The sequence below is a fragment of the Ruegeria sp. O5 genome (assembly GCF_056535105.1).
Genome location: NZ_JBQERN010000012.1, coordinates 55844 through 110132, shown reverse-complemented (window position 1 = coordinate 110132; position 54289 = coordinate 55844). Strand labels below are relative to the sequence as shown.

At 57.9% G+C, this 54289-nt stretch carries 60 protein-coding genes (2 of these 60 cut by a window edge); 34 read left to right on the top strand and 26 right to left on the bottom strand.

Features of this window, described 5'->3' with window-relative positions; all coding sequences use genetic code 11:
• On the bottom strand, positions 1–20 hold the start of the coding sequence (locus ACR0M3_RS15025) for a DinB family protein (protein ID WP_480886985.1). The gene continues 478 nt to the left of window position 1, outside the view; only the first 20 of its 498 coding nucleotides appear in the window; its start codon is at positions 18–20; the stop codon falls past the left edge of the window.
• 438 nt (positions 21–458) lie between these two features.
• Here ACR0M3_RS15025 and ACR0M3_RS15020 point away from each other — a divergent pair, with 438 nt between their 5' ends.
• The 4 genes from ACR0M3_RS15020 (at position 459) to ACR0M3_RS15005 (ending at position 3300) form a co-directional block, all read left to right on the top strand.
• Entirely contained in the window at positions 459–626 is a 168-nt protein-coding gene (locus ACR0M3_RS15020; protein WP_267364300.1) for a hypothetical protein, read from the top strand.
• Positions 627–734: 108 nt separating this feature from the next.
• On the top strand, positions 735–1112 hold the full coding sequence (locus ACR0M3_RS15015) for a lysozyme inhibitor LprI family protein (protein WP_480911491.1): 378 nt from the start codon (positions 735–737) through the stop codon (positions 1110–1112).
• A 93-nt stretch (positions 1113–1205) separates the two neighbouring features.
• On the top strand, positions 1206–2393 hold the full coding sequence (gene rlmN, locus ACR0M3_RS15010; protein WP_480911489.1) for a dual-specificity RNA methyltransferase RlmN: 1188 nt from the start codon (positions 1206–1208) through the stop codon (positions 2391–2393).
• A 286-nt stretch (positions 2394–2679) separates the two neighbouring features.
• Positions 2680–3300: a cytochrome P460 family protein gene (locus tag ACR0M3_RS15005; protein WP_480900497.1), complete on the top strand. Its 621-nt coding sequence runs from the start codon at positions 2680–2682 to the stop codon at positions 3298–3300.
• Here the strand turns inward: ACR0M3_RS15005 and ACR0M3_RS15000 are convergent.
• The 3 genes from ACR0M3_RS15000 to ACR0M3_RS14990 form a co-directional block, all read right to left on the bottom strand.
• Positions 3297–4955 (bottom strand): U32 family peptidase, encoded by a 1659-nt coding sequence (locus tag ACR0M3_RS15000; RefSeq protein WP_480539660.1) that lies wholly within the window; start codon positions 4953–4955, stop codon positions 3297–3299. The genes ACR0M3_RS15005 and ACR0M3_RS15000 overlap by 4 nt on opposite strands.
• 64 nt (positions 4956–5019) lie before the next feature.
• On the bottom strand, positions 5020–5358 hold the full coding sequence (locus tag ACR0M3_RS14995; RefSeq protein WP_480484160.1) for a hypothetical protein: 339 nt from the start codon (positions 5356–5358) through the stop codon (positions 5020–5022).
• The gene (locus ACR0M3_RS14990) at positions 5355–6275 is read right to left on the bottom strand and encodes a DnaJ C-terminal domain-containing protein (protein WP_480488548.1); all 921 of its coding nucleotides are present in this window, start codon (positions 6273–6275) and stop codon (positions 5355–5357) included. Before ACR0M3_RS14990 ends, ACR0M3_RS14995 begins: the two co-directional genes overlap by 4 nt.
• A 160-nt stretch (positions 6276–6435) precedes the next feature.
• On the opposite strand from ACR0M3_RS14990, the gene ACR0M3_RS14985 reads away from it, so the two are divergent.
• The gene (locus ACR0M3_RS14985; protein ID WP_267363718.1) at positions 6436–6819 is read left to right on the top strand and encodes a hypothetical protein; all 384 of its coding nucleotides are present in this window, start codon (positions 6436–6438) and stop codon (positions 6817–6819) included.
• On the opposite strand, the gene ACR0M3_RS14980 is transcribed toward ACR0M3_RS14985, so the two are convergent.
• Positions 6820–7920: a cystathionine gamma-lyase gene (locus tag ACR0M3_RS14980; RefSeq protein WP_480911486.1), complete on the bottom strand. Its 1101-nt coding sequence runs from the start codon at positions 7918–7920 to the stop codon at positions 6820–6822.
• 3 nt (positions 7921–7923) lie between these two features.
• Positions 7924–8766, bottom strand: a complete 843-nt coding sequence (locus ACR0M3_RS14975; RefSeq protein ID WP_267363716.1) for an LOG family protein — start codon at positions 8764–8766, stop codon at positions 7924–7926.
• A gap of 79 nt (positions 8767–8845) precedes the next feature.
• Between ACR0M3_RS14975 and ACR0M3_RS14970 the strand changes: the two genes are divergently transcribed.
• From ACR0M3_RS14970 to dapD, 3 genes are all read left to right on the top strand, one after another.
• On the top strand, positions 8846–9757 hold the full coding sequence (locus ACR0M3_RS14970) for a threonine/serine dehydratase (RefSeq protein WP_480911485.1): 912 nt from the start codon (positions 8846–8848) through the stop codon (positions 9755–9757).
• A 44-nt stretch (positions 9758–9801) separates the two neighbouring features.
• Positions 9802–10401: a GntR family transcriptional regulator gene (locus ACR0M3_RS14965; protein ID WP_480911483.1), complete on the top strand. Its 600-nt coding sequence runs from the start codon at positions 9802–9804 to the stop codon at positions 10399–10401.
• Between the two features lie 109 nt (positions 10402–10510).
• A complete protein-coding gene (gene dapD, locus ACR0M3_RS14960) occupies positions 10511–11338 on the top strand; it encodes a 2,3,4,5-tetrahydropyridine-2,6-dicarboxylate N-succinyltransferase (protein WP_209505032.1) in 828 nt (275 codons plus the stop codon).
• Between the two features lie 117 nt (positions 11339–11455).
• Here the strand turns inward: dapD and ACR0M3_RS14955 are convergent, their stop codons facing one another.
• The gene (locus ACR0M3_RS14955) at positions 11456–11908 is read right to left on the bottom strand and encodes a hypothetical protein (RefSeq protein ID WP_480911481.1); all 453 of its coding nucleotides are present in this window, start codon (positions 11906–11908) and stop codon (positions 11456–11458) included.
• 226 nt (positions 11909–12134) lie between these two features.
• On the bottom strand, positions 12135–12470 hold the full coding sequence (locus tag ACR0M3_RS14950) for a cupin domain-containing protein (protein ID WP_209505030.1): 336 nt from the start codon (positions 12468–12470) through the stop codon (positions 12135–12137).
• A 115-nt stretch (positions 12471–12585) separates the two neighbouring features.
• Between ACR0M3_RS14950 and ACR0M3_RS14945 the strand changes: the two genes are divergently transcribed.
• On the top strand, positions 12586–12930 hold the full coding sequence (locus ACR0M3_RS14945) for a hypothetical protein (protein ID WP_209598381.1): 345 nt from the start codon (positions 12586–12588) through the stop codon (positions 12928–12930).
• Here ACR0M3_RS14945 and ACR0M3_RS14940 read toward each other — a convergent pair.
• Entirely contained in the window at positions 12927–13985 is a 1059-nt protein-coding gene (locus ACR0M3_RS14940; RefSeq protein ID WP_480484152.1) for a transporter substrate-binding domain-containing protein, read from the bottom strand. The two genes, ACR0M3_RS14945 and ACR0M3_RS14940, sit on opposite strands and share 4 nt — an antisense overlap.
• Positions 13986–14194: 209 nt before the next feature.
• Here ACR0M3_RS14940 and dapE point away from each other — a divergent pair, with 209 nt between their 5' ends.
• Genes dapE through rnr form a run of 3 tightly spaced genes read left to right on the top strand, consistent with a single transcriptional unit; the run spans position 14195 to position 18219 of the window.
• A complete protein-coding gene (dapE, locus tag ACR0M3_RS14935; protein ID WP_480900491.1) occupies positions 14195–15334 on the top strand; it encodes a succinyl-diaminopimelate desuccinylase in 1140 nt (379 codons plus the stop codon).
• Between the two features lie 3 nt (positions 15335–15337).
• A complete protein-coding gene (locus ACR0M3_RS14930; protein ID WP_480774118.1) occupies positions 15338–15913 on the top strand; it encodes a TIGR04282 family arsenosugar biosynthesis glycosyltransferase in 576 nt (191 codons plus the stop codon).
• A 47-nt stretch (positions 15914–15960) separates the two neighbouring features.
• The gene (rnr, locus tag ACR0M3_RS14925) at positions 15961–18219 is read left to right on the top strand and encodes a ribonuclease R (RefSeq protein WP_480911479.1); all 2259 of its coding nucleotides are present in this window, start codon (positions 15961–15963) and stop codon (positions 18217–18219) included.
• Here rnr and ACR0M3_RS14920 read toward each other — a convergent pair.
• Together ACR0M3_RS14920 and ACR0M3_RS14915 are read right to left on the bottom strand one after the other, a co-directional pair.
• Positions 18210–18596, bottom strand: coding sequence for a DUF1801 domain-containing protein (locus ACR0M3_RS14920; RefSeq protein ID WP_480555000.1), 387 nt, complete (start codon positions 18594–18596; stop codon positions 18210–18212). The two genes, rnr and ACR0M3_RS14920, sit on opposite strands and share 10 nt — an antisense overlap.
• A complete protein-coding gene (locus ACR0M3_RS14915; protein ID WP_480555001.1) occupies positions 18593–19291 on the bottom strand; it encodes a glutathione S-transferase family protein in 699 nt (232 codons plus the stop codon). The genes ACR0M3_RS14920 and ACR0M3_RS14915 overlap by 4 nt, the downstream gene beginning before the upstream one ends.
• A gap of 84 nt (positions 19292–19375) precedes the next feature.
• Here ACR0M3_RS14915 and ACR0M3_RS14910 point away from each other — a divergent pair, with 84 nt between their 5' ends.
• The gene (locus ACR0M3_RS14910) at positions 19376–20089 is read left to right on the top strand and encodes a helix-turn-helix transcriptional regulator (RefSeq protein WP_480484146.1); all 714 of its coding nucleotides are present in this window, start codon (positions 19376–19378) and stop codon (positions 20087–20089) included.
• Positions 20090–20152: 63 nt separating this feature from the next.
• Positions 20153–21469, top strand: coding sequence for a lytic murein transglycosylase (locus ACR0M3_RS14905; RefSeq protein ID WP_480911478.1), 1317 nt, complete (start codon positions 20153–20155; stop codon positions 21467–21469).
• Positions 21470–21519: 50 nt separating this feature from the next.
• Here ACR0M3_RS14905 and ACR0M3_RS14900 read toward each other — a convergent pair whose 3' ends face one another.
• A complete protein-coding gene (locus ACR0M3_RS14900) occupies positions 21520–22917 on the bottom strand; it encodes an aspartate aminotransferase family protein (RefSeq protein WP_480911476.1) in 1398 nt (465 codons plus the stop codon).
• Between the two features lie 77 nt (positions 22918–22994).
• Positions 22995–23678 (bottom strand): GntR family transcriptional regulator, encoded by a 684-nt coding sequence (locus ACR0M3_RS14895; RefSeq protein WP_480911474.1) that lies wholly within the window; start codon positions 23676–23678, stop codon positions 22995–22997.
• Positions 23679–23818: 140 nt separating this feature from the next.
• Between ACR0M3_RS14895 and ACR0M3_RS14890 the strand changes: the two genes are divergently transcribed.
• The 5 genes from ACR0M3_RS14890 to ACR0M3_RS14870 all read left to right on the top strand — a co-directional run bounded on the left by ACR0M3_RS14890 (position 23819) and on the right by ACR0M3_RS14870 (position 29107).
• A complete protein-coding gene (locus tag ACR0M3_RS14890) occupies positions 23819–24904 on the top strand; it encodes a polyamine ABC transporter substrate-binding protein (protein WP_267363696.1) in 1086 nt (361 codons plus the stop codon).
• Positions 24905–24973: 69 nt separating this feature from the next.
• On the top strand, positions 24974–26101 hold the full coding sequence (locus tag ACR0M3_RS14885; RefSeq protein WP_480559984.1) for an ABC transporter ATP-binding protein: 1128 nt from the start codon (positions 24974–24976) through the stop codon (positions 26099–26101).
• Complete coding sequence (locus ACR0M3_RS14880; RefSeq protein WP_480484141.1) at positions 26101–26991, top strand: ABC transporter permease subunit; 891 nt, start codon at positions 26101–26103, stop codon at positions 26989–26991. The genes ACR0M3_RS14885 and ACR0M3_RS14880 overlap by 1 nt, the downstream gene beginning before the upstream one ends.
• Complete coding sequence (locus tag ACR0M3_RS14875; protein WP_480474178.1) at positions 26988–27806, top strand: ABC transporter permease; 819 nt, start codon at positions 26988–26990, stop codon at positions 27804–27806. The genes ACR0M3_RS14880 and ACR0M3_RS14875 overlap by 4 nt, the downstream gene beginning before the upstream one ends.
• Positions 27803–29107, top strand: a complete 1305-nt coding sequence (locus ACR0M3_RS14870; RefSeq protein ID WP_480484140.1) for an NAD(P)/FAD-dependent oxidoreductase — start codon at positions 27803–27805, stop codon at positions 29105–29107. The genes ACR0M3_RS14875 and ACR0M3_RS14870 overlap by 4 nt, the downstream gene beginning before the upstream one ends.
• Here ACR0M3_RS14870 and ACR0M3_RS14865 read toward each other — a convergent pair.
• From ACR0M3_RS14865 to ACR0M3_RS14855, 3 genes are read right to left on the bottom strand one after another with little or no spacing between them, the layout of a single operon-like run.
• Positions 29100–29987, bottom strand: a complete 888-nt coding sequence (locus ACR0M3_RS14865) for a phosphotransferase (protein WP_480911473.1) — start codon at positions 29985–29987, stop codon at positions 29100–29102. The genes ACR0M3_RS14870 and ACR0M3_RS14865 overlap by 8 nt on opposite strands.
• 50 nt (positions 29988–30037) lie before the next feature.
• Positions 30038–30700 carry a flagellar hook capping FlgD N-terminal domain-containing protein gene (locus tag ACR0M3_RS14860; RefSeq protein ID WP_480506444.1) on the bottom strand — a complete coding sequence of 221 codons (663 nt, stop codon included), beginning with the start codon at positions 30698–30700 and terminating at the stop codon, positions 30038–30040.
• 3 nt (positions 30701–30703) lie between these two features.
• A complete protein-coding gene (locus ACR0M3_RS14855) occupies positions 30704–31948 on the bottom strand; it encodes a flagellar hook-length control protein FliK (protein WP_480774112.1) in 1245 nt (414 codons plus the stop codon).
• A 110-nt stretch (positions 31949–32058) separates the two neighbouring features.
• On the opposite strand from ACR0M3_RS14855, the gene ACR0M3_RS14850 reads away from it, so the two are divergent.
• The 6 genes from ACR0M3_RS14850 to ACR0M3_RS14825 all read left to right on the top strand — a co-directional run bounded on the left by ACR0M3_RS14850 (position 32059) and on the right by ACR0M3_RS14825 (position 35749).
• Entirely contained in the window at positions 32059–32334 is a 276-nt protein-coding gene (locus tag ACR0M3_RS14850; RefSeq protein ID WP_267366596.1) for a rod-binding protein, read from the top strand.
• Positions 32324–32683 carry a flagellar biosynthesis protein FlgN gene (locus tag ACR0M3_RS14845; protein ID WP_480484135.1) on the top strand — a complete coding sequence of 120 codons (360 nt, stop codon included), beginning with the start codon at positions 32324–32326 and terminating at the stop codon, positions 32681–32683. The genes ACR0M3_RS14850 and ACR0M3_RS14845 overlap by 11 nt, the downstream gene beginning before the upstream one ends.
• A gap of 210 nt (positions 32684–32893) precedes the next feature.
• Positions 32894–34105 (top strand): flagellin N-terminal helical domain-containing protein, encoded by a 1212-nt coding sequence (locus ACR0M3_RS14840; RefSeq protein WP_209505009.1) that lies wholly within the window; start codon positions 32894–32896, stop codon positions 34103–34105.
• A 77-nt stretch (positions 34106–34182) separates the two neighbouring features.
• A complete protein-coding gene (gene flaF, locus ACR0M3_RS14835) occupies positions 34183–34557 on the top strand; it encodes a flagellar biosynthesis regulator FlaF (RefSeq protein ID WP_480900475.1) in 375 nt (124 codons plus the stop codon).
• On the top strand, positions 34557–34958 hold the full coding sequence (gene flbT, locus ACR0M3_RS14830) for a flagellar biosynthesis repressor FlbT (protein WP_267366588.1): 402 nt from the start codon (positions 34557–34559) through the stop codon (positions 34956–34958). The genes flaF and flbT overlap by 1 nt, the downstream gene beginning before the upstream one ends.
• Entirely contained in the window at positions 34955–35749 is a 795-nt protein-coding gene (locus ACR0M3_RS14825; RefSeq protein ID WP_480488569.1) for a DUF1217 domain-containing protein, read from the top strand. The genes flbT and ACR0M3_RS14825 overlap by 4 nt, the downstream gene beginning before the upstream one ends.
• A 75-nt stretch (positions 35750–35824) precedes the next feature.
• Here the strand turns inward: ACR0M3_RS14825 and ACR0M3_RS14820 are convergent, their stop codons facing one another.
• The 3 genes from ACR0M3_RS14820 to ACR0M3_RS14810 form a co-directional block, all read right to left on the bottom strand.
• Positions 35825–37399: a DUF427 domain-containing protein gene (locus tag ACR0M3_RS14820; protein ID WP_480488571.1), complete on the bottom strand. Its 1575-nt coding sequence runs from the start codon at positions 37397–37399 to the stop codon at positions 35825–35827.
• Between the two features lie 104 nt (positions 37400–37503).
• On the bottom strand, positions 37504–38205 hold the full coding sequence (locus ACR0M3_RS14815) for a winged helix-turn-helix domain-containing protein (protein WP_267365085.1): 702 nt from the start codon (positions 38203–38205) through the stop codon (positions 37504–37506).
• On the bottom strand, positions 38177–38464 hold the full coding sequence (locus ACR0M3_RS14810) for a hypothetical protein (RefSeq protein ID WP_480774108.1): 288 nt from the start codon (positions 38462–38464) through the stop codon (positions 38177–38179). The genes ACR0M3_RS14815 and ACR0M3_RS14810 overlap by 29 nt, the downstream gene beginning before the upstream one ends.
• A 176-nt stretch (positions 38465–38640) precedes the next feature.
• Here ACR0M3_RS14810 and ACR0M3_RS14805 point away from each other — a divergent pair, with 176 nt between their 5' ends.
• From ACR0M3_RS14805 to ACR0M3_RS14790, 4 genes are all read left to right on the top strand, one after another.
• Positions 38641–39099, top strand: coding sequence for a hypothetical protein (locus tag ACR0M3_RS14805; protein ID WP_480488575.1), 459 nt, complete (start codon positions 38641–38643; stop codon positions 39097–39099).
• Between the two features lie 110 nt (positions 39100–39209).
• Positions 39210–39827, top strand: a complete 618-nt coding sequence (locus ACR0M3_RS14800; protein WP_480506604.1) for a ribonuclease HII — start codon at positions 39210–39212, stop codon at positions 39825–39827.
• A gap of 107 nt (positions 39828–39934) precedes the next feature.
• The gene (locus ACR0M3_RS14795; RefSeq protein ID WP_480484129.1) at positions 39935–41038 is read left to right on the top strand and encodes a DNA methyltransferase; all 1104 of its coding nucleotides are present in this window, start codon (positions 39935–39937) and stop codon (positions 41036–41038) included.
• Between the two features lie 139 nt (positions 41039–41177).
• A complete protein-coding gene (locus tag ACR0M3_RS14790; protein ID WP_480506438.1) occupies positions 41178–42560 on the top strand; it encodes an adenylate/guanylate cyclase domain-containing protein in 1383 nt (460 codons plus the stop codon).
• Between the two features lie 65 nt (positions 42561–42625).
• Here ACR0M3_RS14790 and ACR0M3_RS14785 read toward each other — a convergent pair whose 3' ends face one another.
• Both ACR0M3_RS14785 and mutY read right to left on the bottom strand, forming a co-directional pair.
• Complete coding sequence (locus tag ACR0M3_RS14785; protein WP_480833086.1) at positions 42626–43762, bottom strand: alkane 1-monooxygenase; 1137 nt, start codon at positions 43760–43762, stop codon at positions 42626–42628.
• Between the two features lie 61 nt (positions 43763–43823).
• Positions 43824–44879 (bottom strand): A/G-specific adenine glycosylase, encoded by a 1056-nt coding sequence (gene mutY, locus ACR0M3_RS14780; protein ID WP_480484126.1) that lies wholly within the window; start codon positions 44877–44879, stop codon positions 43824–43826.
• Between the two features lie 81 nt (positions 44880–44960).
• On the opposite strand from mutY, the gene ACR0M3_RS14775 reads away from it, so the two are divergent.
• A complete protein-coding gene (locus tag ACR0M3_RS14775; protein WP_480484125.1) occupies positions 44961–45467 on the top strand; it encodes a DUF721 domain-containing protein in 507 nt (168 codons plus the stop codon).
• A gap of 13 nt (positions 45468–45480) precedes the next feature.
• Positions 45481–46143 carry a DsbA family protein gene (locus ACR0M3_RS14770; protein WP_480774104.1) on the top strand — a complete coding sequence of 221 codons (663 nt, stop codon included), beginning with the start codon at positions 45481–45483 and terminating at the stop codon, positions 46141–46143.
• 37 nt (positions 46144–46180) lie between these two features.
• Here the strand turns inward: ACR0M3_RS14770 and lpxK are convergent, their stop codons facing one another.
• From lpxK to ACR0M3_RS14745, 5 genes are all read right to left on the bottom strand, one after another.
• Positions 46181–47182: a tetraacyldisaccharide 4'-kinase gene (gene lpxK, locus ACR0M3_RS14765; RefSeq protein WP_480911470.1), complete on the bottom strand. Its 1002-nt coding sequence runs from the start codon at positions 47180–47182 to the stop codon at positions 46181–46183.
• Complete coding sequence (locus ACR0M3_RS14760; RefSeq protein ID WP_480911469.1) at positions 47169–48407, bottom strand: 3-deoxy-D-manno-octulosonic acid transferase; 1239 nt, start codon at positions 48405–48407, stop codon at positions 47169–47171. The genes lpxK and ACR0M3_RS14760 overlap by 14 nt, the downstream gene beginning before the upstream one ends.
• Complete coding sequence (locus ACR0M3_RS14755; protein WP_480774102.1) at positions 48404–49204, bottom strand: inositol monophosphatase family protein; 801 nt, start codon at positions 49202–49204, stop codon at positions 48404–48406. Before ACR0M3_RS14755 ends, ACR0M3_RS14760 begins: the two co-directional genes overlap by 4 nt.
• A complete protein-coding gene (locus tag ACR0M3_RS14750) occupies positions 49191–50537 on the bottom strand; it encodes a TldD/PmbA family protein (RefSeq protein ID WP_480774101.1) in 1347 nt (448 codons plus the stop codon). Before ACR0M3_RS14750 ends, ACR0M3_RS14755 begins: the two co-directional genes overlap by 14 nt.
• A gap of 168 nt (positions 50538–50705) precedes the next feature.
• Positions 50706–52220 carry a DUF2125 domain-containing protein gene (locus ACR0M3_RS14745; protein ID WP_480911468.1) on the bottom strand — a complete coding sequence of 505 codons (1515 nt, stop codon included), beginning with the start codon at positions 52218–52220 and terminating at the stop codon, positions 50706–50708.
• A 140-nt stretch (positions 52221–52360) separates the two neighbouring features.
• Here ACR0M3_RS14745 and ACR0M3_RS14740 point away from each other — a divergent pair, with 140 nt between their 5' ends.
• The 3 genes in view from ACR0M3_RS14740 to ACR0M3_RS14730 are tightly spaced (each overlapping or abutting the next) and all read left to right on the top strand, a layout consistent with a single transcriptional unit that may run on beyond the window.
• Positions 52361–53104: an SDR family oxidoreductase gene (locus ACR0M3_RS14740; protein ID WP_480539630.1), complete on the top strand. Its 744-nt coding sequence runs from the start codon at positions 52361–52363 to the stop codon at positions 53102–53104.
• Positions 53101–53709 carry an enoyl-CoA hydratase/isomerase family protein gene (locus ACR0M3_RS14735; protein ID WP_480539629.1) on the top strand — a complete coding sequence of 203 codons (609 nt, stop codon included), beginning with the start codon at positions 53101–53103 and terminating at the stop codon, positions 53707–53709. Before ACR0M3_RS14740 ends, ACR0M3_RS14735 begins: the two co-directional genes overlap by 4 nt.
• Positions 53706–54289: the 5' portion of a VOC family protein gene (locus ACR0M3_RS14730; protein ID WP_480833092.1), read on the top strand. 154 nt of this gene lie beyond the right edge of the window; only the first 584 of its 738 coding nucleotides appear in the window; it begins with the start codon at positions 53706–53708; the stop codon falls past the right edge of the window. The genes ACR0M3_RS14735 and ACR0M3_RS14730 overlap by 4 nt, the downstream gene beginning before the upstream one ends.

Genomic DNA, 54289 nt, shown 5'->3' with positions numbered 1-54289 from the left:
CAATATTCGGCTGAAATCATTTTCAATGACCTTAGTTCTATTGAAGGGATTGTGGAAAGATGGGGCGCTTAGCATTGGCATTGAGCAAATTGCGCCTTCAAACGGGCAGGCTAGCGCGCCGCCGCGTGACGCCATGTTAGATGCGCCACCGACTTTGCGTAAGCTTTTTCTTATTTGTGCATGTCGGGGTTCAGTATCACCGAGCGCCGCTTTCGGTACGCTCCGCATTCAAACAGTATGCCACACAAGCGCTTCCGTCGTAGCTATGTTGAAACCCTCTGAGATGGGGAACCTTCAACACCGCAGAACTCAATCACAACGTGGAACAGCACTGTTACTCACCCCAGAGCGCAAGATGCAACTTTACGCAGGATCAACCCGTTTACTTGATCCGTATCAATGTGAGCTCTGACGATTTCCGAACTAATCAGTTCAAGAGAAACCAAGGAGTTGCCACCATGCTGAACAAATCTCTTGTCGCGTTGATGATGATATCAGCCATGCTGCTGAGTGCCTGCGAAAACAAGGGCGAGACATATCCTGTAACCGGCGAACAATGCGGACCGAACGATCCGGTCAAGACCCTGGATGCCGAAGATTGCTATGTCCCACCCGCGGGTGTCTGACGCGGAACAGCATTTCCGTTGGTTTAGGGGGCCAACCGGCATCTAAACCTTTCTGGCAAAACATGTTACTCTGGCCTGATCCCTGCTGAATAGATGAATGAGACGGCCATGCGTCTGATCTTGATCGCGCTGCTTTTGCCAGCCACCGCAACCGCCGACCCGGCGTTGGAATGTTCCGACGCCGGATCACAAGTCGAAATCGGATCCTGCGTCGGACAGATGGAAGCACGGGTCTCGCGCGCTCTGCAGGTGAGTTTTGATTTGGCGGTACAATCTGCCAAGGAGCTGGACGAGGTCACCGGGCGGAAAGAGGCTGAACCTGCCCTCATAGCGGCGCAGCAGGCCTGGGAAACCTATCGTGACACGCATTGCACCGCCGTCGGCGCGTCGTTTGGTGGCGGTTCGGGTACAGGTATCGCAATCACATCATGCCGGGTGAATTTAGGGCGGGCACGCGTTGAAGAACTGTTGAGTTTTGCCAACTGACTGAAACGATTCCTTTTGATCTTTGCACAGGTTCCTATATAGAGGCGCATCCCAAGCCAGAATCCTTGAAGATACGCCTCAGCAGGTACCACAATGTCGCCCAAAGCGCCGATCACTCAAGACTTCATGACCCTCCCTCGCAAATTGCCCGAGGGGAAGGTGAACCTTGTCGGTCTCACCCGCGACCGTTTGCGCGAGGTCCTGATCGAACATGGTACGCCCGAAAAGCAGGCAAAGATGCGTACCGGTCAGATCTGGCAGTGGATCTATCAATGGGGCGTGCGCGATTTTTCCCAGATGACGAATCTCGCCAAAGCGTACCGTGCGCAACTGGCCGAAAACTTTGTGGTCGAGATTCCTGAGGTCGTGACCCGACAGGTGTCCGAGGACGGCACCCGCAAATATCTGTGCCGGATCGCGGGTGGGCACGAGGTCGAGGTGGTCTACATCCCCGAGGAAGATCGCGGAACGCTGTGCATATCGTCTCAGGTCGGATGTACGTTGACATGTTCGTTTTGTCATACCGGCACCCAGAAACTTGTACGTAATTTAACATCTGCAGAAATTGTCGGGCAGATCATGATGGCGCGCGACGATCTTGACGAATGGCCGACCCCCGGTGCGCCAAAGGATGAAACGCGCCTTCTGTCAAACATCGTTCTGATGGGAATGGGCGAGCCGCTATACAATTTCGAAAACGTCCGCGATGCGATGAAGATCGCGATGGACCCCGAGGGGATTTCCCTGTCGCGCCGCCGCATTACGCTGTCGACCAGTGGAGTGGTACCCGAAATTGCGCGCACGGCTGAGGAAATCGGCTGTCTGCTGGCGATCTCGTTCCATGCAACCACGGATGAAACCCGCGACGTTCTGGTTCCAATCAATAAACGCTGGAATATCGAGGAGTTGTTGCAGGCGCTGGCCAGCTATCCCAATGCCTCGAACTCCGAGCGGATCACGTTCGAATACGTGATGCTGGACGGTGTGAATGACAGCGACGCGGATGCCCATCGTTTGATCGACCACATCAAGCGTCACAAAATTCCGGCCAAGATCAACCTGATCCCGTTTAACGAATGGCCCGGCGCGCCGTACAAGCGCAGCTCGAACAACCGCATCCGCGCTTTTGCCAACATCATCTATCAGGCAGGCTACGCCTCTCCCATTCGCAAGACACGGGGCGAGGATATCATGGCGGCGTGCGGTCAGTTGAAATCGGCAACCGAACGTGCCCGCAAATCGCGCAAACAAATTGAGTCCGAAGCCGGTTTAACCCCGTAGTTTTTCTGTTCGGTTCATCATGGATCGGGTGGTCGTGCTTTGATTGTCCAAGATGACCGCCTGCACGCATGAAGTGTGCCTGTAAACTTAATGTTTCAGATGCTGATTCAATATGCATAATTTGCTATATTTTAATGATTCAATGCCGCAGGATGCAGGTTCAAATCGATGCACAAGGCGGTGAGATTCCGGGACCTGAGCTGGTAAGAGTTCCCGGAGCCGCTACAATAAGAACACTGTCGTCACGTGGCGCTCAGGCGAACTGATTTTCAGGTGGGTCGTAATAATGGACTCGTATCTTCGAATAATTCTCCAGCACAAGGCCATTGCGTGCGCGATACTTCTGATTTCTTCAGGACTGGCAACGGCAGATGGTCACAACGCCCACATAGCGATCGAAAACCCGGCAGAGCTAAGCAAGGATGAGGCCGCGGCCCACTACCATTCGCTCAGCCGCCGCATGGCACGGGGGTATGCTGCGGCGCAACTGGATCTGGTTCTAAACTACCAAAGCTGGCCGCTTTTCAACGACGCGCCATATATCTCGGCCACACACGGACAGCGTTTCGTCAACACGTATGCCAACCGAATGGCGCACAACTATGGGACATTGCGACAGGGCGAAGAACTGCCCGTGGGATCGGTGCTTGCCAAGGACAGCATGACGGTGACCGATGAAGGTCACATACATCCCGGTGCCATGTTCATAATGGAAAAACTGCCAGAGGGTACCAGCCCGAACACCGCTGACTGGCGTTATATCATGGTGCTGCCGGACGGGTCCTTGTTTGGCGATACCATGGGCGCCCGTGCCAGCGAAGTTGCCTATTGCCACGTCTGTCACGAACAAGTGGCGGATCGCGACTATACGTTCTTTATCCCCGAAGAATATCGGGTGGGAAACTAAGCCGGTTCACCCGGCAGCTTGAGTTCTGTCGCCTCACGGCGGCTGAGCTGTTCGCCTTGCTTCCGTTTGGACAGCACCTCGCGGGCCAACGCGTATTTGTCATCTTGCCAGAAGATCAGGCATCCGTTGCAGCCCTTGCCGCAGCATCCTTCCGTGCCGATGCGGTTTGTCTTGAACCGGCGTTCGTTACCGTCTAGGCCAATCTTTTCAATCAGATCATCGCGACGGCCTGCATAGGCAGTTGTGTTGTCGCGACCGGTGGTTTCCAATCCCTGCACGAGCTTGTCAAAGCGAATGCGGCTCCAGTGTTCGTCGGTCAGGGCGCGTTCCTTGCGCAGCACTGAATAGACCGGAAAACGGGCGCGCAGATCGTCGATATCCTCGTGATCAAACAGGGTGAAAGGCATCCGAATGATGGTTTTTGTGCTGCCATGCACGACGTCCAGCCGTGCGCCATCATGGGCGCGTTCGAAATCATAAACCCGCAGCAGAACCGTGTCGCGCGCAACTGGCGAGACGAAATCCAGCACATCACCCGGTTCCAGCTTGTTCTTCACCTCGACCAGAAAGGCATCCTCGGTCACTTCGGTGACGATCCCGGCATATTCCCATTGCGCGATGGATGCGGTGTGTTCGTAATCATGGGCGTAATTGGTCAGCCGCCCTTCGTGGAAGGCCAGCGTATAGCCGCGATTCCCGACGGTTTCGAGCTCACGCATGTAAGGCTTGGGGTCCCAGTTTTCGGGGTCCGCGAAATAGTCATCTATCGCCATACGATAGGCCCGTGCGACGATCGCGGCGTAGTATTCCGATTTGCCGCGCCCTTCGACCTTGAGGCTGTCGACACCGATTTTCAGGTACTCATCCAGCTTCGGCATGATGCAGAGGTCGCGTGAGTTGAGGATGTACGAGCCGCGATCATCCTCTTCGATGGGCATCAGGTCACCGGGGCGGCAGCCTTCTTCCAGCAGGAATTCGAACAGGTCGGCGTTTTCCTCGGTGATACGCAGCTCCTGATGTGTGCCATCCTTGAGGCGCAGTTTCAGACCATAGTTCCAGCGACAGGAATTGGCGCAGTTGCCCTGGTTGGCCCCGCGTTCGGCCATGAAATTCGACAGCAGACAACGGCCCGAATAGGTCATGCACATAGCACCGTGCACGAAGGATTCTAGCTTGATATCAGGGCACTTCTCACGGATCTCGACCAGTTCGGGATAGGAAACCTCACGCGCCAGAACCACCAGCTCGGCCCCCTGATCCTGCCAGAACTTCACCGACAGCCACGAACAGATATTGGCCTGGGTCGAGATATGCAGCGGCAGTTCGGGCGCGCGCTCGCGGACGTATTGGAACACGCCTGGATCGGCGATGATCAACCCGTCGGGCTGCACCTTGCGCACCGTGTCGATGTATTCGTCCAGCTTCGGGATGTCTTTGTTATGCGAGAACAAGTTCAGTGTCAGGTAGGCGCGCCGACCATGGCTGTGACAGAACTCGACCCCTTCAATCACCTCGTCCAGCGAAAACTCGGACTTGGTGCGCAGCGACATATCCGGCGTACCCAGATACACGGCGTCTGCCCCATAGAGGATGGCGAGCTTAAGTTTGCGCAGATTGCCCGCAGGCATCAGCAATTCGGATCTGGGCTGGGTCATGGAAGCTACCTGACAAAGGATCAAGGCGGCCTTCTACGCCAAAATCATTGCGCCCAAAACCCTGTTATCTGCGACGGAACCGCGCTGTGCCAATGACCTCGATCAGTTGTTGGCGCACCGGCTCGGGTTGCGCCTCGACTGCGTTCAGAACCTCACGCAGTTCAGCGCGCAGCCCATGCATCTGATCAATCAATGAGATCATCATCGACAGCGCATCGGCCTCCATGTCGTATTGCTCGTGCAACTCGCAAGCCAGTTCCAGCCGGGCAACGTCGATACTGTGATAGACCAGCCCCTGCTCCGATTGTTCAGGGATCACGATTTCGGCCGCAAGATACTCGGTTAGGCGGTCCGAGGTCAGGCGCGAGACGGTTTCGATCAGTTCCTTTTCGGTCAGGGTCATGACGGCATTCCTTTCCGCGGATCGTAGCGGTGCGTTTCGCGCCATGTCTCCATGAACTGCCTGAGATCATCATCGATCTTGTCGGGCATCGAGACAGTCAATTCGATCAGTTGGTCTCCGCGCAGGGACGAGCCGCGTTTCTTCACCCCCTTGCCGCGCAGGCGAAGGGTTTTGCCGCTGCTTGTGCCCGCCGGAACATTGACGTTCACACCGCCATCGATGGTGGGGGCGGCGACTTTCCCGCCCAGAATGGCCTCATCGATGCTGATCGGCAGCGTGATATGGATGTCGTCGCCCTGACGGTCAAACACCGGATGTTTGGCGACCGTGACGGTCACCAACGCATCCCCCGGAGGGCCTTCGCCATAACCCGGAGCACCCTTGCCGCGCAGACGGATGGTCTGACCTTCTGTTATGCCGGCGGGGATCTTGACCTCGATCCGGTTGCCGTCTGGTAGCGTCAGTTTCTGGCTGGCGCCAAACACGGCATCCAGAAAGCTGATCTGAAGGGAATAGTTCAGGTTATGCCCCGGCGCATGAAACTCATGCCTTTGCTGGCCGCCAAATCCACCGCGGCCGCGCATGAATTCAGCAAAGATGTCCGACATGTCGTCCGGGTCCGCCTGACGCCCGCGATAGGGGTTTCCAGCGGCCTCGGCATAGTCCCGGTAATAGTGTTGTTGCGGGCGTTCCTGACCCGATGCGTCGATTTCGCCATTGTCGTAACGGGCGCGGGTTTCAGGATCTTTCAGCATGTCATACGCTGCAGCTGCGGCCTTGAATTTGGCCTCGGCCTTGGCATCGCCGGGTTTCAGGTCCGGGTGGCACTCCTTGGCAATACGCCTGTAGGCTTTCTTGATTTCGTCGGCACTGGCGTCTTTCGATACGCCAAGGACGGAATAGGGATCGTCGCTCATCTCACACTCACGGGTCAGGGACAGGTCTGATCTTGATGAATGTGTTCTACCACGTGTTTTCAACGGGTCAAAAGGAAGAGGCGATTGAATTGTCTCGAAAAAACTCAGAAGCCTGCTAATATCTTCATATTTCTGATTGTAGATTGACGGAGGCCATCCCATGTCGCGCAGAATCAAATCCGCTTTGGCCCTGCTGGCCGGCAATGCCATCGGGCTGTTGCTGGCTTCGCTGATACTGTCCGGTTTCGCGATCAAACCGATCTCATTTATCGTGGTTGTGATCGTTTTCACCGTCGTTCAGGTGATCGCCGAGCCCTTGATACTGAAGCTTGGCGAAAAGAAAGCGCCCGCATTGAAAGGCGGGATTGCCCTGGTCGTGACATTTGTGGGCCTGCTGGTGACCGACCTCATCGCGTCGGGGCTGACCGTTGGTGGTATCTCGAACCTGCTGGCGGCGACGCTGCTTGTCTGGCTGGGGGCGCTGATCGCCAGCGTGGTGCTGCCGATCTACGTTTTCAAGGACCTGCGTGCCGCGAAGAAGTAATCACAGCGCGTTCAGGCTGGCCTCGATCGCCTGCCACAGTTCGTCCACCGGTTCGCATCCAACGGACAGGCGGATGAAGGCCGGGTCGACCATATCACCCCATCGCGCGCGGCGTTCGGCCGAGCTGTGAACACCTCCGAAGGATGTGGCGGGGCGCAAAAGCGGGCAGGTGTTGATGAAGGCTTCGGCCTTGTCTTCGCTCTCCAAAGTCAAGGATAGCAGAAATCCGAACCGTGCCGTTTGTGCCTGCGCCAGTGCGTGCGATGGATCATTGGCCAGCCCGGGATAGCGGACCTGTTTGACCGCTGGGTGAACTGCCAACCGTTCTGCTATTACCTGAGCCGAATTGCACATCCGGTCGAACCGGACATCCAGCGTTTCCAACCCGCGATGCAGCAACCATGCCTCATGCGGTCCGGGGATCGAGCCGGAGACCTTCCGCCATTCCTCGACCCGTTCCATGATGTCACTGTTGCGGCTGGCCACATGGCCCATCAGCATGTCGGAATGCCCGCCCATCGCTTTGGTGTCGGACGACACGACCACGTCGATGTCCAAATCCAACGGACGCTGACCCAACGGCGTCATCGTCGTATTGTCGGCAATCGTCACCCCGCCAGCAGACCGCACCTGTTCGGCTGTGGCTTTCAGGTCAATCATGTCCAGACCGGGGTTCGAAGGGCTTTCGACGAACACAACGTCAAACCCGTCAAAACCACCTGCGGCAAACGCAGTGGTCGGGCGCTCTTCAACTGTCACGCCAAGACGCGAAAGGAACCGGTCCGCCAGCAGACGGGTGACATAGTACCCGTCCGAAGGGATCAGAAGGCGCGAACCGGCTTGCACCGTTGCAAACAGAGCCGCAGAAATCGCGGCCATGCCGGACGGGAAGCTGAGGCAAGGCGCGTCTTCCAGATGCGACAAAACATGCTCAAGATGTACCCAGGTGGGGTTATCGACACGGCCATAGGTCGGGTGGCCGTCCGGCGCACCGGGCAGATGGAACATGCTGCTTTGCGTCAGCGGAAGGGCGACGGGTTCGCCTTTTGACAACGCGTTGCCACGCAGGTGGAGCATTTCGCCTGTCTTTGGAGTTTTCATCGCTCAGCGCCCCGGAATTTCGTCGCGGGGCGGGGCGGGTTCCCAGTTCTCGATGATCTCGGCCGCCTCCTGCGCGGTATCGACAAAGCGGAACAGGTCCAGATCCTCGTCCGAGATCGTACCGGCATCCGCCAGTGCGTCCCAGTTGATGACCTTTTCCCAGAACGCGCGGCCAAACAGCAGGAAAGGCACACGATCCATTCTGCCGGTCTGGATCAGGGTCAGGGATTCGAACAGTTCATCCAGCGTCCCAAACCCACCGGGAAAGATGGTGATGGCGCGGGCGCGCATCAGGAAGTGCATTTTGCGGATCGCAAAATAGTGGAAATTAAAGCTGAGATCTGGCGTCACGAAGCTGTTTGGTGCCTGTTCGTGCGGAAGCACGATGTTCAGCCCGATCGAGCACCCGCCTGCTTCGTGTGCACCGCGATTGCCAGCTTCCATCACACCGGGGCCGCCGCCAGTGACGATCACATTCTCGCGGCATCCGGTTTCTTTCGATTTCACGGTCATCAGTCGCGCGAATTCGCGTGCCTCATCATAATATTTCGACAGACCGGCCAGGGTTTCTGTCCGCGCGGTGTGCTTTTGCGAGGGTTCGGGAATGCGGGCGCCGCCGAACATGACGATGGTCGACGTGATCTCCCGCTCGGTCATGATCATTTCGGGTTTCAGCAACTCAAGCTGCAAGCGTACAGGGCGCAGCTCGTCCCGGCACAGAAACTCGTCATCCGCGAAAGCCAGACGGTAGGCCGGAGAGCGTGTTTGCGGTGTGTCCGGAACCTCTTTTGCGGTCGAGCGGTCGGTCTGCGCATCGCGAAACGGACTGTGGCGGTCTTCTCTCATCGGTGATCGATCCCTGCTTGCGTGTTTGACAAACAGCTATAGGGTTCGCGGGCAGAGTGCCAGTCACGGAAAGACGAGAATGAATTGGAAAAGTGAAATATCGGCAGCACGGGACCGCATCGCGGGTTATGCGCAGGTAACCCCGGTTATGGAAAGCAACATTCCCGGCTATCCGGTTGAGCTGAAACTCGAGCACATGCAGCATACCGGCAGTTTCAAGGCGCGGGGTGCGTTCAATACGCTGCTCAGCTCGGACGTGCCGGCTGCGGGTGTGGTCGCCGCATCCGGTGGCAATCATGGTGCGGCGGCGGCCTATGCCGCGCAGACGCTGGGGTATCCTGCAAAAATATTTGTGCCGGAACTGGCGGGCCCGTCCAAGATCGCACTGATCCGGCAAACCGGTGCCGACCTGAGTGTTGTTTCCGGTGAATACGCGAACGCGCTGACCGCAGCGCAAGAGCATGAGGCAATGACGGGTGCAATGCAGATACATGCTTATGACGCCCCGGCCACGGTGGCGGGGCAAGGGACCTGTTTTGCCGAATGGGACGCCCAGGGCTTGCAGGCGGATACGGTACTGGTCGCTGTTGGCGGCGGCGGGCTGATCGCCGGGGCGCTGGCCTGGTTCGGTGGCGCGCGCAAGGTTGTGGCGGTCGAGCCGGAAACGTCCTGTGCGTTGAATGCAGCGTTGTGCGCTGGTGAGACGGTTGATGTTTCCGTGTCGGGGATCGCCGCAAACGCGCTGGGCGCGCGGCGGATCGGCGAAATCTGTTTTGAACTGGCACAGGGTATGAGTTCGGTTCTGGTGTCTGACGATGCCATCGCTGCGGCACAACTGGCGCTTTGGCGCGCGCATCGCATTCTGGTAGAACCTGCGGGCGCGACCGCATTGGCAGCCTTGACCTCGGGTGCGTATCGGCCTGAACCGGGTGAACGCGTGGCCGTTCTGGTGTGCGGTGCAAATATCGCGCCGGACCCGTTCGCTGGGTAAATTATCGGGTTGTGGATGTGGATGGCGGATTTTATCTATAATCCATGACTGCAATGATTTCCGACACGATTTACCAAAGCCTCAGCCAACGGATCATCACCGGAGAGCTGGCGGCCGGTGAAAAGCTGCGGCAGGATCATATTGCCCGAACCTTCGAAACCAGCCATGTTCCGGTGCGCGAAGCCTTGTTGCGGCTTGAGGCGCATGGGTTGGCCCGGCATGAACCACGCAAGGGAATGCGGGTTACGGCGCTGGACCCGGCAGAGGTTCGGGAGGTGATCGAAATGCGCGTGGCGTTGGAAACGCTGGCGTTGCAGCAATCGATGCAAAACATGTCTCCGGTCGCGCTGGAGAAGATCGAAAACGCACGCATCGCCTGTGACGAGGCGCAGTCGATGCCGCAATGGGAGGCTCTGAACAGAACGTTTCATCGCGCCATCCTGACACCTTGCGGGTTGCCTCGGCTTTTGCACGCAATCGACGATCTGCATATCGCAAGCGCACGCCATTTGTTCGCGCAATGGCGGTTGAAATGGGTGCAACGGGCTGACACGGATCATGCGGCCATCGTGCGGGCGTTGAAGCGCAAGGAAATGGCCACAGCAACGGCGATCCTGACCCGCCATATCCGGCGCGCAAGCTGATGACCCTTTGCCTCAGACGCAATTGGGCCCGTCTACGTCGCATTGCGCCATGGGTCGGGCTTGCGTATAGGCCAAATCAACGTGAACAGATTCTGTAGGGAGACACCCCATGTCCAACGCGCAACTGGAAGCCGCCATCGAAACCGCCTGGGAGGCACGCGAGACCATCACGCCCGCCACGACAGGCGAGCAGCGCGAGGCGATCGAGGACACGCTGAATGCGCTGGACAGTGGCTCGTTACGCGTGGCGGAAAAGCTGGAAACCGGTGACTGGCACGTAAATCAATGGGCCAAAAAGGCGGTTCTGCTGGGCTTCCGTATCAAGGACATGGAAATCCAGCCGGGCGGTCCGCAGGACGGCGGCTGGTGGGACAAGGTAGACAGCAAGTTCGCCGGTTGGGGTGAAAACCAGTGGCGGTCTGCCGGGTTCCGCGCGGTTCCAAACTGCGTTGTCCGCAAGTCGGCATATATTGCACCGGGCGTGGTGCTGATGCCGTCTTTCGTGAATCTTGGGGCCTATGTTGACGAAGGCACGATGGTTGATACCTGGGCCACCGTCGGATCCTGCGCGCAGATTGGCAAGAATGTGCACCTGTCGGGCGGCGTTGGCATCGGTGGAGTGCTTGAGCCGATGCAGGCTGGCCCAACAATCATTGAAGACAATTGCTTTATCGGCGCGCGCTCGGAAGTGGTCGAGGGATGTATCGTCCGCGAAGGCTCGGTTCTGGGGATGGGCGTGTTCATTGGTAAGTCTACCAAGATCGTGGACCGAGAAACCGGAGAAGTCATGTATGGCGAGGTTCCGCCCTATTCGGTTGTGGTCGCGGGTTCCATGCCGTCAAAGAACAATGTCAGTCTCTATTGCGCGGTGATCGTGAAGCGGGTTGACGAAAAGACCCGCTCGAAAACGGGCATCAACGAATTGCTGCGGGACTGATCGTTCTGGGAATGTCATAAGGCCGGAGCAGTTACGCTCCGGCCTTATTTGTTCTTTGGGTCAGGTCGGCTAAGGCAGATACCAAGCTTGTGGCCCTAGCCTGCCTTGAAGTGCTGCTTAGCGGCTCTCACCCTGCATGGCTTCCACTTCTGTGCTTCCTGCATTGGTTTCCGCACCATCGGCCTCACCACCGCCATCGGCCTCACCACCGCCATCGGCCTCACCACCGCCATCGGCCTCACCACCGCCATCGGCTTCACTGCCACCTTCGGATTCACCATCGCCGCCGGATTCGCCTCCGCTTTCGGCCTCACTACCGCCATCGGAATCGCTACCGCCCTCGGTTTCACTGCCACCTTCGGCCTCACCATCGCTGCCGGATTCACCTCCGCCTTCGGTCTGCGCGCCGCCTTCGGCCTCGCCGCCACCGGTGGTTTCGCCGCCTTCACCGCCCGCTTCTTGGGCATAAGCAGCATCACTTGTTACAAAGGACAGAATTGCAACAGCCGGTATACCGGAAAGTACAATCACGCTTGCTGTTGTTGTCATCAATCTGGACAGAACACTCATCTCAACTCTCCTTTGAAAATGACTTATGCAGTACCCACAGCGTAGGGCCGGCATCGACGCTTAGTTGTGAATTGCTGGCGTCGTGTCCCGGCTAGCGGGAATTGGCCTAAAATGATGAGGAAGACTGGCGCAAAAGTGCCGGATTCAACTCAACAGCTTTTCAGGCCGGAGACCTTCAATCAATGAGGGAGGCCGAGACTCGCGTTCACTGAGTCTCTCACCCAGCTTATCCCTTGATCGGATATCGGTCCGGTTCCTCGAAAACATCTATGACCCGTGTGCCAGCCCTGATTTTGCCGCCATGTTCCACGCCTGATGGGATCGAATAACTGTCGCCCGAGCGGTAGGTCCGGGTCTGCCCGTCGATGGTCAATTCAATCTCACCCTCGACCACTGTGCCCCACTGGGCTTTGTGAGAATGTAAGGGCAATTCGAAATCCTGAAGAAACGTAAAGAACGCTACCAAGCCCGCATCCGACCGGATCACGGCCGTTTGCACCACGTCGTCAGGGAATGGTACGTCGAGGCTGGGAAAACTTGCTATGAAATCTGGGTAGGGCATGAAGGCGTCCTTTGTATCCGGGATCGGTTTATTCTGGGTACTATGGGCGCAAGGCGGGATTCCTGCAATTGTTGGCTGCTTGACCGCGAACCGGCGTGGGGCTATGGCCCGGTGCATGGAGAAGCAAAAGAAACCCTCGCGTCAGCAAGTCTATACCCTTCTGGTCCAGATTGGCCGCAAGGAGGGCGACGGGCTGCCCGATGGGGCGACCGGCGCGGCGCTGATGTGCTATGCCAGCGGCGTGGATGAGGCCGAGGCCGTGCGTGAGACGGTCGCGATCCTGAAGCAGGCCGACACCGCACCGCTGGATGTCACCGGATACGGCACATTGGCCGAGCGTGAAGCGCAAGGTCACGATATCGAGGCGGACGAACGTGCGCTGATGCAAAGAGCATTGGATGAAAACGCAGTGATCGTCGCGCAGATGACACCGTTTTTCGGAGACGAGGCGCAGGCCTAGTTCCGCGATCCGAACCACTTGCGATAGATTTCGTCATAGGTTCCGTCTTCGCGCAAGCCAAGCAATGCCTGGTTTACATCCTCGACCAGAGGTGATCCGGTCGGGAAAGCGATGCCGTAGTTTTCGCGCAGGAAAACACCACCTGTCATCGACGCAATGCGCCGCCCTTCATGGGCCGCAAAATAGGACAGGATCGGCGCGTCGAATACGACGGCATCCAGATCTTCGGCCTTGAAAGCGTCCAGCATCTCATTCAGCCCCGGATAGCTGGTAAACTCGATCTCGCGCCGGTTCAGAAAACTTGCCGCAGTCGACCCTGATATTGTCCCGACAGTCTTGCCGTACAGGTCGTTCACCGAATTCACGCTGCCGGTAATGGCGTCCACAGTCATGACCGAGGTGATGCGGGCGGTGAACACCGAAACGATGAACAAGGATGACACCACCAGCACGACACCCAACATTCGACCGAACGGAGTGCGCGGCATTCGCTCTTCGAACCCGCCATTCACAACCAAGTTCAGCGCCCACCAGAACGATGGGAACCACGCTTCGTTCAAGTCGCGGTCGAAATAGGGTTGGGCGCGGCGTTCAAAGCTCCACATCAACATGCCGCCACCGAGGAGAATGGCAAAGGCCAGCCCTATGGCGATGAACAGTTCTTTCGAGAGCAGGGCCTGCAACAGCGATGGTTTTCGTACCGCGTCCGAGGGTACCATGATCTGAAGACCCGCTTCGAAGATCGGCTGAGAGAAATCCATTTGCGTTTCACGCAGGGCGGTGATCGAGATATTGGCGATGGCAAGGTCTGCAGATCCGCTCTGCACGGCACCCAACATGTCAGAAAACGCCTCGACGCGGTTGACCGTGTAGTCCCAGTTCAGAGCCTCGGCCAAAGCCGCCAGCAAATCCATAGAGAAGCCGGTTTCGTCGCCATCCTCGACATAGGAAAATGGCGGGCGGGTCACGGTTGTGACCGAAAGGGACTGTGCCAGGCTTTGCTGTGCGATGACGGCGAAAGTCAGGCAGATCAGTGCGAAGAAGGCGCGCTTCATATTCAATTCACCTGTTTCGCGGCCCTGTAACGCGAATTTGTGGCGGGCGGCAAGGTGGTCGCAGGGTAAAGTGTCATGTTTTATTGGGGTGTCGCTTTGATATCTAAATATTCGGATGACCGTTTTTTTACGGATTGGGGTTGGAAAACCGGCCAAATCGTTGAATCTGTGCGCGAACCCGCGTCAGACACAGTTCCAGAGGCCCCCGCATGACTGATCCCGTCCAATTGACAGCCGAACTGATCCGTTGCCCTTCGGTCACACCCTCAGAAGGCGGAGCACTTGTTTTGCTTGAGGCGGTGCTGTCGGAGGCAGGTTTCGAATGCACGCGCGTTGATCGCGGCGGCATCAGCAACCTTTTCGCGCGTTGGGGGCAGAAAGGTCATGCGCGCAGTTTCGGATTCAATGGTCACACGGACGTCGTCCCTGTCGGCGACGAAGCTGCCTGGACTGCGCCGCCCTTCGGGGCCGAAGTGCGGGATGGGGTGATGTTTGGGCGCGGCACTACCGATATGAAATCCGGAGTTGCGGCTTTTGCGGCTGCCGCAATGGATTTCGTGCGTGACACTCCTCCGGATGGGGCAATTGTCCTGACGATTACCGGTGATGAGGAAGGCGATGCGTTGGACGGCACCACTGCGCTTCTCGATTACATGAAAGGCGCGGGTGAGCGTATGTCGGTCTGTCTGGTAGGAGAGCCAACATGCCCGAACAAAATGGGTGAGATGATCAAGATCGGTCGTCGGGGCTCAATGACTGCGTGGTTTAAGATTACAGGTGTGCAGGGGCATTCGGCTTATCCCCATCGGGCCAAAAACCCGCTGCCCGCCATGGCGCGGCTGATGGATCGGCTTGCCAGCCATGAACTGGATCAGGGCACGGACCATTTCGACGCCTCCACGCTGGCTGTTGTCACCATCGACACTGGAAACGCCGCGACCAACGTGATCCCGGCGCAATGCAGCGGCGCGGTCAACATCCGCTTTAACGATCTGCATTCCGGAGCCAGCCTGAGTGACTGGTTGCAGTCAGAAGCGGATCTGGTGGCAGCTCAGTACGGTGTCGAAATCGGTGTCACGATCAGTATTTCGGGTGAAAGTTTTCTGACCCCGCCGGGGCCTTTGTCGGATCTGGTGGCCAAAGCGGTCGAAGCCGAAACCGGCGTTACGCCTGAGCTGTCGACAACCGGCGGCACCTCGGACGCGCGCTTTGTCAAAGACCATTGCCCGGTGGTGGAGTTCGGCTTGGTCGGGCGCACGATGCATCAGGTGGACGAGTGTGTTGAGGTTGCGCAGATCGAGCAGCTCAAATCGATCTATACCCGTATCCTGACGGATTATTTCGCCTGATCCATGCAACGCACATTGGTGATCATGGTCAAGGAACCCAGACCGGGTCGTGTCAAGACGCGGCTGGGGCGCGATATCGGCATGGTTGGTGCCGCGTGGTGGTTTCGGCATCAGACCCGCGCCTTGATCCGCAGGCTACGTGATCCCCGTTGGCAGATTGTGCTGGCCGTGTCGCCCGATGCGGAGGGCCTTGTAAGCCGCGTCTGGCCCGTTGACCTGCCACGCGCGCCGCAGGGGTCCGGCGACCTGGGTGGCCGGATGAAGCGGATGTTGGGCGGAATGCCCAAGGGGCCGGTTTGCCTGATTGGTGCGGATATTCCGGGTATTTCGTGTGCACATATTGCCCGTGCATTTGGTGCGCTTGGGCGATCCCAGATGGTGTTCGGCCCCGCGCCGGATGGCGGCTATTGGCTGGTCGGTGCGCAGCGTTATGGCGCGCTGCCCGCAGGTCTGTTCCACGATGTGCGCTGGTCGACAGAACATGCTTTGGGCGACACACTTGCCTCAATCCCAAACTGCCGTGTGACCCTGCTGGACCAGCTACGCGATGTGGATACAGTTGCTGATCTGAAACCCTGAGGTTTTTTGGTCATGACGCGGTCGCAAACGCGTGCTACGCCGGAAGCATGACTCGCATCCCCACCAAGCAGGAGGTCCTTGACTGGATCTCGGCGAACCCCACCCTGACCTCGAAACGCGACATCGCCAAAGCCTTTGGTATCAAGGGCGCGGATCGCATTGACCTCAAGCGCATCCTCAAAGAGCTTGAGGCCGAAGGACACCTTGAAAAACGCAAGCGCAGCTATCGCGATCCAGACCGTCTTCCACCTGTCAGTGTCTTGCAGGTGAAGGCCCCGAATGCCGATGGTGATCTGTTTGCCCGCCCACTGGAATGGCATGGCGAAGGCGTCGAGCCCATCGTTCTGATCATCGCGCGGGCCAGCGACCCGGCCCTGGGTGAGGGTGACCGCATTCTGGCCCGCCTGACCGTCGTGCACGAAGAAGATCACAATTACGAAGCCCGCCTGATCCGCCGAATCGGGACCAACCCGCGCAAGATCGTGGGCATATTCCGCAAAGGGGCCGAAGGGGGCAGAATCGTCCCTATCGACAAGGCGGGCCAGACTGAATGGCTGGTTGCCGATGGCGCGGTGCATGGTGCCAAAGACGGCGAATTGGTCGAGGCCGAACAGGCCGGGCCAAAAAATCGCATGGGCCTGCCACGCGCCCGCATTGTTGAACGGTTGGGTGATCCGACCGCGCCCAAGGCTGTTTCGCTGATCGCGATCCATCAGCACGGTATCCCGGATGACTTTCCCGACAAGGTCATAGCCGAAGCAGACAATGCCAAACCCGTTGGCCTGAAGGGCCGCGAGGACCTGCGGGACATGCCGCTGCTGACCATCGACCCCTCGGATGCGCGTGATCGTGATGATGCCTGCTACGCGCACGCGGATGACGACCCGAAGAATCCCGGCGGACATGTGATCTGGGTCGCTATCGCCGATGTTGCTGCTTATGTGCTGTCTGGCTCGGCCCTGGATCGTGAGGCGCGCAAACGAGGCAATTCAAGTTATTTCCCTGACCGCGTTGTGCCGATGCTGCCTGATCGTCTGTCGGGTGATCTGTGTTCCCTGCATGAAGGCGTCCCGCGTGCCTGTATCGCTGTGCGGATGCAGATTGACGCGGACGGTAACAAGATTGGTCATCGTTTCGTGCGGGGGTTGATGCGTTCGGTCGCGTCGCTGAACTATGCCGAAGTGCAGGAGGCCATCGACGGCAACCCGAACGACCGCACCGGGCCATTGGTGGAGACGGTCTTGAAACCGCTTTATGCCGCCTATGCCGCGCTGAAGAAAGCGCGGGCTGTGCGACAGCCGCTGGAACTGGACCTGCCCGAGCGTAAGATCGTGCTCAGCGAAACGGGTCATGTTGAAAGCGTGGCGTTCCGTGACCGGTTGGATGCGCATCGGTTGATCGAAGAGTTCATGATCCTCGCCAATGTCTCGGCTGCCGAGACACTTATCGCCAAGCGCCGTCCGCTGCTGTTCCGCGTGCACGAGGAACCCGCGCCCGAGAAACTGGAAAGCCTGCGGGAAACGGCGCAGGCTGCCGGATTGAACCTCGCCAAGGGGCAGGTGCTGCAAACCCGCCACCTGAATGCGCTGCTGAACGCCGCCGCCGGGACCGAGGATGCGGAACTGATCAACCTGACCACCCTGCGGTCAATGGCACAGGCATATTACAACCCTGAGAACTTCGGCCATTTCGGGCTGGCGCTGCGGAACTACGCGCATTTCACCTCTCCTATCCGGCGCTATGCCGATCTGGTCGTGCATCGGGCGCTGATCTCAGCTCACGGTTGGGGCACGGACGGTTTGACCGAAGACGAGATTACCCGGCTCGAAGAAACGGCCACTCATATCTCGGATACTGAACGCCGATCCATGATGGCTGAACGGGACACGACTGACCGCTATCTGGCCGCGTATCTGAGCGAGCGGGTCGGCAATGAATTCACAGGGCGGATCAGCGGCATTGCCCGGTTTGGTGCTTTTGTCAAAATGGATGAAACCGGTGCGGATGGCTTGGTTCCGGTGCGATCACTTGGGCGCGAGTTTTTCCATTTCGACCGCGAGGCCGGGACACTTATGGGGGCGGACACGGGGCTGACTATCGCCATTGGTCAACGTGTCACCGTTCGACTGACCGAAGCGACACCAGTGACCGGGGGGTTGGAGCTGGAGCTGCTGTCCATTGACGACCAGGCCCTGCCGCGCGGACAGGGGCCAAAAGGGCGATCATCCCGGCGCAAAGCGATCAGCACCAAGCGCAAGAAAGACAAGATCAAGCGCAAGGTCGAACGCAAACGCCGTCAGAGGTGATAGGTCAACGCCCGGGCAATCAGCCATCCGTGGCGTGTTGGATCGATTTGTGTAGTGTCATCAAACAGAACGGCACGGTTCCCATCTATCTGATCCTCGCCCGGAAAGGCGGATGTGAAATCGCTTATCAACCGGGTTTGGCAGTGCACAAACAAGGCGAAACTTGCCGACTTGTGCGCGCCCAGCCGGATCGTTGACCCCTTGGGCGCAAGATAGGCGGGCTGACCCCACCGCAGCTCCTCTTGCACCGTGGGGGCGGCAGGCAGAGAGGCTGCCGTGTCAAACACAAGCGCCCGCAAGGCGAGAGCCCCCGCACGGGTTTGCGGGGGCAGGGCTTCAAAGGCCGAAGCGACCAAAGGGTTTTCAAAGGGTTTCATGCAATTGGTATCGCCTGTTCCAACCGATCCACGTAGCTGTTTAGCAGGTTATCCTGTTTGATCCGGCGGGTCAGGGGGGTGTCCGCAGGTGTGGCGCGCATTGCGGCAAGCATTGGACCAACGCTCATGTCCGCAGATGTCGGCCGGTCCCCAAGCAGGAAAGAGGATTGCCACAGATAGGCCGAGATCGCCTCGAGGTCACGTTCGATCCGGTCCAGCCGTTCGGACAGCGAAAACCGCCCGATTCCCTGCGACGTGATCCCCTTCAGAACGGATTTCCGGATCGCATTGGATGCGGGTTTTCGGATCAACGCCGGAATTCCGGTAAAGAACGTATCTCGCAAGATCGGCCAGACTTGGTCATTGCCCCAGCGATCCAGAACGATGTGAAAATACAGATGCTCTTCGGCCATGCGCACCAGGGCGCGGGACTGCGCCTTTTCGACATCCGTCAACCCTTTGTCGAAATCCGCGCCCTGCTGTTCCAACCAATCGCGGATCAGGTCGCTGTCCGGGACTAGGCGTTCCGGCGTCCGCAAAACGGGCAGCTTCTGGTGGGGCATCTTGCGGGGGTCAAGCATGTCCGAGCGCTGCCAGGTCTGGCCGGACTGCTGAAGCATCAATGCTGTCTTGACACAGAAGGGGCTGGCACTGAACAGGCCGAAGGCAGAGGGGAAGGTGAGAAGGGTCAGCATTATAAGGCTCCGTGTTATGGGGTGCTGACTGAGTATCGGGACCTAATGACAGTTTCTGTCATTAGGGATAAGCTATAATACATCATGTCCCGCACCGCCCGTTTGTTCCAACTGATGCAAGCCCTGCGTTCTGGCCCTTCGCCCAGAACATCCGAACAGTTGGCGCAGGATTTGGGTGTTTCGGCCCGAACAATTCATCGGGATATTGATGCATTGCGCGGACTGGGTGCCGTGATCGATGGCGAAGCGGGGTTTGGCTTTACGCTGATCGAGGACGCAACCCTGCCCCCATTGGGGTTCACTGATGATGAGCTTGAAGCGTTGGTTCTGGGCCTGCGCGAAGTTCAGGTGATTGGCGATCCGGCTTTGTCGGGCGCAGCGGGCACGGCCCTGCGGAAACTTCAGGGACGCTTGCCGCAACGCCAGTCCCACCGGCTCAGCCATGCGGTTCTGGCTGCTACGCGGTTCAACCGCCCGCCTGAACCCACGATTGACGTGGCCACTCTGCGGCAGGCGACGTGGGATGAGCGCGCGGTCGAGTTTTTCTATACGGACGCGAAAGGCGACGCTACGCACAGGCGCGTCAACCCTTTGAGCATCGTCTATCTGGATCACTCGAACGTGTTGTTGGGCTGGTGCCACCTGCGACAGGATTTTCGCGTTTTCCGGTTGGATCGCTTACAGGACATGTCAGTGACGGAACAAAGTTTCAGGCCGAACCGCGTGCCCCTGCTGCGCGAGGCATTGGAACGCATTCGGGCAGAGCGTGCTGCGCAGGAGCGAGAGGCGAACGTCTGAGCACTTTGTGAATTTCTGATTCTGCGCTACCCTGTGGTCGAGCAGTAATCAGGAAAAAACGGAATGCGAAAATGCGTAGGCGGCGTCATGACCGTCGCATTGTGGGCATCCATAGTGCAGGCGGAAACAACAGAAAACACCAGATGGGCAGACAGCGGGACTTCACGCGCAGCGCTGCAACTGGCTTCGGCGGATGTGACCGTTTCGATCCGTCCGGTCCCGCGCCCGTTGATTGAGGCCTTGCCCGTGGCTTCTGCGACAACGGCAAGGTTTCAGTCCTGGCTTGGCGCCTTTCAGGGACGCGCGCGGCGGCAGGGCATTTCGCAGGGAACACTGACTCAGGTGTTTTCGGGGATGAGCTATGACGAAGATGTCCTGGAACGGGATCGCAATCAGGCTGAGTTTTCGAAACCCATCTGGGAGTATCTTGAAACCGCAGTGTCGGAAACGCGCCTGTCGAACGGGCGCGCCGCCCTGCAGCGGCATCGGCAGGTGTTGAACCGGATCGAGGCTGAATACGGTGTCGAAAAAGAGGTGGTCGCTGCCATCTGGGGGCTTGAAACCTCTTTCGGGTCTTATCGCGGCAGCAGTCCAACGCTTCGTTCATTGGCAACGCTAGCCTTTGATGCGCGGCGGGCACAATTCTTTGAAACGCAGTTGGTCGCTGCCCTGCGGATTGTGCAGGCTGGCGATATCAGCGCCGGCAACATGCTTGGCAGTTGGGCGGGCGCAATGGGGCATACACAATTCATGCCCACGTCATATCTGGATCACGCGGTGGATTTTGACGGTGATGGCCGGCGGGACATCTGGTCGGATGACCCGACGGATGCGCTGGCTTCGGCGGCGTCTTATCTGGCGCGGCATGGTTGGACCAGGGGTCAGCCGTGGGGCGTGGAGGTTCGTCTGCCGACCGATTTCGATTACGCCTCAGCCCGTCGCGATTTTATGCTGATGCCGTCTGAATGGGCCGCTCAGGGTGTCGTGGCGCGGGATGGTACCGTCGTGCCGGATCATGGGAAGGCCGCGATCCTGCTTCCGGCCGGAAGTCAGGGCGTCGCGCTGATGATTTTTGACAATTTCAACGTGATCGAGGCGTATAACGGGGCCGACGCATATGTGATCGGCATCGGGCATCTGTCTGACCGGCTTGTAGGGGGCGCACCGTTTCAATCCGACTGGCCGCGCGGCGACTTGGTGCTGAGTTTTGCCGAGAAAAAGGAACTTCAGACCCGTCTGACGGATGCGGGCTTTGACACAAAGGGTGTCGACGGGCGCACCGGGCCAAATACGATCAACGCCGTTCGGGCGTATCAACTGGCGCAGGGGCTGGTCCCGGACGGATACCCCACGCCAAACCTGCTGGAGAGGTTACGGTAAAGAAAAGGCGGCCCGAATGGGCCGCCTTTGAAGACGCATAAATCGCTAAATCAAGATGCGGCTTTCATCAGCCCTTGCGCAATGATCTCGGCCTGTGCTTCGTCCAGCGACTTGTAGATCCGCACGAACATCTCGTCGATATCCGCGGGTGTCAGGATCAGCGGGGGTGAAATGATCATCCGGTCGCCGACGTGGCGCATGATCAGGTTATTGGCAAAGCACCGATCACGGCAGATATAGCCGACCGTGCCGGGTTCGGATGCGAATTTGGCGCGGCTTGCTTTGTTCGGGGTCAGCGCGATGGAGGCCATCATGCCAACGATCTTGGCCTCACCCACCAGCGGATGATCTGCCAGTGCCTCCCATTTCTCTTTCAGATAGGGGGCGGCAACGTCGCGCACGTGCTCAACGATCTTCTCTTCTTCGAGGATGCGCAGGTTCTCCAACGCCACGGCAGCCGCGACCGGGTGGCCGGAATAGGTATAGCCGTGATTGAATTCGGTACCGCCGATCACTTCGGCGATGTCGTCGTTCACGATGGACCCGCCGATGGGTGCATAGCCCGAGCTAAGGCCCTTTGCGATGGTCATGATATGCGGTTTGATGCCAACGGTTTCCGATCCGAACCAGTTGCCTGTCCGGCCAAATCCGCAGATGACCTCGTCGGCTATCAGCAGGATATCGTACTTGTCGCAGATACGCTGAATTTCCGGCCAGTATGTATCGGGCGCGACGATCACGCCGCCTGCACCCTGAACCGGCTCGGCGATAAAGGCGGCGACCCGGTCTTCACCCAACTCTTCAATCGCCTCTTCCAGCTCGCGCGCGCGGGCCAGACCGAATTCTTCGGGCGACATGTCACCGCCTTCGGCCCACCAGTTGGGTTGGTTGATGTGGTGGATATTCGGGATCGGAATGCCGCCCTGCGCGTGCATCCCGGCCATACCACCCAGCGAGGCCGAGCCCACGGATGAGCCGTGATAGGCGTTTTTGCGGCTGATGATGACGTTCTTGTCTGGCTGGCCCTTCTGGGCCCAGTAGGTGCGCACGAGGCGGATATTGGTATCGTTTGCCTCGGACCCGCCTGCTGCGAAAAAGACATGGTTCAGATCGCCCGGGGCCAGTTCGGCAATCTTGGCGGCTAAAGCAATCGCGGGGACGTGGGTCGTTTTGAAGAAGGTGTTGTAATAGGGCAGCTCGCGCATCTGGCGCGCGGCAACATCGGCCAGCTCATCACGCCCATATCCGATATTGACGCACCACAGGCCCGCCATCGCATCCAGAATTTCCTCGCCTTCGCTGTCGGTCAGATAAACGCCATTGGCACGTGTGATCACGCGCGCCCCTTCCTTCCCCAGCGCACCATTGGCCGAGAAAGGGTGAATGTGATGCGCGGCATCCAGCGCCTGCAATTCGGCGGTCGGCATGTGGTTGGTGATGGTAGACATCGGAGAATCTCCTACAAGAACGCAGTTGGGGAACACAATATGATCAAATTTTTTCCTGTCAATCGAATCAAGTTAGATCAGACAGACGTCAATGCTTCCGCCATCAGGTCCATACCCTGTTCGATGTCCTGGGCGGTTGCCTTTGCAGTCATTTCTGCGTCACCGGCGCGCAAAGCGGCAATAATGTCCTTGTGCCGATCCGGAAGGCTTTGTGTGCCGAAGCGCCCGCAGACAACACGCAAAGAGGGGCCAAACCGCAACCAAAGTCTTTCGGCCAGATCACTGAGGATCGGCGCGTTTGCGTAAGAATACAGCGTTTCGTGAAAAGCTTGGTTCAAACGCAGATAGCCACCGACATCACCATCGGTGATCATGCGATCCAAATGCCTGTCCAGGCGTTCCAGGTGATCAATGTCCTGCGCCTTCAGTTTGGCGGTTGCACGTCTGGAAAGCTCTGATTCTATTGAAATTCTGGCGAAGATCATCTCTTCAATATCGTTCGAGTTCAGCAGCGGTACACTGACGCGCCGATTGCCCTGGAAAACCAACCCTCCATCCGAGATCAACCGGCGAATCGCTTCGCGGACCGGAGTCATCCCAACACCCAGCGAATCAGTCAGGCCCTGGATTGTGACGGGCTGACCTGGGACCAGTTCACCGAACAGAATCTGTGATCTGAGTGTTTGGTAAACCTGCTCATGCGCGGGTTGTTTGCCCCCTTCGGTCGACGGCGCATATGCCTTATTTTTGATCAAATCCAATTGGTTCTTCCCATTTCGACTAAGCCTGACTTGTCAGGTGACTGGCCACGTGAAACCATACGCTGGATCGAGGGAAAACGCAAAACTTGATCAAATCCAAAAAAACGGGAAAATACCCGTACACTTGCAGGGAGAAGAATATGACAATCAAAACGCTGACTATGACGGCGGTCATCGCATTGGGGACTTCGGCGGCATTTGCCGAAGAGGTGCGTGTTTACAACTGGTCCGACTACATCGACGAAGAACTGCTGAGCAAGTTCGAAGCAGAAACAGGTCTAACCCTGATCTATGACGTGTTTGACAGCAACGAGGTTCTGGAAACCAAGATGCTGGCTGGTGGCTCGGGCTATGATGTGGTGGTGCCGTCAGGTACATTCCTTCAGCGCCAGATCCAGGCCGGCGCGTTTCAGCAGCTGGACCAAAGCAAGCTTTCGAACGCCGGAAACCTTTGGGATGTAATCGAAGAGCGAACCGCCGGTTATGACCCGGACAACGCGTATTCGATCAACTACATGTGGGGAACAACCGGGATCGGCGTGAATGTCGGTAAGGTCAAAGAGGTTCTGGGCGACGACGTTGCTCTGAACAGCATGGATCTGGTTTTGAAGCCCGAGAACATGGAAAAGCTGGCCACTTGCGGCGTGCATTTCCTGGATGCCCCGGCCGAGATCATTCCCATGGTGCTGCAATACCTTGGAGAAAACCCTGACAGCCACGACGCGGACGTGATCGGCAAGACCGAAGCGGTTCTGACAGCAGTCCGCCCGCATATCCAGAAATTCCACAGCTCGGAATATATCAATGCGCTGGCAAATGGCGACATCTGCGTTGCTGTTGGCTGGTCGGGTGACATCCTTCAGGCACGCGACCGTGCCGCAGAGGCAGATAACGGGGTGGAGATCGAGTATCACCCCTTCGCCGAAGGGTCACTGATGTGGTTCGACCAGATGGCAATTCCTGTCGATGCTCCAAATCCCGAAGGCGCACACACGTTCCTTAACTTCATTCTGGACGCCAACAACATGGCGGCGGCATCGAACTATGTGTATTACGCCAACGGCAACAAAGCGTCTCAGGAATTTCTGGAAGAGGACGTGATCGGCGATCCGGCCATCTACCCGGATGATGCCACGATGCAGAACCTGTACATCACGACACCTTATCCGGCGAAAACGCAGCGGGTCGTGACGCGTCTGTGGACCAAGGTCAAATCGGGCACCTGATCCGAATTGCACCGGCAGGGCGGCGCCGCCGCCTTGCCTCTCTTTTCAGCTATTCGAACGAGGGCCGTAGTGAATTCTGACGTCTTTGCGCCATGGGATGACCCGCAGGCGAAACCCTTGATCCAGTTCCGAAACGTGACCAAGCGTTTTGGTGAATTTACTGCCATCGACAACCTGTCTCTGGATATCTTCGAGCGAGAGTTCTTTGCCCTGCTTGGTCCGTCTGGATGTGGCAAAACGACGATGATGCGGATGCTGGCCGGGTTCGAAACACCGACCGAAGGCCAAATCCTGCTTGGGGGGAAGGATATCGACCCAATCCCGCCCAATAAGCGTGCCGTAAACATGATGTTCCAGTCCTATGCCCTTTTTCCGCATCTTAGCGTCTGGGAAAACATCGCCTTTGGCCTGCGCCGGGACAGAATGCCCAAACATGATCTGGAAGACCGGGTCGAAGAGATGCTGCGCCTGACCCGGCTTGAACAGTTCGCCCGCCGTAAACCGCATCAGATTTCGGGTGGGCAGAGGCAGCGTGTGGCGCTGGCGCGCTCGCTTGCCAAGGCACCCAAGCTTTTGCTGCTGGATGAACCGCTGGGCGCACTGGACAAGAAATTGCGCCAGGATACCCAATTCGAACTGATGGATATTCAGGAAAAAACCGGCACCACATTCGTGATCGTTACGCACGATCAGGAAGAGGCCATGACAGTCGCCAGCCGTGTGGCGGTGATGGATCAGGGTCAGCTTATGCAGGTTGCCACTCCGGACCGGATTTACGAAAATCCTGCCTCGGTTTATGTCGCTGATTTCATCGGGGACGTGAACATCATAGAAGGGCGCGCGACATCTGTCGGAGAGGATACCTATCAGGTAGACTGGGCTGAAGGGCAAGCGCCGCTGACCGCCGCGTCAGCGAAAAACTTTGAAAACGCTCAGTTGTGTCATCTGGCGATCCGCCCGGAAAAAGTGACGATCTCGGCCGAGCGTCCGGCGGATGCAGTGAATGCGGTGCAAGGCAAGGTTCATGACATCGCGTATCTGGGCAATCTGTCCACTTACCACGTTGAGTTGGCAAACGGCACAATCATCAAGGCGCAGACGGCCAATACCCGCCGCATCTCGCGCCGTTCATTCACCTGGGAAGACCCGGTCTGGCTGTCCTGGACGGCCACGGCTGCGGTTCTGCTGGCCGACTGATGCGCCGCGCTGTTCTGATCGCCATACCTTATGTCTGGCTGTTGGCGCTGTTCATGGTGCCATTCTTCATCGTTCTGAAGATTTCGCTGTCGGACACCGCGCTTGCGATCCCGCCCTATACACCGACACTGGATTTTTCAGCTGGTTGGTCGGGGATCAAAGAGTTCTTCAGCCAGCTTGATCTTGAAAACTTCATCTGGCTGACCGAGGACGACCTGTACTGGAAAGCGTATCTGTCCAGCGTCAAGATCGCTTTGATCTCAACCTTCCTGACTTTGCTGGTTGGCTACCCCATCGCCTATGGCATGGCCCGTGCGCCCGAGGAATGGCGGCCAACACTGATGATGCTGGTGATCCTGCCTTTCTGGACGTCATTCCTGATCCGGGTCTATGCGTGGATGGGCATTCTGTCGAATGAAGGGTACCTTAACCAACTGCTTCTGTGGACGGGCATCATTTCGACGCCTTTGACGATCCTGAACACCTCGACTGCCGTCTATATCGGTATTGTCTACACTTATCTTCCGTTCATGATCCTGCCGATCTATTCGTCATTGGAACGCATGGATGGTTCGCTGATCGAGGCGGCCGAGGATTTGGGTTGCTCGAGGGCACAAGCCTTCTGGCTGGTCACCATTCCACTGTCCAGACCGGGCATCATCGCAGGTTGTTTTCTGGTGATGATCCCCGTGATCGGTGAGTTTGTGATCCCGTCACTACTGGGTGGGTCCGGCACGTTGATGATCGGCAAGGTTCTGTGGGAAGAGTTTTTCTCGAACCGAGACTGGCCCGTGGCAAGTGCTGTCGCGATCGTGCTGTTGCTTATTCTGGTCGTTCCCATTGTGCTGTTCCAGCGCAACCAGCAGAAACAGGCGGAGGCTGACGGATGAACAGATTAAGCTGGTTCAATACGGTTTCGCTGACGCTGGGTTTTGCGTTCCTCTATATTCCGATGATCATCCTGATCATCTTCAGCTTTAACGAAAGCAAGCTGGTCACGGTCTGGGCCGGGTTTTCGACCAAATGGTATGGCGAACTGGTTCAGAACGAGGCATTTCTGGATGCCGCGTGGGTCACGGTCCGGGTTGCGGTGTTTTCTTCGACACTGGCAACGATTCTGGGGACTGCGGCCGCTTATGTGCTGGTTCGGGGCAAGCGGTTCTTTGGCCGGACACTGTTTTCCGGCATGATCTACGCGCCACTTGTGATGCCCGAGGTGATCACCGGCCTGTCGCTGTTGTTGCTGTTTATCGGGATCGGGCTGGACCGGGGTATCCTGACAATCGTTCTGGCTCACACAACATTTTCGATGTGTTTTGTCTCGGTTGTCGTCTCGTCACGGCTTGTGACATTCGACAAATCGCTGGAAGAAGCCGCTTTGGATCTGGGTTGTTCACCCGCGCAGGCCTTTGGTCTGGTCACCCTGCCGATCATCGCGCCTGCGGTAATCTCGGGCTGGCTGCTGGCTTTCACATTGTCGCTGGATGATCTGGTTATCGCGTCGTTCACATCGGGCCCGTCGGCGACGACCTTGCCGATCAAAATCTTTTCGGCCGTGCGGCTGGGCGTCAGCCCCGAGATAAACGCGCTGTCGACGATTATGATCGCGGTCGTGACGGTTGGGGTGATCACGGCCTCACTTGTGACCAAACGCGCGATGATGCGCCAACGGCAGGACGAGCAGGCCGCTGCGCGCACCGAATGAAACGGATATTTCCCGAATACACCTATGGCGCAGGTCCTCGTGGTGGTTGCTGGTGGGACGAAACCATTGCAAACCCGAACTGGCCAGAGCTTCAGGGCGATCTGAACGTTGATGTTGCCATCGTCGGTGGCGGCTTTACAGGGGTCTCAGCGGCTTTGCATCTGGCCGAAAACGCGACCTCGGTAGCTGTGTTCGAGGCAGGCCCGCCGGGGTGGGGCGCATCAGGTCGCAATGGCGGTTTCTGCTGTCTTGGCGGATCGAAGCTTGGGCAAAAGTCTATGGTGCGCCGCTATGGCCGCGAAGCGGCGCAAGCCTATGAGACGGCTGAACAGGATGCGGTCCAGCTTGTTGCCGATCTGCTGGCGCGGCATCGGATTGACGCCGATACGCATTCCAACGGTGAGACTCAACTGGCCCATTCGCGGCATGCGATGGATGTCCTGCGCCGATACGCGGACGAGACCGGCATTCTGCACCAAGCCGCTGAATTACCAGCGCTCGGTATGGGTGGTGCATTTTTCGGTGGGTATACTCTGCCGGTTGGCTTCGGGCTCAATCCCCGGAAATACCTGTTCGGGCTGGCAAGCGCTGCGGCAGCTTCGGGAGCGAATTTCTTCCAGAACAGCCCCGTTCTGAACATTGAAAAAACGACGTCCGGCTTCAGGCTGCAAACAAGCGCGGGGCAGGTTAACGCACAGGTCGTGCTGATTTGTACCAACGGGTATTCCAGCGAAGACATCCCCGATTGGATGTCCGGACGCTATTTGCCTGCGCAATCGACGGTTATGGTAACACGCCCACTTAGCCAGGCAGAACTATTGGCGCAGGGCTGGAACTCGGACCAGATATGTTACGACACGCGCAATCTTCTGCACTATTTTCGCCTGATGCCGGATGGGCGCTTTTTGTTCGGAATGAGAGGCGGCTTGTTGTCGTCGCCCCGGTCCGAGGCCGCGATCCGGGCAAAGGTTCAACAGGATTTCAAACGCATGTTCCCGGCCTGGGCAGCGGTTGAGGCGACTCATATCTGGTCGGGGATGGTGTGCCTTTCGCGAAGCCTGATGCCTTATGTCGGTGCCGTGCCCAAGCAGCCAGGCATGTTTGCCGGATTTGCGTATCATGGCAACGGCGTCGCTATGGGGACTTACAGCGGGCGCGCATTGGCGCGGCTGGCATTGGGCAAAGAGGCCCACTTGCCAGCCCCGATGAGGCAAACTCCTGAACGGTTTCCGATGGGCCGCTGGCGTCGCGCATTGATGCCACCGGCATACGCCCTCTTTGCGCTTTCCGACCTCAGGTAAACTCAATCGGTTTCAGGATTTCGATTTCCAGTTTCAACCCTTCGGAATAGTCGGGTGCACCGTTTTCTGCGCGCCACAGGCAATAAGCGGCCATGCGCCAAGCATACCATGGCTTGAGCCGTTGATAACGGGCAACAATCTCGGGTCTGCGATAGGCGGACAGAAACTGAACTTCTTCCGCGTCCGACAATGGTGAGCCCCGGTACAACCTTTGCATTGCCGGGGACAGAAACAGCGCAAGGTCTTCGCACGGGTCGCCAAAGGCCGGGCATTGCCAGTCGATCAAGGTCAGGCCGCGGGACGCGACCAGAATATTTCCAGCGACCGGGTCGCCATGGATCAGGCAAGTCTTGGTCGTGGAAGGAACAGATATCGAAGGTTGCAGTTTTGCCAGTTCGTTTCGGGTTTCTGACCTGCACCCTTGCAGAATTCTGTGCCCATGGGCCATCAGATCCGCGCTGCCGTTACACCCGGCGGGCGCTGGAATGGTGTTGGGCAGCGAGTGCAACCTGCGCAGCAGTTCACCAACCTTGTCCGACCCATTCCGCCAAGGTGTTCCGGGTGCGTGGTCGTAAAACACCCAATGCGCGTTCCTGTGCTGTCCTGCGGCGCGCAGCCTTGGTACAAATCCGGTCGGTCCAAGCGCCTTGAGGCAGAGAGCTTCCAGCTTTGCATCATTTCGAAACAAGGGGTTGCGTAAGGTCGGGCTGTAGAGCTTCAGTACTTTGTCGCCGTTGTCCCCCAGCACTTTCCACACCCTGTTGGTCCGACCACCATACAGGATTTCGAACTGCGCGTACATGTTGACCAACCCCATAGTGCTGAGGTGTTCAACCAGATCATGAGGGGGGGCAGGCAGGTCGGGCAGAGGTCTTTTCACTTCTTCTGGCGAGTCGAGTTGCCAACCTTTGGCCCGTACTGCCTGACAGATCAAGCGCCCGTTCGGACCGCAGTGATCAGATCTGCGGAAATCACTTGACCACCTTGCAGGGTCAGCAGAACAGCATCCTCTCCCACCTGCGCTTCGACGACGCGGTTATAGGCAGCAACCGGTTTCTCGGAAATCAGCCGGTCATTCTTATAGCTTTCCAGCGTCGCGGTGTAGTTGCCAGCGGCCATCGGATCGCCTGAGGAATTCACACCTGCCCAAGCAAACTCCGTCGCTGTTGTGGGAACAGAAACCGTGTCGACGACTGTGCCTTCATGATCACGGATCACCAGTCTGGTTGCGTCCGCGTCAGAATCCGCGTTCGAGAACAGGGTCACCGGCTGGCCGTTGAAATGGAACCCCGATGCAGATCGGACGTCCATTCCGACCCAGCTTGCAAGGTCGTTCAGATTGACACTGCCAAGCGTGCTGGTCAGGGCGGAAAGCAGGTCATTGGTTTGAACCTGTTGTTCAACCATCGAAAACTGCGCAAGTTGCGATGCGTATTCGGTTGAATCCATCGGCTCCAGCGGGTCCTGATTCTGGGCCTGCGCGGTCAGCATCAGCAGAAACGTTTCGAAATCCGAGGTGATCGCAGAACTCCGGGACGGACCGGCAGTTTGCTGAGAGGTGGCAGCCTGTGTGGCGGTGACGGGTGTGATCATTTTTCAATATCTCATATCGATGCCCCTGACCGGAGCAGGAGTTTGTGGTAGCGGCGTGGCTTGCGCGAGGTGTACGTTCTGAACCGGTTCGGATTCCGGTGCGGCCTGAGCGTCGAATTCATCTGTCCACTGATCCCGTGCACCTGAATCCGACGGAGTCCCCAGATCGATGTTCAGGTTCCCATAGCCCAGTTTCTGAAACTCCTCCGTAAGAACGGACAGGTGGCGGCGCAAAAGTTCCATCGTGTCCGGGCGTTCGGTGGCGATTGTCATCTGGAGCCCGTCATCCCGACCGTTCAGCACAATGGATACGCGCCCCAATTCTTCGGGGCTTAGCGAGATTTCCATGATGCCGGTTCCCGGTCGGGTCTGAATCGTTGCCGCCAATTGCCCGGCTATGGCACGGGCAATTTCAGCACGGGCGAACGGAGAGGGCATCGCCGAGTGTTGTGCCACCTCGCGGGGGGCTTGCTGAACGGGTTCGTCTAAGGCGATGGGCACAGAGTCAACCTCATGAACCGGTGCCGCCTGTTCGGCTTCGATTGAGTTGAGGATCAGCTGAAGCTGCGCAACGGGTGTCGCGCGGTTTGGACTTGTCGGATTGGGCGTGGCAGCGACTTCCGCTGTCTCGGGCGCCGTCTTTGCGCTTTCAAGGAGGGGTTCGGCTTTCAACCCGGCTGTCTGGTCCTTTGATCGGGTTGGCTGGCTCAGCACAGGCAAAGCCTCTGAGGGTTTTTGGGCTGGCGTGACCTGGGTCGAAGCGGTGTGAACCTGCTCTTCGATTGGTTGCCCGGGCACAAAGGGTTGAATGTCGGTCTGACGGGGCAAACCCATTGACGCAACGGTTTGTTCCGGTTCTGTCGTACCCGTTGCGGGGATATCCGCTGCGGCAGGAACAAACGGCGCGGGATGCACTGTATCTGCCCCAGGCGTTTCGGATGTCCCGGCCATCTCGGTCTGCGACGAAATGTTGTTTGCCAACTCTGGTGCCCGAGGTGAAATCGCCTCGACAGATGCCTCAGCCGTGTTTGACAGAACGGCCTCAACCTCAATCTCGGCAGTTTCGTCGGTGGTTTCGATAGAAGTGGCCAAAGCCGTGGTGCCGGGGAGAGGATGTGTTTGGTTTCCCTGTTCAAGGATGTCCTCGAAACTGTCCGACCCGGCAGTACGACCCGGATCTTTGGCGGGCGAACTGGGTTTCGCAGTTGCTGTTGGCGCTGCGGCTGCCAGCGTTAGTGGGTTGGGCATTTTGCTCTGGCTCCGTGTGATTGATCAGAACTCTGCCCGCAGGAAGTTACGTTTATTTTAACCGCTTTCACCTTTGATCGAGAAAGTTCGAAGCATTTTCGGAGAAAACCATGCACGTCTCAGCAATTCCCCAGGTGGCTCAAACGCCATTGGCCCAGACACGACTGAAAGACGCGGCCATCGAGTTGGAGGCCGCATTCCTCAGCGAAATGATGAAGTCGGCCGGATTGGGCAAAACGCGCCAGTCTTTTGGAGGAGGAGCCGGTGAAGACCAGTTCTCTTCGTTTCTTGTTCAGCATCAGGCACGCGAACTGGCCCGGGCTGGCGGGGTGGGTTTGTCAGAAATTCTGCTGAAATCACTGATGGAGAAAACCGATGACATCTGAAGTCGACATGGCACTGATCAAATCTCTGGAAGAAGTTCTGGATCTGGAGCGTGCGGCGCTTGTCCAGGGTGATCTGGATCGCCTGACGCATATGGTGCCGGAAAAAGAAAAACTGATCGGCGCGATCAACGACCTTCAGGTGATTGACAGCGATGCATTGGTTCGAGTGCAGCAGAAAGTCGAACGCAATCAGGCATTGCTGAACAGTGCCGCCGACGGGATTCGGGCCGTCGCCAGCCGCATGGCTGAACTGCGACGGGTTCGGCAGGAATTCAGCACGTACGGCGCGGATGGGCAACGAAGTGAGTTTTCCGTTCGAAATACGGCAAAGCTGGAAAAACGCGCATAGGCTTGGGTTTGATTCAAATCTGAAACACCTGGTTCGGGCGTTTTAGCACTCCGTTAGGGGATCGGGCTCAAAAGTGATGCTGCACCTGGAAACATCAGGTGGCGCGAACAGCCACGCGGCGCGTCGCACAAGTCAGAAAGACACCAATGCCCGCAGATATTGTGGGGTGAACATGGGCGAAAATCGCCCGAAGGCAAAAGGATAAAAGCTATGTCCAGCATTCTGACAAACAATGGCGCGATGGTTGCGCTGCAAACTCTCAAGTCGGTCAACAAGAACCTGGCAATGACCCAGAACGCGATTTCGACCGGTAAGGACGTCGCGACAGCCAAGGACAACTCGGCGGTTTGGGCGATCTCGAAAGTGATGGAGTCCGACGTCAAGGGCTTTAACGCGATCAAAGACAGCCTCGCGCTGGGCGAATCGACTGTTGCAGTTGCGCGAAATGCGTCTGAAACTGTCACCGACCTGTTGACCCAGATGAAAAGCAAGATTGTCGCGGCGCAGGAAGACAACGTTGATCGCGGTAAGATCAATGACGATGTGACCGCACTGAAGGATCAGATCGCATCGGTTGTCAGCGCGGCCCAGTTCAACGGTCTGAACCTTGTTGACGGCTCGACCGGCTCTGCATCGATCCTCGCATCGCTGGATCGGGACAACACCGGGGCGGTGACTGCGTCGTCAATCTCGGTCTCGGGGCAGAACCTGTCGACCGGTGGATATGTCACCAAACAGGTTTTCGACGGCTCTACCGGCGCATCGACCGGCAATGACCGCGTGGGGGCAACCATTGACAATGGTGCAACGGCCGCGACGGCGTTGGTGACCGATGAATCCAGCGGTGCTTTCGCGGCCGGAGACAAGGTTGTCGTCGCCATTAACGATCAGGTTGTTTCCTATACCGTTTCCGCGGAAGACGCTGCCGCGACGACGACCGGTGACCTTGTTGCTGTCGGATTGAAATCGAAGATCGAAGAGCTGGGAATTACCGGTCTGACTGTCGATTACGACTCCGGCACTGCGGGTACGTTGTCGGTTACAAACGGCACAGGATCTGACATCTCGTTCTCGGCTCAGTTCGTGAATGCGGGTGCCGGTGGTTTGGGCGCGCTGGCAGGTATTGATGTGTCGACAGGTGCGGGGGCGACCGCTGCGTTGGCGGCTGTCGAATCGCTTATCGACACGTCGATTGATGCCTCGGCCGCCTTTGGCTCGGCGCAGGGTCGTATCGAGACCCAGAAAGAGTTCATTTCGAATCTCTCTGACTCGTTCAAATCCGGTATCGGTGCGCTGGTCGACGCTGACATGGAAGAAACCTCGGCGCGTTTGCAGGCCCTTCAGGTGCAGCAGCAGCTGGCAACACAGTCGCTTTCGATCGCCAACCAGGCGCCGCAGTCGATCCTGTCGCTGTTCCGCTAATACGCAACGCGGTCCGGGGCGCGGTTTTCGCGCCCCGGTCGTGACTATCTGACGACGGCTTTTTGGAAGGATTTCAAGTGACCCCGCAAACCCTCGCTCAATACACCTATGCGCAAGCCGCCGCGCCGACGCGAACGCCCCGTGACACTGAATATGAGGCAATTTCCAGAATTACACGGCGTCTCAAGGCGGCCACGGCGCGCAAGGCAACGGATTTCTCGGCGTTTGTTCAGGCCGTGCACGAGAACCGCCGGTTATGGGGGGTGTTGGCGACAGGTGTCGCGGATTCGGCAAACGCTTTGCCGAACGATATTCGCGCCAGGATTTTCTACCTTGCCGAGTTTACGGAACTGCACAGCAGCCGCATTTTAACGGACGGCGCGTCCATCGAACCATTGCTTGAAATAAACACAGCGATTTTGCGCGGATTGCGCCAGATGAGGGCAACTTGATGAGCGGGCTGGTTTTGAAACTCGCCCCGAAGGAAAGGGTGCTGATCAATGGTGTTGTGATTGAAAACGGCGACCGCCGCGGCCGGTTTTCGATCATGACGCCGCAGGCCAATGTCCTGCGGTTGCGCGATGCGATACATCCGGATGAAGTAAATACTCCGGTGCGCCGTGTCTGCTATGCCGCGCAACTTGTTCTGTCCGGAGACATGGATCCGGCTCGGGCGCGTCAACACCTGTTGCGCAGCGTAGAAGAGCTAAGCCAGGTTTTTACGGATACAGACAGCCGTCGTGTATTGTCCGAGGCGACAGACGCGCTGGTGGCCGAGCAATACTATAAATGCCTCAAGTCACTTCGCTCGCTTCTTCCGCGCGAAGAACGGTTGATGGCCTATCAGCAATGAGCTTTCAACCTGTCATTCCGATTGGCGGAATCGTCGGCTGGCGGTTTCTGCAACGTACTTATCAAGGTCAGTTTCAAAGTTTCTCGTCTTCGGCAGTGAATGAGAGGGAGACGAAGTATTTCCTGGACAACATTGGGGAAGTGAAGACCGCCGAACAGCTGGTTTCTGACCGCAGATTGTTGCAGGTCGCTTTGGGTGCCTTTGGGTTGGAAGGGGATGTGGATAACCGGTTCTTTATCCGGAAAATCCTGGAGGACGGAACACAGGCGGATGACGCTTTGTCCAATCGTTTGGCGGATAAACGGTACCGGGAATTTTCGGATGCTTTCGGGTTTGGTCCGGGAGCTGTTCGAAAAACGGTGCTGGTCACAAATATGGAAGAGATAGCTCAGGCCAGCCTGTCAGCGCGGTTTGAGATCGCGGTCGGACAGTCAGATGAGACGATGCGCATTTCGCTTTATGCCCAGCGCGAGCTGTCTGATCTGGCGAAAAGCGGAAGCAGTAGAGATACGAAATGGTTCGATCTTATGGGATTGCCACCGTTGCGCAAAATGATGGAAACGGCGCTTGGGCTACCGCCATCATTCGCCCAACTGGATATCGACAAGCAATTGGTCGAGTTCAAAAGCCGGCTATTCCGTCTGACTGGATCGGATGATCTGGCACAGTTTTCCGACCAGAAGGCGGTTGAGAAACTGACCGACACCTATCTGACCAGAAGTCAAATCGCGGGTCTTCAGAGTACGATTTCGCCAGCGCAGACCGCTTTGATCTTGCTTGGGGCTGTGTAATCAGAAGACGCGGGCAAAAGCCCGGGTCGCAATCTAGTACCCGACATCCCTCGTTTGACCTGCACAAACCAAAAGTTAACCGTTCAAAATCTCGTCGGCTGTGGTTTGCAATGCGTAGCATATAACGGGTCGAGTCACGTTGTGCAGGTTGACCGCGCCCAATGGTAAGGCGTTGGAACAAGCAGGCTCAATATCTTCGGACACGACTATGCGATGGCCTTCGGTTTTCCCATATTCGCCCAACCGCGCTGCTATGTTGGCCGCTTGTCCAATAACCGTAAAATCAAGTCGTTCACGAGAGCCCACATTGCCATAGGTGACGCGCCCATAAGCCACGCCAATAGAACAGTCGCAATGTATGCCGGTACCTGCTTTGCGCAACTCTCCCAACGTTTCGACGATTTTGATTGCCGAGCGCTGGGCGTTGGCACGGGCCGCGCTTGCGTTTTCATCGGCTGCCGGGAATACCGCCAGAACAGCGTCACCAATGAATTTCAGAACTTCGCCTTCGTTTTCGTGAACGATACCCGAGACGGTTTCAAAGAACTCGTTCAAAACACTGATATATGTGCCCCGCCCCAGTTTCTCTTCGAGGCTTGTCGAGTTGCGGAGGTCACAGAACATGATTGCAGCGTCGATTTCATCCCCGTCACCGCGCCGGATCTCACCCCCCAGCACGCGTGCGCCAGAGCGTTTTCCAACATATGTTTCCAGCAAAACCTGTGCATTCTCGCGTTGCATGAACACTTCGTAAAAGCGTGCGATTACCGAAGAGCATTCGAATACAAGGCCCAGATTCTCGGTGGTGAACCCGTTGGGATGGTCACAGGTCAGGGTCAGAACGTTGGTCCGACCGTCAGAGAAGGGCAACGGCATCGCGACATAGTCGGTGGCACCCTTTGCCCGCAACTCCTCCATGATTGGGAAGCTGTAATGCGGGTTATCGTCGTTCAGTCTTTGCCGTACGCCGCCCAACCCGTTCGAGACATGGCGCAACGGGCTGTTGATGAAAGCCGGGTGATCATAGATTTCGTAGGTCGGGGCGCGGGTCAGAATCTCGTCCTGATCCTTTTCCCAGATATAGTGTTTGCCCGCGATCAGGGGGTGCAAGGACCATGCCAGAATGCTCAGCCGCTGGATGGCGATGCCGTGCTCCAGCATCTTCTCGGCCAATGCCTGGGTAAAGCTTTCGGGCGTGGTCGCGGCGGAAGCACCGCGCATCAGCCAGTCGATCAGTGGTCCGCTGATATTGCCGTCGTCAGGCTCGCGCAGGCGATTGTTGCCCAGGTCAATCCGGGTGTAGGCGCCGGACACAAACCCGATACAGCCCCGGATGTCCGCGCTTTCCGGCAGGGCTTGTTCATAAGCCCAGACGGAATTGGTCAGGGGCCCCGAGGCCAGTTGGATGTCGTGGTAAGTGGCGGTGCCTTTGAACGGGCAGAATGTTTGCAGGTCTGTTTCTTCGCTCAGATCCACACATACATCTGCGCGGGGAACGTAAATCGTTGGCGGCAAACGCGTTTCATACATCACCTTTGCGTTTGTGCTTTCAGCCAGAAGAATGTCGTTCCGGTAAATGGCAATCCTGCCTTCCAGCGGCTCAACTGAGATTCCATATCCATTCATCTGTGGCGCGGCGTGGACGTTCATAAGCGACCTCCTCTGCCTGGGGTTTGTTTAGAATGGGGCTTTCCACCTGACATTCCAAGAGGCTGCAACGGGAATTTACCGGGCGCGAGCGACGCGCCAAAACGTCAGACCATTTGAATGACGTCCTTCTCGATCGACAGCATATACCCCTTCTTGGCAATATTCTTGACCAGCAGTTCGCTGACCATCTGGTTGCCAAGCGCGTCGCGCAACCGCTTGATCCGTGTTGCGCCCGCGGCTTCGTCACAATCGGCGGCATCGCGACCGGAGATCATGGCCTCGATCTGGGCGCCGGACAATACCTCGTCATCCAACCGGGATTCCGCCAGAATCGACAAGGTTTCCATCGCGGCGGGCGTCAGTTTGAAATCCATGTTGTTAAGGTAGACAGTGTTTTCTTCGCGACTGATCAGCAGCGACGTTACCTGAATGCCGGTACGTTCGATCTGTGCCATGCGCCGGTTCAACAAGACCAGCATCACCAAAAAGACCAGTGCCGAGATCATCATCGCACTGGCAAAAACCAGCAGCACATAGATTACCATCCGGTAACTGGACAGGGTGTCAGCAAAGGCGGTGCCAGACTGGGCCAGAATTTCAAGCAGGCGAATCTCGGTCTGTGACGTCAGATCGGCCTCGACAAACAGCCGCTCGACACGTGCGTTGAACGCATTTGCGTCCGGCAAGGTCCAGAACAGGAAAACGGCAGCGGTGATCAGAATGACGACAATGGCCGCGATGCCCAGCACAACCAGACGGACACCCGACCGGCGTGCATCAGAAACGGAGATAGAATTGTCCGGCATTGCCTTTCCTCTGATCCAACCCTTCCGGCCCGAAAACGGACTGCACTTCAAGCAAGGTCCAACCTGACGCGTTCAGGCGCTGGGCGATATCTGCCCGGGCCTGCCCCTTGTCGCAACTTGTGACCTGCATGACGCCGTAATGCAAACGCAGCGGGTTGTCCTTCTTGGCTTTGTAGTCCGCATAACAATCTGCCGCTGTCGCAGCAGAACCAAGCGATAACAGGGCCGCAAAGGTCAGAGAAGAGAGGATCTGTTTCATAGGCCGCATCCTGCGCATGAGTTGCCGCGATATTCAATAACCCAAGGGGTTTGCTGCCCCTGATATCCGATAACACCGGGCCGTTATTGCTTGTCTTGGGCAGGTGCCCCCACTTTCAGGGCAATCAGCACGCGGTCCGTCATACGGTCGCACGAACATCCGAAAGGACAGGCATCATGCATAAGAAATTCATCGCTTTGATCATTGCGACCGCGGTTGCGATTACCGGTGTGTCGGCTTCTCAGGCGAAGGCGGCCGACGCAAAGGACATTCTTGGGGGGCTGGCGGCCATCGCTATTATCGGTGCCGGCGTTCATTACTATAACAAGGAAAAGAAAAAGGATCGGGCGACGCGTCAACAGACCTATACCCATACACCACATGTGACGCAGCCGGTGCGTCCGTTGCCGCCGCATGTGGCGCGTTACGACCTGCCCCAGCGCTGCCTGCGCACCTATGATGGGTATTCGCAGGACCATCCGCTGCTTGGGCCGAAATGCCTCGAGAAACATTACAAACATGCCAATAGCCTGCCGCAAGAGTGCAAGGTCGGTTTCTGGAATGGCAAAAAGGTCAGGCGGGCCTATGAACCTGCATGCCTGCGCCAGAAGGGATACCGCGTCGTTTATCAGTAGTTCGGGTTGAGCAGGAACGGCGCCAAAGAAGTGCCGTGAGAGAGAGGGTGGTGTGCGCCGCCCTCTCTTTTCTTCTTGCGGTGCTACGCGAAACGCGGTTTGCCAAGGGCATGACAATGCCAAACTTCGAACTTGAGCAGGCGCTGCTGGACATGGGCCACATCCGTATCGCCGGTGTGGATGAGGTCGGGCGCGGCCCATTGGCCGGGCCGGTTGTGGCTGCCGCCGTGATTCTGAACCCGAAGCACTTTCCTGACGGGTTGAATGACTCAAAAAAGCTGACCGCAAAACGCCGGGCCGTGCTGGACGCCGAGATTCGGGACACTGCTGAGTTCGCGGTGGCCGAAGCCTCTGTCGCCGAAATTGATGAGGTCAATATCCTGAGGGCGTCGCACTTGGCGATGATGCGCGCGGTGGAGGCGTTGACCCCGGCACCTGATTTCCTGTTGATCGATGGCAACCTGATTCCGCAGGGTCTGAGATTTCCGTCACAGGCCGTTGTGAAGGGCGATGCACGATCGGTGTCGATCGCGGCTGCTTCGATCCTGGCGAAAAACTGGCGCGATCAGGTGATGGTGGATTTAGCGCAACAGCATCCGGGTTATGGGTGGGAAACCAACGCAGGCTATCCGTCAAAACAACACAAGGAAGCGCTGCGAAATCTTGGCGTGACCCCACACCATAGGCGTTCGTTCAAACCGGTGCACAATATCTTGTATCAAGAGTAAATCGTAAGCTGCTGATTCAAAAAAGAATTTGACGGCGAATCGACTTTGACTCATCCTTGTCTCAACCAAATGAGCGCAAAAGCGCCGTGGACACTTGAGGCAGTGATATGACAACAACCACCAAAAAGGGCGCAAGAGCGCTCCCTTTAAACACGATTCTATCCGGGGACTGCATCGATGTGATGAACAGTCTGCCCGAGGCGTCAGTGGATCTGATTTTTGCGGACCCGCCGTATAACCTGCAATTGAAAGGTCAGTTGCATCGTCCGGATAATTCCCAGGTCGATGCGGTGGATGATCACTGGGATCAGTTCGCAAGCTTCGGGGCGTATGACCAGTTTACGCGCGAATGGCTGAAGGCGGCGCATCGTCTGCTGAAACCCAATGGTGCGATCTGGGTGATCGGGTCTTATCACAACATTTTCCGCGTGGGGTCAGCGCTGCAGGACGCCGGATACTGGATTCTGAACGACGTTGTGTGGCGTAAGTCGAACCCGATGCCGAATTTCCGCGGCAAACGGTTCACCAATGCGCATGAGACGATGATCTGGGCGTCCAAGCGCGAAGGCGCGAAATACACCTTCAACTATGAGGCGCTGAAAGCCCTGAACGAGGGTGTGCAAATGCGCAGCGACTGGGTGCTGCCGATCTGCACCGGGCATGAGCGGCTCAAGGATGAAAACGGCGACAAGGCGCATCCGACGCAAAAACCGGAATCGCTGTTGCACCGCGTGCTGGTCGGCTCGACCAACCCTGGCGATGTGGTGCTGGATCCGTTCTTTGGCACCGGCACCACCGGGGCCGTCGCCAAGATGCTGGGGCGCGAGTTCATTGGTATCGAGCGAGAGGAAAGCTATCGCAAGGTGGCTGAAAAACGCATCGCCAAGGTCCGCAAGTTTGATCGCGAAGCTCTGGAAGTCAGTGCCAGCAAACGTGCCGAGCCACGCGTGCCATTCGGCCAACTGGTCGAACGCGGGATGTTGCGCCCGGGTGAAGAGCTTTATTCCATGAACCAGCGCCACAAGGCAAAGGTGCGTGCGGATGGAACGCTGGTGGGTGACAATGTCAAAGGGTCAATCCATCAGGTCGGCGCGCATCTGGAAAACGCCCCGTCCTGCAACGGCTGGACATACTGGTGCTTCAAGCGGGACGGCAAGACCGTACCGATTGACATCTTGCGGCAACAGATCCGCGCAGAGATGCACAACTGAATTCACGAACACCGCCGGTGCCTGTGGCCTGACACATGGCACTATGCCTTGCCCCGCCGATCAACCGGCGGGGTCTTTTGTTTTGCCTTCAACAGTGATTGCATAAGGCTGCCTAGCCTCCGCAAGAAAGACCACGGCCATGACCGAGACGACCGCACAGCCCCGCCGAAGCCTGTTTTTCACCCAGCCCGATGCGTTTGATCTGGACAACAAATATACCGAGGCCGCGTTGGAACGGCACAAGCGCGAGGGTCTGGAATTGGCTGTGCGTGCGCGATGGGTGGCGATGGCGCTGACTGCGGTGCTGCTGGTTTTTCTGAACCCGCAATGGGAGGTGCTTTGGTATCACTTCATTCTGCTGCTGATCTGCGGCAACGGGTGGTTGATCCGCCGTGCAGGTCGTGTCGGGCAATCGCGGGGCGAGTTGTTTTTGATTTTCGTCGACCTGCTGATCATGACACTTGGGATGATCGTACCCAATCCCTTCAGCGATGATGTCAGGCCATTGGCCATGCAATACCGGTTCGACAACTTTCAGTACTTCTTCATCATTCTGGCGGCAGGCACATTGGCCTATTCCTGGCGGACCGTGATCGCCATCGGGACCTGGACGGCGATGATGTGGACGATCGGGTGGATCGTTGCCTGGTGGGTCGCAACGCCCATTCCCGGGATCAGCGAAAAAGTTGCGACCGCTTTGCAAGACTACCCGGATGTTGCCGAGCTTCTGGATCCGAACAGTTTCATGGCGCCTCAGCGCATCCAGCAGGCAATCGTGTTCATGATGGTGGCCGTGACTTTGGGCCTTTCGATGCAACGGCTGAACCGGCTATTGATGAGCAATGCAGGGCTGGAACGGGAACGGGCCAACCTGTCACGCTATTTCTCGCCCAACGTGGTAGAGGAGCTGAGCCAGAATGACGAGCCGCTGAAACAGGTCCGAAAAGAGAATGTGGCCGTTCTGTTCATCGACATCGTCGGATTCACGAAATACGCCGCCGGTCGTGACCCCTATGATGTGATCGAAGTGCTGCGGGGCTTTCACGCCCGCATGGAAACCGAGGTTTTTCGTCACCACGGGACCCTGGACAAGTATCTGGGGGATGGGCTGATGGCGACCTTTGGCACCCCGGTGCCCACGCCGTTGGACGCAAGCAACGCGCTGGGATGTGCACGCGCGATGGTCAGCGTGATCGACCGATGGAATCTGGACCGCCGCCGGGCGGGAGAGCCTGAAATCCGCGTCGGGATTGGGGTGCACTATGGCTCGGTCGTGCTGGGCGACATTGGTGCGAACCGGCTTGAATTCGCGGTCATCGGGAATGCCGTCAACGTCGCGGCCAAGCTCGAGGCGCTGACGCGTGATTTACAGGCGCGTATCGTGGTCAGCGATGCCGTGCGCGCGCGGATTGCAGAGGAAAACCAGTCTGCGCCTGTCGCCATGACTGGTTTTGCAGAGCTTACCGATCAATCTGTGCGCGGCGTGGAAACACCGATGGATATCTGGGTGATGAAAGGCTGAAGACCTTACACCTCGCCAGAACAGTACCCAAAGCGCCGAGCCTGATGGGCCGGGCGGTGCATCGGTTACGCATCAGGTGCGGGGTTCAGGGCCTTGTTATAGGCGTGCCAATCGGTGATCTCGGGGTAGTACTGACGCCGCCAATCCCGGACCCGTGGGTTCATGACCCGTCGCCACAGCGGTGGGATCATCGCAGCCACAGTCATGACGGGATAGCCATAGGGCAGTTGCGGTGCCGTTTCGGGCGTGTGGTGTTGAAGCAGCGGGAACCGGCGGTTTGGTTTGTAATGGTGATCCGAATGGCGTTGCAGATTGATCAGCAACCAGTTTGAAGCTTTCTGCGAGGCATTCCAGGAATGTCGGGGCAGGACGTGCTCATACCGCCCGTCGCCCAGATGTTTCCGAGTCAACCCGTAATGTTCAACGTAGTTGACCAGTTCCAGCTGCCAGATCGCGACACCGGCCTGCAACAGAAACAGGGCCAGACCGGACCATCCTCCGACCAGCGCCGCCAGTGCCAGCATTCCCCCTTGCAACGCCCAATACCGCCAGAACGGGTTGGAGCGGTCGGTCCAGGGGCGGTCCTTGCGGGCCAGTTTTCCGCGTTCGGCGTTGAAGGCCGAGACCAGGCTTTGCCGCAACACCCTAGGGTAAAAGCGGTGAAACCCTTCGTTGTATCGCGCCGTCACCGGATCGCGTGGCGTGCCCACATGACGGTGATGGACCAGCAGATGCTCGGACCGGAAATGAGAATAGAGCACCATGGCAAGAAGGATATCGCCCAGCCAGCGTTCCCAACGGCTTTTCTGATGCATCAGCTCGTGGCTGTAATTGATACCGACCGTACCCGTGATAACACCCATGCCAAAGAACAGGCCGATTTTCTCAGGCGTCGAAAGCTGACTGCCGTGGCTCGCGTACCAGATCAGGCCAAACAGGGTAAGGAACTGAAGGGGTGCCCAAAGCTTGGTCAGCAGGATATACCGTTGAAGAGCATCGTCTGGCGTCTCAGGGTCCGCATTTCCCACGTTGAGCCCGGTGATCCGGTCCAGCACGGCAAAGACCCACCAGGTCGAGATCGGGATCAGCAGAACCCACCATCCGCCCGCGAAAGCAGTGAACCAGATCAGTGGGATCAACAGCAGGGACACCCAGAAGGGTGATGCCGATTGCCAGCGTGCCAACGAGACTGTTGCGCTCATCTCTGGTGCTCCTACTAGATGGGGACAGCCTAGCCGCGAGGCCAGGGAATGCACAGCGGTCTTATTGTCCTTTCCACAGATCATAGGCTTTGCGCATCACCGTGGGCAGGTCGCTGGGTTTGAAGCTGTGCTTTCCCACTGCGATCAGATGATCGGGAACATACTGACCGGTGGTTTCTGCGGTCCAGATTCTTAAAATCAGATGAAAATGCGTAAAAGTGTGGCGCACCTCGCCCGGCACCATCTTCCAATCTGCCGCAAGCGGGGGGTGCTCGCCCGGATCGTCAGCCCACTCCGATCCGGGCCAGCCCAGCATTCCGCCCAGCAAACCTTTGTCCGGTCGGCGCTCCAGCAGCAAGGCCCCATCTGGCATGCGCGCGATGTAAACGTGACCGTGACGGGTGGGTTTGGGCTTTTTCGGTGTTTTTCGGGGAAGATCAGCCTGTGTTCCCGCAAGCCGCGCTTGGCATGGATCGCGCAGCGGGCAAATGCCACATGCCGGGGATTTCGGTGTGCAGATCGTGGCCCCCAGATCCATGACTGCCTGTGCGTAGTCACCGGGCCGAGAAGAGGGTGTCAGCGCTGAAGCTTTTTCCTTCAGCAGGGGTTTCGAGCCGGGCAGCGGCGCATCAATGTCGTAAAATCGGGCCATGACGCGTTCGACATTGCCATCCAGAACCGTTTCAGGCTGATCAAAGGCGATGGCCGAGATTGCCGCAGCTGTATAAGGGCCGATTCCGGGTAATTTCAGCAGCGCATCATAAGTTTCGGGGAACTGACCATTGTGATCCCGCGTCACAACGCGGGCGCACTTCAAGAGGTTGCGCGCACGTGCGTAATACCCAAGGCCGGCCCATTCCCCCATGACCTGCTCATCCGGTGCGGCGGCCAGCGCCTGAACCGTAGGCCAACGTGTCACGAAGCGCAAAAAGTAATCCCGCACCGCTGCTACAGTCGTCTGTTGCAACATCACTTCGGATAACCAGACCCTGTAAGGGTCAGGGCGCACCCCGGCGGCGCGCTCTGCCGGTCCTGTGCGCCATGGCATGGCGCGAGCGTTGTGGTCATACCACTCCAGAAGCGCAGCGCTGACGGTGAATTCAAAGGAATCACGCAAGTTTTATTCGTCTCCCTGTCAGGTTTCGCTGGCACCCGGTGTTCTGCCTATTACAATAGCGGCGCAGGAGTTGGAAACCAGATGCAACGCAGACGTTCGTCAACCCGCGGGTTCAAGCGCACCGCGTCTTTGCTGAATGACCAGATCAGGCGCGCCGGGGAAAGCCGGGGCTTTGCTGTGTCACGTCTGTTGACCCATTGGGCCGAGATCGTGGGTCAGGATACCGCCGCTATCGCGCGCCCAGTCAGTGTCGGCTATGGCAAAGGCGGTTTTGGCGCGACCCTGACCGTTCTGACCACAGGCCCGCAGGCCCCGATGCTGGAAATGCAGAAGGAACAGCTGCGTGGTAAAGTGAACGCGGTTTACGGTTACAATGCCATTAGCCGTGTCCGCATTACTCAGACCGCTCCGACCGGATTTGCCGAGGGGCAGGCCAGTTTCGACCATAAACCGAAGCAAGCAAAACCCGAGATTGCACCTGAAATTGCAGCCGAGGCAGACAAAGTGTCACGCAGTGTAAATGATGAAGATTTGCGCGCGGCCCTTGAACGTCTTGGGCGCAACGTTTTATCCAAACAGAAACGCTGAGAAAGGGCTGAGAATGAGCCGTATTGCAACCGTAATCTGTGCGGCCGTCGCCGTGGCCGCAGGCGGCTATTGGGTGTCGCTGTCAAATTCCAACACAAGTTTTCCGCTGGTCAGCGCCGCCGAGGCGCAAGAGGCGGACCTGGATACATCCACCATCATTGACATGGTTCAGGGCGCCGAGGGCGCGCCTGTCGAAATCATCGAATACGCATCCTACACCTGCCCGCATTGCGCGAATTTCCACAAGAGCGCGTATAAACAGCTCAAGAAGGATTTCATTGATACTGGTAAGGTCAAGTTCACCTATCGTGAGGTCTATTTTGATCGCTATGGTCTGTGGGCGTCAATGGTGGCCCGCTGCGCCGGTCCCGAGAAATTCTTTGGCATCACTGATCTGATTTACGAAGGTCAGGCAGAATGGACGCGCGCAGGAGGCCCGGCCGAGATCGTCGATGAACTGCGCAAGATCGGTCGTCTGGCAGGTATCGATGGCGACCAACTTGAGACCTGTTTGCAGGATGGCACCAAAGCGCGGACATTGGCCGCGTGGTATCAGGAAAACGCCGAACGCGATGGAATTCAGGCAACCCCGTCCTTCATCGTGAACGGCAAGAAAGTCGACAATCAGTCCTACGCGGATTTCAAAAAGCTGATCGAAGCTGAGCTCGGCAGCTGACCCGACCCCGGCTGGCCTCACTGGGGGCCAGCCTGAGTTACTTTGGTGAAGGGACGGCTTTCAAAAGCATGTCCCTGACCCTGTCGGCGTCTGAAACCTGAAGCCGAACCGGCAAAGTGATCACTTTGCTTCGGAACGCGGGCGGCAGGCGAACGGCATCTTTTTCGGTGGTGACCATCTGAGCGCCCAGCAAACGCGCCTCGTTTTCCAGTCGGGTCATCAGGGCCTGTGTCAACGGTTGGTGATCGTCCAACGCCTCGGCCCGTACCAGATCCACACCCAGCCGCCGCAGGGTTTGGAAGAACTTTTCGGGATAGCCGATGCCTGCAAACGCCAACGCACGCGTTTCCGACCAATCCATACCGGTTTGCAGGGGTTCGACCGCCCCGGTGACGTGGGGAACGGTCAACCGGCGTTTCCAGTTGTCGGCAAATACCTTTTGCGCCGCCTCTTCCCCCAAGGACAGTACAAGATCGGCCCGTTGCAGGCCGGTATCGACGGGCTCTCGCAGTGGACCGGCTGGCAGGCATAATCCGTTTCCAAATCCGCGCTGGGCGTCCACAACGATAATCGAGAAATCCTTGGCGACCGAAGGGTTCTGAAAGCCGTCATCCAGAACGATCACCGTAGCCCCCGCTGCGGCCGCTGCACGCGCGCCCGCCGCCCGATCCTTGGCGACCCAGACCTCGGCAAACATCGCCAGCAACAGCGGCTCGTCCCCCACCTCGGCGGCGGTGTGCCTGCCCGGATCGACCTGCACCGGGCCTTCCAGTGACCCGCCATGTCCTCGCGTCACGACATGCGGTTTGTGCCAGGCATTACCCAATTGTTCGAGAGTCCAGATCACGGTGGGCGTTTTCCCGGTTCCACCTGCATTGAGATTGCCGATGCAGATCACGGGCACACCGGGATTTTCCCCTGATTTCGAGGCAATCCTGCGGGCCGTCGCCGTGGCATAAAGGCGGCCCAGCGGGGCCAGCAGCCGCGCCCTCAGATCCGGCTGGTCCGGAGGTGTGTTCCAGAAATCAGGTGCCCGCATGATCTGCGCTCCGCTGGTCCAGAATATCCTGCACCATTTCGATGAGGGTGTCTGCCTGCGGCGCACCTTCGGTGATTATCTGCCATCCAGCCAAAGCCATGTCAGCGGCGCGGTCTGGTGCCAGAAGCTGTACGACGGCATCGCCCAACTCGGTTGCTGACTTGACCTCATTGGCTGCCCCTGCCTGTTGAAGGTGGGCGTAAAGCTCGTGATGGCGATGCACGAATGGTCCAGAAATTATGGCAGACCCCAGCGCGATTGCGTCGGACGGGTCCTGACCGCCTGCGCCGCGTTCCATTGAACTGGCCATGAACGTCACTGCCGACACGCGGTGCCACAACCCCAGATTTTCGGGGTCTGCAGTCAGAACGACCTGCGTGCTGTCTTCGATCAATTCACCATCGTCCCAGTTGACACAGCGTAAATCCATCGTCTCTAGCCGCCGTCTTAGGGGGGCGGCCTCGTGAACGTCGGCGACGTGAAGTACCAAAACCAACCGGTGCAAAAGGCGCAATGCCTGACGATGTGCTGTCAGAACCGAAATGAACTCTTTGTCCTGCACCCAGGCAGCCAGCCAAACAGGCCGCCCTGCCAGCGTGTGGTTGGTTTCGATCAGCTCGTCTTCTGGCCAAGGTCTTGGATTTGGGCTGATGCGCAAAGGTGGCGATTCTTCGACTGTTGAAAACGGGATGCCAAGTCTCCGGATGTGCCGGGCGGTTTCAGAATTTGCAGTCAGTATCTTGCGAAAGCAGCTAAAGGTCACTCTGGTTATGTCTGGCAGCCAGCGCGCGTTCCTGGACAGTGCAACGGTAAATTGGGCGTCGAACAACACCAAGGGTACGGCCTGTTCATCGGCTCGGGTTATGATGTTGGGCATCAGATCACCACCGACCCAAATCCCGATACCTGGGCGCCAATATTCGATAAAGTCACGCGCGGCCCCGCTCTGTTCCTGAGGCAGGTTGATCAGGGGAAAACTGCATTCCGGCCAGGCAGACAGTTCCGCGTCCGGCGGGGCGGTCAGTAGAAAGTGCAGCTCGGATCGGGACTGAAGCAACCGGCGGCAAAAATCACTCACCGCCCGCAGGCGGTCTGGCGTGGCGACGTGCATCCACACGACCTCGCCTTCGGGGCGTGGCAGGTCGGTTTTTACACCAACGCCGTTCCGCATTCTCCAGGACAGCACCCGATAAGCGGCAAGGCTTAATGAGCGCGGTTTGCTCATGCGCCGATTCCGGGCCCGATCGGGTCCAGCTGAGCCCACAGTTGCCCGTGGATCGCGGTGCTGGCGGCGATTACGCCATTCAGCCTGGGGTGGGCATTGTTGAAGATCAGCGGTTGACCCAAACGGTCTGAACAGACGCCGCCTGCCTCTCGGATGATCAGATCGCCAGCGGCAATATCCCATTCCCAGCTGGGGCGAAGGGTCAGCATGGCATCGAACCGCCCCTGCGCGACCAGAGCCATGCGATAGGCAAGCGAGGGTCGATATGCGCGGTGGAAGGCTGGAACATTCTGATTGCGCCAGTGCTGTGCGTCCAGATTTGGTTTGGCGGCCAGAACCTGAGATTGCAGTAGCTCAGGCGTTTTCGACGTCGTAATCTTTTGCCCGTTGAGAGTGGCGCCCTGACCCTGCGCCGCAGCATAAAGCAAGTCGCGCATCGGCAGGTAGATTACAGCGGCAGTCACAATGCCATCGACTGCAACGGCCAGCGAATGCGCCCAAGTGCGCGCGCCTTCGGTAAAGCTGCGGGTGCCGTCAATCGGATCAACGATAAAGGCGTTGCTGCGGTCCAAGCGCTCGGGCGAATCCTCGGATTCCTCGCTGAGCCAGCCATAGCCCGGTCGCGCAGCGCACAGCTTTTCTTCCAGCATCGCGTTGACGGCCAGATCGGCCTCGGTCACCGGACCGGCGCCACCGGGTTTGTCCCAACGCTGTGCTTGCGTCCCGGAATAGCGTGTAGCGATCTTGCCGGCCTCAATCGCGGCCTCAATCAGAAGGGGCAGATCAGTTGCCGGCAAGTGTCATTCCTTCGATCAACAGCGACGGGACCACGCGCGACAAATATCTGCGCGCGTCATTGGCGGGAATGATCCGCCGCAACATATCACGCAGATTACCTGCGATGGTGCATTCGTTGACAGGATGCGTGATCACACCGTTTTCGACCCAAAACCCTGATGCACCACGGGAATAGTCGCCTGTATTGGGGTTGATCGTCGATCCGATCATGGACGTGACCAGCAAACCGGTTCCCATATCGCGCAGCAGATCTTCGCGACTGCGGGTCCCTTGCGTCAGGCTCAGGTTCCAGTTGCTGGGCGAGGGTGGGCCGGACACCCCGCGCGCAGCGTTGCCTGTGGAGTCCATGCCCAGCTTGCGGCCACTCGACAGATCCAGCGTCCAGCCCGTCAGGACACCGTTTTCCACGATCACCCGGCGCTGCGTTGGCAGGCCTTCTGCATCAAATGGGCGCGAGCCTGAGATACGCGGGCGGTGCGGATCTTCGATCAGCGACAGATGCGCGGGCAGAACATCCTGCCCAAGACAATCCTTGAGCCAAGACGCGCCCCGCGCAATAGCGGCCCCATTGCTGGCGGCCAGAAGATGCCCGATCAGCGAAGACGAGATACGTTCATCAAACAACACCGGGAAACTGCCGGTCGCAGGTTTGCGCGCGCCAACCTGTTGCACAGCGCGTTCCCCTGCGGTGCGCCCAATCTCAGCCGCGTCGCGCAGGTCGGATTGAAACGTCCGGCTGTCACCGTCATAGTCGCGCTCCATCCCGGTGCCTTCACCCGAGATCGCAACGCATGAGATGGATCGGCTGCTGCGCTCATACCCACCGGAAAACCCGTTTGTAGCCGCCAGATGCACCCGGTGCGTTCCGTAGCTTGCAGCAGCATCCGACACCTGCGTGACGCCTTTTACCGCCAGTGCTGCGGCCTCGGCGGCCAGCGCATCCTGCATCAGGCTTTCCGCGGACGGGGCCGGGGCAGTGTCCAGCAATTCCAGTGACTGAATATCCCAGTCACTGGCCAGTTGGCTTTTGTCCGCCAGCCCGGAATAGGGGTCCTCGGGCGCCTCTTTTGCCATAGCCACGGCGCGTTCGGCCATCGCCGCAAGGGTTTCCGGGCGGCTGTCAGAGCTGGACACAATGGCTGAGTGTTTACCCAGAAACACGCGCAAACCCAGATCGGCGCCTTCAGAGCGTTCCGCATGTTCCAGTGCGCCGCCCCGCACATCGACCGAGACCGAGGACCCTTCGAGAACGATGGCATCTGCTGCCTCTGCGCCTGCCCGGCGAGCGACATCGAGCAATTGTTGGCTGATTTCTTCTGGCGTGCGGGTCATGAGGTCTCCGGGTTGATTGCCAAGGACCTAGCCTCGCACTGCCCGCCCCGCAAGACCTATGACCGGATTGGGCTGTGTGGATCGTGATTAATCCATGCCGCTACCAAGTTTTGCACAAGGTTCCCAGGAATGGAAAGGGCCGCACTGCGCGGCCCTTTCAGATAGGTATCACTTGATACGCTGGCCATTCGCCAAAATCTGGCCGTCTTCGGTGAATTCGATGGTCGAGTTCAGGGTGTCAGGCTCATCGCCGGGGACCGCCATCAGACCCATCATCATCCGCGCGCCCAGCGCATCGTCATCCGAAATGAGGCCCATGCCGATCAGCGTATCGATCAGCTGATTGGCGCCAACAAGTTTCAGGTTCGCCACGCCGCTTGGGCTGGGCATTCCCCCAAACTCTTCTGTGTTCGAATTGTCGAAGGCGAAATCGCCATCACCTGTCAGTTTGGCACCAACCAACGAAACCAGAAGCTGGCTGATTTTCAGCGAATGCAGCTCACCCGGAGCTTCGTCCGACTCGACGTCGATTTCTGGATCGAAGATGTTCATCAGAACTTTTGCCGTGCCGGTCGTGTCCAGCGCAATTGTCGCCGGATCGCGGGGCAGCGCGCCTGCCGGGTCAAAAATGCCCCACAGGACATCAGACATGGTGAAATCGGTCATGTTGAGGCCAAATGCAAAGGGCTGTATTTCGTCCGATTGCTGGATCGGGAATTCGAAATTCAACCCTGCGCTGGCCATGGACAACTCGATCGGGAATGGCAGGTCTGCTGTTGTAACCGCCAGTTTGGTGCTGTTCTGCGCGATGTCATAGGCGATACGCTCGGCGTCGATGCTGGCGGCAAAGCGTCCACCTTCCGAGGTGCTGTTCATCGAGAACGCCTGGCCTTCGCTGGTCCCGCTCAGATCGGTGCTGCCGGATGCATAGGTAAACGTGCCATCAAAGGCGAAACCCGCTTGGTAAAACGCCTGCGGATCAGACATGTCAAAATCCAGCGGGATCACGTTTTCGCCTTCAAAGGCCAGTTGGCCCAGTTGGCCATTGATCAGCCCGCTTTCACCGTTTTCCGGATCCTGAAAGTTCAGGTCATAGGTCAGTGTATCGCTGTTGAATGTCTGGGTGATGCTTCGGTGTTCGCCGATTTGCATCCGCGACCGACCGGCCAGATCACCTGCCTCGACCGCGATGCTGAAAACCTCGTTCGGCAGCGGTTCGCCATCGACTTCAATCGAATCCAGTGAAATGCCCAGTTTGTCAGCAGTGTAGTCATAGGTCATGTCTTCGGGTGTACCCGAAACAACCATCTTCAGTTGGCTGTGCGAATAAATCACTTTGGCTGCAAACTCTTCATCATCGGCTTTTCCCGTGACATCCATGGGAAAGCTTTCGGGCAGTCCGATGGTAACGGTTCCGTCACCATTTTCGGTCAGCGTCATTTCAGGCATGACCATCTGGAACTGCCCGTCTTCTTCCGGAAAGGTCAAAGAAAGTGTCATGTTCGAAATAGTGGTGACGTCACCGGTGATGCTTTCGTCACCTGTAACGGTGTAGCCCATTGAAGTGAAATAGCTTTGCCAGTCGGACCAGACATCATTTGCAGTAAGGTCGGCGAACGCGCCCTGGGTCGCAACGGCGTAAGCCAGAACAGCACCGCAGCTGCGGTGGAAGAAAACGGACATAAGGTAACCCTTCTTGATCAATTTGCGGCGCATGGTCGGGGTTGTGGCACCTATCGTCAAGGGGGCAAGGGCTGGACCATTTCCCCGTTTCCGCGTTACGGCTGTTGCCGGGATCGATAACAATGCGTGAGGAGAGGCGAATGCAGGGGAAAACAGTTCTGATAACCGGGGCCAGCCGTGGCATCGGGGCCGAAGCGGGGCGCGTTTTTGCCGCAGCCGGGGCCAATGTCGCATTAGTGGCCCGCAGCCGAAATCAGATTGATGCCTTGGCCGCTGAACTGGGTGATCAGGCCATCGCGCTGGCCTGCGATGTCAGCGATTTCGCGCAGGTCGAGCAGGCTGTGGCCACATGTGTGGATCGGTTCGGTGGGCTGGATGTTCTGATTGGCAATGCCGGTGTGATCGATCCAATCTTTCATCTTACAAACGCCGATCCTGAGGCCTGGAGCAAAGCCATCGATATCAACCTCAAAGGTGTTTTCTACGGGATGCGTGCGGCATTGCCGGTGATGCGGGCCGCCGGGGGCGGAAGCATTCTGACCGTCTCGTCCGGCGCGGCGTCCAACCCGGTTGAGGCGTGGAGCCATTATTGCGCGTCAAAGGCCGGGGCAAAAATGCTGACGGAATGCCTGCATCTGGAAGAAGCCCAACACGGTATTCGCGCCATGGGGCTGTCGCCGGGGACGGTTGCCACGGATATGCAGCGGTCCATCAAGGCAAGCGGCATCAATCCGGTCAGTCAACTGGACTGGGACGCGCATATTCCCGCAGACTGGCCAGCACGTGCCTTGTTGTGGATGTGTTCCAAGGACGCGGATGAGTATTTGGGAACGGAAATCTCGCTGCGTCTGGAAGACATCCGAAAAAGGGTTGGGTTGATATGATCGACCTGAGGAAAGAGGATGGCCTGTGGGTCGTTACGATCAACAATCCCGAAAAGGCAAACGCCCTGACCGGAGCGATGCTGAATGAACTGGTCGGGATTGCCGAGGCCGCAACCAGCGCGCGGGCGCTGATCCTGACGGGCGCGGGCAAAGTGTTCAGCGCGGGGGCCGATCTGGACGAGGCGCGCGCCGGTCTGGCCACCTCTGACGTCTGGGAAAGACTGTCCGGTGCCATCGCCGCATTGCCCTGTCTGACCATTGCCGCGTTGAACGGAACTTTGGCTGGCGGGGCCAATGGCATGGCTTTGGCCTGTGACCTTCGCATTGCGGTGCCAACAGCCAAGTTCTTTTATCCGGTGATGAAGCTGGGGTTCCTGCCGCAACCGTCCGATCCGAAACGGCTGGCGGCTTTGGTGGGCCCGGCCAGAACCAAATTGATCCTGATGGCAGGTCAGAAGATCACCGCGCAAGAGGCGTATGACTTTGGTCTGGTTGACCGGATCGTCGAGCCCGATCATCTGATGCAAACCGCGCGTGACTTTGTGGCAGACAGCGTGAACGCTGACCCCGTTGTCGCCAGGGATATCGCAAGGATGTGTTCATGAGGATTTCGGCCGTTCGGTTGCGGGTCGCTGACCCGGAAGGACTGGCCCTATTCTATCGCGACGTTCTGGGTATGCGGGTTGACCGGCAGGGGTCAGGTTGCCGCGTCGGCTACAACTCGGAAGATGCGGACCTTCTGCTGTTGCCGGGTGGTGGGGGATACACCCATGACCGGGGCCAAAGATATTGGAAGATCGGAATTACCGTTCCTGATGTCGATCTTGCGGCAGCGCATCTGCGCGCGCTGGGTACTGCGGTAAGCACGCCGAGCCAGTTTTTGGATATCGGGTATATGTGCCATCTGGCTGATCCCGAAGGGTTTGTCGTCGAATTGCTGCAACATGATTTCGAAGGTAACAAACCGGTGCAGGTTGCAGATCCGGATGCTCCGTTTGCGCAGGCCCGGATCGGTCAGATAACCCTTCGAACCGGTGATATTGCGGGTGAGGACGCGTTTTGGCGCGCGCAAGGTATGTCCTTGCTGTCGATGCAGGAGGTGGCCCCCCATGGCTTTGATCTGCATTTCTACGCCTTTACCGACGAAACCCCTCCAAACCCCGATTTGTGGGCCGTCGAGAATCG

Coding starts and splice junctions, on each gene's coding strand:
- ACR0M3_RS15020 (WP_267364300.1), top strand. CDS start 459: ATGCTGAACAAATCTCTTGTCGCGTTGATGATGATATCAGCCATGCTG.
- ACR0M3_RS15015 (WP_480911491.1), top strand. CDS start 735: ATGCGTCTGATCTTGATCGCGCTGCTTTTGCCAGCCACCGCAACCGCC.
- rlmN (WP_480911489.1), top strand. CDS start 1,206: ATGTCGCCCAAAGCGCCGATCACTCAAGACTTCATGACCCTCCCTCGC.
- ACR0M3_RS15005 (WP_480900497.1), top strand. CDS start 2,680: ATGGACTCGTATCTTCGAATAATTCTCCAGCACAAGGCCATTGCGTGC.
- ACR0M3_RS15000 (WP_480539660.1), bottom strand. CDS start 4,955: ATGACCCAGCCCAGATCCGAATTGCTGATGCCTGCGGGCAATCTGCGC.
- ACR0M3_RS14995 (WP_480484160.1), bottom strand. CDS start 5,358: ATGACCCTGACCGAAAAGGAACTGATCGAAACCGTCTCGCGCCTGACC.
- ACR0M3_RS14990 (WP_480488548.1), bottom strand. CDS start 6,275: ATGAGCGACGATCCCTATTCCGTCCTTGGCGTATCGAAAGACGCCAGT.
- ACR0M3_RS14985 (WP_267363718.1), top strand. CDS start 6,436: ATGTCGCGCAGAATCAAATCCGCTTTGGCCCTGCTGGCCGGCAATGCC.
- ACR0M3_RS14980 (WP_480911486.1), bottom strand. CDS start 7,920: ATGAAAACTCCAAAGACAGGCGAAATGCTCCACCTGCGTGGCAACGCG.
- ACR0M3_RS14975 (WP_267363716.1), bottom strand. CDS start 8,766: ATGAGAGAAGACCGCCACAGTCCGTTTCGCGATGCGCAGACCGACCGC.
- ACR0M3_RS14970 (WP_480911485.1), top strand. CDS start 8,846: ATGAATTGGAAAAGTGAAATATCGGCAGCACGGGACCGCATCGCGGGT.
- ACR0M3_RS14965 (WP_480911483.1), top strand. CDS start 9,802: ATGACTGCAATGATTTCCGACACGATTTACCAAAGCCTCAGCCAACGG.
- dapD (WP_209505032.1), top strand. CDS start 10,511: ATGTCCAACGCGCAACTGGAAGCCGCCATCGAAACCGCCTGGGAGGCA.
- ACR0M3_RS14955 (WP_480911481.1), bottom strand. CDS start 11,908: ATGAGTGTTCTGTCCAGATTGATGACAACAACAGCAAGCGTGATTGTA.
- ACR0M3_RS14950 (WP_209505030.1), bottom strand. CDS start 12,470: ATGCCCTACCCAGATTTCATAGCAAGTTTTCCCAGCCTCGACGTACCA.
- ACR0M3_RS14945 (WP_209598381.1), top strand. CDS start 12,586: ATGGAGAAGCAAAAGAAACCCTCGCGTCAGCAAGTCTATACCCTTCTG.
- ACR0M3_RS14940 (WP_480484152.1), bottom strand. CDS start 13,985: ATGAAGCGCGCCTTCTTCGCACTGATCTGCCTGACTTTCGCCGTCATC.
- dapE (WP_480900491.1), top strand. CDS start 14,195: ATGACTGATCCCGTCCAATTGACAGCCGAACTGATCCGTTGCCCTTCG.
- ACR0M3_RS14930 (WP_480774118.1), top strand. CDS start 15,338: ATGCAACGCACATTGGTGATCATGGTCAAGGAACCCAGACCGGGTCGT.
- rnr (WP_480911479.1), top strand. CDS start 15,961: ATGACTCGCATCCCCACCAAGCAGGAGGTCCTTGACTGGATCTCGGCG.
- ACR0M3_RS14920 (WP_480555000.1), bottom strand. CDS start 18,596: ATGAAACCCTTTGAAAACCCTTTGGTCGCTTCGGCCTTTGAAGCCCTG.
- ACR0M3_RS14915 (WP_480555001.1), bottom strand. CDS start 19,291: ATGCTGACCCTTCTCACCTTCCCCTCTGCCTTCGGCCTGTTCAGTGCC.
- ACR0M3_RS14910 (WP_480484146.1), top strand. CDS start 19,376: ATGTCCCGCACCGCCCGTTTGTTCCAACTGATGCAAGCCCTGCGTTCT.
- ACR0M3_RS14905 (WP_480911478.1), top strand. CDS start 20,153: ATGCGAAAATGCGTAGGCGGCGTCATGACCGTCGCATTGTGGGCATCC.
- ACR0M3_RS14900 (WP_480911476.1), bottom strand. CDS start 22,917: ATGTCTACCATCACCAACCACATGCCGACCGCCGAATTGCAGGCGCTG.
- ACR0M3_RS14890 (WP_267363696.1), top strand. CDS start 23,819: ATGACAATCAAAACGCTGACTATGACGGCGGTCATCGCATTGGGGACT.
- ACR0M3_RS14880 (WP_480484141.1), top strand. CDS start 26,101: ATGCGCCGCGCTGTTCTGATCGCCATACCTTATGTCTGGCTGTTGGCG.
- ACR0M3_RS14875 (WP_480474178.1), top strand. CDS start 26,988: ATGAACAGATTAAGCTGGTTCAATACGGTTTCGCTGACGCTGGGTTTT.
- ACR0M3_RS14870 (WP_480484140.1), top strand. CDS start 27,803: ATGAAACGGATATTTCCCGAATACACCTATGGCGCAGGTCCTCGTGGT.
- ACR0M3_RS14860 (WP_480506444.1), bottom strand. CDS start 30,700: ATGATCACACCCGTCACCGCCACACAGGCTGCCACCTCTCAGCAAACT.
- ACR0M3_RS14855 (WP_480774112.1), bottom strand. CDS start 31,948: ATGCCCAACCCACTAACGCTGGCAGCCGCAGCGCCAACAGCAACTGCG.
- ACR0M3_RS14850 (WP_267366596.1), top strand. CDS start 32,059: ATGCACGTCTCAGCAATTCCCCAGGTGGCTCAAACGCCATTGGCCCAG.
- ACR0M3_RS14845 (WP_480484135.1), top strand. CDS start 32,324: ATGACATCTGAAGTCGACATGGCACTGATCAAATCTCTGGAAGAAGTT.
- ACR0M3_RS14840 (WP_209505009.1), top strand. CDS start 32,894: ATGTCCAGCATTCTGACAAACAATGGCGCGATGGTTGCGCTGCAAACT.
- flbT (WP_267366588.1), top strand. CDS start 34,557: ATGAGCGGGCTGGTTTTGAAACTCGCCCCGAAGGAAAGGGTGCTGATC.
- ACR0M3_RS14825 (WP_480488569.1), top strand. CDS start 34,955: ATGAGCTTTCAACCTGTCATTCCGATTGGCGGAATCGTCGGCTGGCGG.
- ACR0M3_RS14820 (WP_480488571.1), bottom strand. CDS start 37,399: ATGAACGTCCACGCCGCGCCACAGATGAATGGATATGGAATCTCAGTT.
- ACR0M3_RS14815 (WP_267365085.1), bottom strand. CDS start 38,205: ATGCCGGACAATTCTATCTCCGTTTCTGATGCACGCCGGTCGGGTGTC.
- ACR0M3_RS14810 (WP_480774108.1), bottom strand. CDS start 38,464: ATGAAACAGATCCTCTCTTCTCTGACCTTTGCGGCCCTGTTATCGCTT.
- ACR0M3_RS14805 (WP_480488575.1), top strand. CDS start 38,641: ATGCATAAGAAATTCATCGCTTTGATCATTGCGACCGCGGTTGCGATT.
- ACR0M3_RS14800 (WP_480506604.1), top strand. CDS start 39,210: ATGACAATGCCAAACTTCGAACTTGAGCAGGCGCTGCTGGACATGGGC.
- ACR0M3_RS14795 (WP_480484129.1), top strand. CDS start 39,935: ATGACAACAACCACCAAAAAGGGCGCAAGAGCGCTCCCTTTAAACACG.
- ACR0M3_RS14790 (WP_480506438.1), top strand. CDS start 41,178: ATGACCGAGACGACCGCACAGCCCCGCCGAAGCCTGTTTTTCACCCAG.
- ACR0M3_RS14785 (WP_480833086.1), bottom strand. CDS start 43,762: ATGAGCGCAACAGTCTCGTTGGCACGCTGGCAATCGGCATCACCCTTC.
- ACR0M3_RS14775 (WP_480484125.1), top strand. CDS start 44,961: ATGCAACGCAGACGTTCGTCAACCCGCGGGTTCAAGCGCACCGCGTCT.
- ACR0M3_RS14770 (WP_480774104.1), top strand. CDS start 45,481: ATGAGCCGTATTGCAACCGTAATCTGTGCGGCCGTCGCCGTGGCCGCA.
- lpxK (WP_480911470.1), bottom strand. CDS start 47,182: ATGCGGGCACCTGATTTCTGGAACACACCTCCGGACCAGCCGGATCTG.
- ACR0M3_RS14760 (WP_480911469.1), bottom strand. CDS start 48,407: ATGAGCAAACCGCGCTCATTAAGCCTTGCCGCTTATCGGGTGCTGTCC.
- ACR0M3_RS14750 (WP_480774101.1), bottom strand. CDS start 50,537: ATGACCCGCACGCCAGAAGAAATCAGCCAACAATTGCTCGATGTCGCT.
- ACR0M3_RS14745 (WP_480911468.1), bottom strand. CDS start 52,220: ATGTCCGTTTTCTTCCACCGCAGCTGCGGTGCTGTTCTGGCTTACGCC.
- ACR0M3_RS14740 (WP_480539630.1), top strand. CDS start 52,361: ATGCAGGGGAAAACAGTTCTGATAACCGGGGCCAGCCGTGGCATCGGG.
- ACR0M3_RS14735 (WP_480539629.1), top strand. CDS start 53,101: ATGATCGACCTGAGGAAAGAGGATGGCCTGTGGGTCGTTACGATCAAC.